We start from the raw sequence: 56120 nt of genomic DNA on the forward strand, positions 1-56120 counted from the left end.
GCTATGTCACCGAGGTCAGCCAGGATACCTGGATCTATTTCCCTTGGGACATGGCGCTGCAATACGTCCAGCCGTTCCGCGGCGAGGACTAAGGTTCCATCACAAAGACTTGCTTGTCCGCTCCCCGTCGAACCCGTTTCGGCGGGGAACCTCTTTCCTGATCTGCGCATTGTGCATTCAATCGCGGGGTGCACAGGCAGCCCGCAAATGGAAAACCAGGAGGACACTATGCGTAATCTTCTTTTGACCACTGCCATTGCCCTGCCGATGACCTTCGGTGCCGCATTCGCCCAAGAGGCCGAGCCCGCCACCGATCCCGCGATGGAGCAGACCGAAACCGCGCCGATGGAAACCGAAGGCACGGACACGATGGCCGATCCGGCGATGGAAAACGCCGACGCCGAAATGGAAGACGCAGATGAGGCAGCAGCCGCCGCATCGGCCGCCGAGAAGGTCGAGCAGCAGCAGGCCGAGAACGAATGGCGCGTCGACTGGATCACCGGCACATCGGTCACCTCGCCCGACGGCAATGCCATCGGCGACATCAATGACCTGATCGTCGACAGCGAAACCGGCGAGATGAAGGCCGCAATCATTGGCGTGGGTGGCTTCCTGGGTATCGGTGAAAAGCAAATCGCCTTGCCGTGGACCGATCTGACCATCAACTCTGACGCACAAGAGATCACCACCGATCTGACCGAGGAAGAGGCTGACGCCGCACCGGAATACGTCTTCCGTGATCAGGAAGCCGCTGGTGACATGGCAGGTGACATGGCCACCGACGGTGACATGACCGCCGATCCGGCCGCAACCGATACGATGGCAACCGAGCCCGCCGCCGAACCGATGGCCGAAGAAGGCGTCGCCGAGGGTGAGCCGATCGCCACCGAGGACACCATGGAAACCGACATGGACGGTGATATGGACGGCGACATGGATGGTGATGCAGCCACCATGGAAACCGAAGAAGAGACCGCACCGGCCAATTGATAGGCTGTCCGACCCATTAGAATCTAGAGTGAAAAAGGCGGCCCTGTTCGGGCCGCCTTTCTTCATGTCCGGAAGCTGTTTGGATCAATAGTTGCCACGAACGAACTGGGCTGCGGCCTCGGCAGCCCGTTGAAGCGCACGGCTTTTGTTCATGGTTTCCTGGAATTCGGCCTCGGGGTCGCTGTCATAGACGACACCACCCCCCGCTTGAATGTAAAGCGCCTGATCCTTCACGACCCCGGTCCGCAACGCGATGCACATATCCATCTCGCCATTGGCGGCGAAATAGCCCACGGCCCCGCCATAGACGCCGCGCTTTTCCGGCTCCAACTCGTCGATGATCTGCATGGCGCGGACCTTTGGCGCACCCGAGACGGTCCCCGCCGGCAGGCCCGCCAGCAGTGCCGAGAGGGCATCTTCCCCATCGCGCAATTCGCCAACCACGTTCGAGACGATATGCATGACATGGCTGTAGCGTTCGATGACGAACTTCTCGGTCGGGCGGACAGTGCCGGGCTTGGCGACGCGACCGACATCGTTGCGACCAAGGTCCAGCAGCATCAGATGTTCGGCCAGCTCTTTCTGGTCGCCCAACAGGTCGGCCTCCAGTGCGCGGTCCTGCGCCTCGTCGGCGCCACGCGGGCGGGTACCCGCGATGGGACGGATCGTCACTTCGCCATTGCGCAGGCGAACCAGGATCTCGGGGCTGGCCCCGACGATCTGGAAGCTGCCCATGTTCAGGAAGAACATGAAGGGCGACGGGTTGGTGCGGCGCAGGCTGCGATAGAGCGCGAAGGGCGGCAGCGGGAAATCCAGCCGCCAGCGCTGGCTGGGCACCACCTGGAAGATGTCGCCCGCGCGGATGTATTCCTTGGCCTTTTCCACCGCCGCCAGATAGTCCGGCTTGGCGAAGTTCGACACCGGGGCGCCGATCTGCATGTCGTCGCCCAAGGCGCGCGGCTCGGTCGGTTGGCGGTCCAGCGACCGCAGCGCATCCATGACCCGCTCGGCAGCCCGCGCATAGGCAGCGCGGGCGTTGTCGTTGCCGTCGTGCCAAGCGGGCGCGCAAAGCGTCACCTCGCCCTTGACGCCGTCCAGCACCGCCACGACCGAGGGGCGCATCATCATCGCGTCCGGCGTGTCCAGCGGATCGGGGTTCACATCCGGCAGATCCTCGACCAGCCGGATCATGTCGTAGCCCAGATAGCCGAACAGACCGGCGGCAACGGGCGGGACGCCCTCGGGCATGGTCTCGATCCGGCTTTCGGCGATCAGGGCGCGCAGGCTGTCCAGCGCGGGACGCGGATCGTCGGCGTAATCTTCGGTGAAGCGCGCCTGACGATTGATCCGCGCCTTGCCGTCGCGGCATTCCCAGATCAGATCCGGCTTCATGCCGACGATGGAATAGCGACCGCGAACCTCGCCCCCCGTCACGGATTCCAGCATGAAGCTTTGCGGGGCGGCTTCGGCCAGCTTCAGCATCAGGCTGACGGGGGTGTCAAGATCGGCGGCCAGCCGGATGGTCACCAGCTGGTTGTGGCCCGCAGCCCATTGGGCTTGAAAGGTATCGAAGTCGGGCGTCAGTTGCATCACTGAACCTGCGCGTTGATGGCGTTGATGGCCTGCTGGTTGATCTGCACCTTCGAATTGTGCTGCACGTGGCGGGCATAATATTCGAAGATGTCGCCCTGCAGGGATTGGTTCAGGCGCGATTGCACCGAGTCGACGATCTGGACCGCGTCGTCGCTGGAAAGATCCGCATCCGTGATCTGGTCCAGCCGCAGCACGAAGACGCGGTCGCCTGCATCGACGACGCTGACGTCACCCGGTTCGGCCAGGTTGAAGGCCTGCGACAAGATCTGGGGCGGCAGGCCGCGCATGTAGTCGCTGCGCGCCATGTCGGTTTCGCTGTTCCATTCCAAGGCGGCGGTTTCCTCGGCCTGCGGTTCCGCATCGGCCCCGGGCGAGGTTTCGGCGACCGCCGCAAGCCGCTGTTCCGACGCCAGATCCAGCAAGCGGCGCTGCAGTTCGGCCTGCTTCCAATCGGCCAGCACCTCATCCCTGACCTCGTCGAAGGGCCTCAGGGTCGGCGGAACAATCTCGTCCAGACGCATGGCGAAGACGCCGCCATCAGCCAATTCGAAAAGCTGCGGGAAATCGCTGGTGGTGATGTCGGCGGCACGTTCGCGGAAACCTTCGTATCCGGCAATGCTGCCTTCCTCGGGACTGCCTTCGGCGGTCCAATCGACCTGACCCAGCTGCAGTTCGGTTTCCTCGGCCAGTTCCTCCAGGGTGGCACCGCCGGCCAGCAGGTCCTCGTAGTCGGACGCGCGGTCCTGGATCTGACGCGCGGCGCGGCTGAGGGCCGCTTCGCCGCGCAGGTCGTCGCGCGCATCCTCAAACGAGATGTCGACCGGGTCGAGGATCGCGTTCACGGAAAACAGCGCCGGCCCAAGGTCGGTCTGCACCGGACCCACGACGCCCGGCTGTTCGGCAGCAAAGACGGCATCGGCGGCCTGGCCCAGTTCGTCGCGCGCGACCTCGCCCAGATCGATGTCGTCCAGCGTCAGCCCGCGTTCGACCACGAAGGCCTCGAAGGGCTTGTCGCCCGCGTCGATCTGGTCGCGTGCAGCCTGGGCATCGGCTTCGGTCGGGAAGACGAGGCGGCCGACCATCCGGCGTTCGGGACGCTGGAACTGATCGATGTTGCGGTCATAGACATCACGAAGCGCGGCCTCGTCCAGCTGAACCTCGCCCGACAGCATATCGGGGTTGATCCAGGCATAACTGATCTTGCGGGTTTCGGGCGCGGTGAAGCGATCGCCGTTCGCCTCGTGCCAGGCCTTCAAGGTCGCCTCGTCGGGATCGGCGACAGGTTCGGCCAGATCATCCTCGGTCAGTTCGCGCCAGGAAAAATCACGCGTCTGCAACAGCCAGCGTGCGGTCTGATCGACCATCGGCGCGGGGGCCGAGACGCCATCGGCAACGGCCTGTTGCAGGATCAGGCGGGATTCGTCGTCGCGCACGGTCTTTTCGAAATCCGCTTCGGTCAGACGCTCACGTCGCAGGATCTCGGAATAGGCGGTGCGGTCGAAGCTGCCGTTCGGGCCCTGGAAGGCACCAGCCTGCATGATCGTCTGCGCGACCTTTTCATCGCCCACGGAAACGCCGATCCGCCGCGCCTGTTCGGCAAGGGCCGCGGCACCGATCAGCTGGCCCTGGACCATCGCGGGCAGACCCATCTGCTGGGCCTGCGCCATGGTGATCTGCTGGCCGGTCTGCTGGGACAGGCTGCGCATCTGGTTCTGCAGGGCGCGGGCGTATTCATCCGCGGTGATCTTCGTGTCGCCGACCGAGCCGACCTCGGTCGTGCCCCCTGAAAAGCTGGTGACGCCGAAGCCCCCCAGCCCCAGGACCATCAGACCCAGAAGGATCCAGACGACGGTCGATTTGCCCTTGGTTCGCAGCTGTGACATGGCGCGGCCTTCCTCGTGGTCGTGTCTTGACCGTCTTTAGGACGCCGCGCCCCGCGCCACAAGTGGATCAGGCCTGAAGCCCGGCCAGCCGCCGTGCCAATCCCGCGATCCCGCTGGCATCAACGTTAGCAAAGGCCAGGCGAAGGTGACGCTGGCCCGACAGGTCGTTATCGGGGGTGAACATGGTTCCTGGCAGCGCCAGCACGCCGATATCCGCCACCATCCGCCGCGCCAGATCGGCCGAGCTTTCGTCGAAGGGATGCTCCACCCAAGCAAAATAGGCACCCGCGCTTTTCAGCCTCCAGCCCGGCAGATCGGCAAGGGCGGTTTCGGTGGCATGGCGGCGTGCCAGGATCTCGGCCCGTTCACCGGCCAGCCAGTCGTCAAGATTGGCCAGCCCCCAGACCGCCCCCACCTGCCCCAGCTGGGCCGGGGAAATGGCGACGGTATCCAGAAACTTCTCGACCTGCACCAGCCGGTCATGGCCCGCGACCAGAGCGCCGACACGATGCCCCGTCAGGCGATAGGCTTTGGAAAAGCTGTAAAGCTGGATCAGCGTGTCGTCCCAATCGGGCCGCTGGAACAGGTCGTGGGGCGCGCCCGTGCGGCTGTCGAAATCGCGATAGGTTTCGTCTACCACAAGCGCGATCCCGTGGCTTTGCGCCAGATCGAAAAAGCGCCCTACCAGCTCGGCGGGATATTCCGCGCCCGAGGGGTTGTTCGGCGTCACCAGCACGATGGCGCGGGTGCTGGGCGTGATCAGGGCGCGGGCGTGTTCCGGATCGGGCAGCATCGCATCGCCGCAGGGCAAGGGCACCGCCTGCACGCCCGACATGTCCAGCCACATCTTGTGATTGAAGTACCAGGGCGTCGGCACGATCACCTGATCGCCCGCCCCGGCCAGCGTCGCCATGGCGGCACAGAACGCTTGGTTGCAGCCTTGGGTGATCGCCACGTTCCCGCCGGTCAGCGTCTCGCCATAGGCTGCGGAAAACCGCGCCGCCACCGCATCACGCAGGTCCGAATTGCCCAGCACCGGCCCATAGAGATGCGCCTCGTGGCGGTTCAGGGCGGCCTCGGCGATGGCCTGACGCAGGCCGAGGGGCGGCGCATCGACGGGGGCGGCCTGGCTGACGTTGATCAGCGGGCGGTCGGGCGCAAAGGTCACGCCCTCCAGCCAGCGGCGGGCCTCCATCACGGGCGGGGCGAATGTGGCGGCCAGGGCGGGATTGATCAGGGTCATCTCAGTTGCGTTCCATCTTGCGCAGATCGGTCAGATCGGGGGGCAGCGACAGGTCCAGCCCGGGGGCGGGCATGGCGGGCGCAGGTTCGGGCTGCGCCTCGGCGGCATCGGGGATGGCCGCCAGGTTGGGCAGGCTGTCCTGCGGCGCATCGAGCGCCAGACCCGGCAGGCTGCGCAACATCGGCGCATCGGCGGCAGCCCCCGGCAGTTGCAGATCGGGGGCGTCATCGGCGGGCGCAGGCTGGCTTGGGGCCGGAATGCGGTCGCCTGCCAGCGCATCGGGCCGAGCGTTGTCGTCGGTTACGGGACGGGGGGCCGGTTCGGCCACGGGGGCGGTCACGGCCATGGGCTCGGACGCGCGGTCGCTGTCGGTGGGGCGGATCGGCGCGGGCGCACGCGGGGCCAGATCGCCCGCCCGCCCGAATTCGGACCCGACCGGCAGATCCATCCGCCCCGATGGCGTCTCGTCGCCGGGCGCGGTGACATCCGGCTGCGGCAAGGGCGCCAGCAGCGACAGGCCCACCAGTGCCACCGCCCCCAGCAGTGCGCCGTGAACCGCGCCTGTCAGTATTCCCCGTGCCATCTGCCCCTCATGTCCTTCGCGGCGCGGTCGCGCCATTTTGATCGCCCGGTCTTGACCCTCGGGCGCGGTTTGGCCCATCTATAGCGGACGCTCTCGCGGGGGGAAACCGCCCCCATTCACCGCCTTCCCTCATGCCCCCGCGCGAAGTCCCAAACTCCCTGACGACAAGGTGCCAAGCCGATGATCCTCCTGATCGACAATTACGACAGCTTCACCTGGAACCTCGTCCACTACATGGGGGAGGCTGGCGCCGAGGTCACCGTGCGCCGCAACGACCAGCTGAGCGTCGAGGACGCGCTGGCCATGAACCCCGAGGGGATCGTGATCTCGCCCGGGCCATGCGACCCCGATCAGGCGGGTATCTGCCTGGACCTTATCAAGGCGGCCGCGGATCGGCGCATCCCGCTGCTGGGCGTCTGCCTGGGCCATCAGTCGATCGGTCAGGCCTTCGGCGGCAAGATCGTGCGCGCGACCCGCATCCTGCATGGCAAGGTCGATGCGATCAGCCATGACGGCACGGGGGTCTTCGCGGGCCTGCCCTCGCCCATGAATGCCACGCGCTATCATTCGCTGACGGTCCAGCCGGAAAGCCTGCCCGATTGCCTGCGGGTCACGGCGACATCCGATGACGGCACCATCATGGGGCTGATCCACCGCGACCTGCCGATCGAGGGTGTGCAGTTTCACCCTGAATCCATCGCCTCGGAAAACGGGCACGAGATGATCCGCACCTTCCTGTCCCGCTGCACCAAGGCAGAGGCCGCCGCATGACCGACATCCGCCCGTTGATCGGGATCGCAGCCACCCGCCCCCTGACCGGCCCCGAGGCCGAGACCGCATTCTCCGCCCTCTTCGACGGCGCGGCCACCCCCGCCCAGATAGGCGGGTTGCTGATGGCACTGCGGGTCCGCGGCGAGACGGTGCAGGAAATCGCCGCCGCCGCCCGCGCCATGCGCAACCGCATGAACCGCGTGACCGCACCTGCGGGGGCCATGGACATCGTGGGAACGGGTGGCGATGGCAAGGGCACGCTGAACATCTCGACCGCGACGGCATTCGTCGTGGCGGGGGCTGGCGTGCCGGTTGCCAAGCATGGCAACCGCAACCTGTCGTCGAAATCGGGTGCAGCGGATGCGCTGGTCAAGATGGGCATCAACGTCATGGGCGGCCCGGCCGTCGCCCAGCAGGCCATCAATCAGGCCGGCATCTGCTTCATGATGGCGCCGATGCATCATCCCGCCATGCGCCATGTCGGCCCACCGCGCACCGAGCTTGGGACAAGAACCGTCTTCAACCTGCTGGGACCGCTGACCAATCCGGCCTCGGTCCGGCGCCAGCTGACGGGTGCCTTCAGCGCCGAATGGATCCGCCCCATGGCCGAGGTCCTGCGCGATCTGGGGTCGGACGCGGCATGGCTGGTCCACGGCGGCGACGGCACGGATGAGCTGAGCATCGCCGAGGAAAGCCATGTCGCCGCCCTCAAGGACGGTCAGATCAGCGAATTCACCATCACCCCCGAAGATGCGGGCCTGCCCCGCCACCCCTTCGAGGATATCATCGGTGGCGAACCCGAACAGAACGCCGCCGCCTTCCGCGCCTTGCTGGAGGGTCAGACCGGCGCCTATCGCGATGCGGTGCTGCTGAATTCGGCGGCGGCGCTGCTGGTGGCGGGCAAGGTCGGCGATCTGAAGGACGGCGCGCAGATGGCCGCCGAATCCATCGACAGCGGCGCGGCCAAGGCCCGCCTTGTTGCCTTGTCGCAGGTCACGGGCCCGCCCGAGGCATGACACCCCCCGACGCTTGGGCCGAATTGCCGTTCTTTACCAAAGAGTGGCCCGCCATCCGCGACCGGCTGGCGGAACAGGAATGGCTGCCGGGACCCGATCGGGTCTTTGCCGCCTTGCAGGCGACCACACCAAGCAAGACCCGCGTGGTGATCCTTGGTCAGGACCCCTATCCCACCCCCGGCCATGCGAACGGACTGGCATTTTCGGTGACGCCCGAAACGCCTTTGCCGCGATCCCTGCGCAACATCTATGTCGAACTGCAGGACGACATTGGCGATACCCCCGCGACCGGCGACCTGTCGGGCTGGGCGCGCCAGGGGGTGCTGCTGCTGAACAGCGCGCTCAGCGTCCTGCCGGGTCAGGCTGGCGTCCATGCGAAATGGGGCTGGCATCATCTGGCACGTCAAACCGTGACGGCGGCACAGGATCACGGTCCGCTGGCCTTCCTGCTGTGGGGCAACCATGCGCAGAAGACGCTGGCCGATCTGGCCCGCCCGCAGGATCTGGTGATCGCCACGGCGCATCCCTCGCCGCTGTCGGCACGGCGCGGCTTCTTCGGCAGCCGCCCCTTCAGCCGCATCAACGACTGGCTGGCAGCGAATGGCCGCACGCCCATCGACTGGACCGCATAGGTCCCCTTCCCTCGACCCAAAGGCAGCGTTAGAACCGGACCCATGGATATTCTCGAAAAGATCAAGGCCTACAAGCTGGACGAAATCGCGGCCGCCAAGGCTGCACGCCCGCTGGCCGATGTCGAGGCCGCAGCCCGCGCCGCCTTGGCCCCCCGTGGTTTTGCCCGTGCGCTGGATGCGGCCGCAGAACATGGCCCCGCGCTGATCGCCGAAATCAAGAAGGCCAGCCCCTCGAAAGGTTTGATCCGGCCCGATTTCGCGCCCGCCGAACTGGCCCGCGCCTATCAGGCCGGTGGTGCGGCCTGCCTGTCGGTCCTGACCGACGGCCCCAGCTTTCAGGGCGCCCCCGAGTTTCTGAGCGCCGCCCGTGACGCCTGCGATCTGCCTGCGCTGCGCAAGGACTTCATGCATGACACCTATCAGGTGGCCGAGGCACGGGCCTGGGGCGCCGATTGTATCCTGATCATCATGGCATCCGTCAATGATGCCTTGGCCGCCGAGCTGGAAGATGCCGCGACCCATTGGGGCATGGACGCCCTGATCGAGGTCCACAACGCCGAGGAACTGGACCGGGCCCTGCGTCTGAAGTCACCGATGATCGGAATTAACAACCGCAATCTCAAGACCTTCGAGGTCACACTTGATGTGACGCGCGAACTGGCGCCGCGCATTCCTGCCGATCGCCATGTCGTCTGCGAAAGCGGCCTGTTCACCGCCGCCGACCTTGGCCAGATGATGCAGGTCGGCGCCCGTCGCTTCCTGATCGGGGAAAGCATGATGCGTCAGGATGATGTCACCGCCGCAACCCGCGCCATTCTGGATGTCCCGGCATGACCCTGACGCATTTCGACGCCGCCGGTCAGGCGCATATGGTCGATGTCTCCTCCAAGGAGGAAACCGCGCGCGAGGCGGTGGCAACCGGCTGCGTCATCATGACCGCCGAGACGCTGGCGCTGGCCAAGGGCGGCGCGGCCAAGGGCGACGTGCTGGGCGTTGCACGGCTGGCGGGGATCATGGGGGCGAAACGCACCGCCGATCTGATCCCGCTGTGCCATCCGCTGCCCATCGCCAAGGTCGCGTTGGAGTTGACCCCCGACGACAGCCTGCCCGGCGTCCGCGTCACCGCCACGGTCCGCACCACCGGTCGCACCGGCGTCGAGATGGAGGCCCTGACCGCCGTCACCACCGCCTGCCTGACCATCTACGACATGCTGAAGGCCGCCGAGAAATCCATGCAGATCACCGACATCCGCCTGCTGCGTAAGGAAGGTGGCAAATCGGGCCTCTACGAGGCGCGGCCGTGATTTCGGTCGCCGAGGCCCTGACCCGCGTTCTGGCCCTGGCGCAGAAGCCGGTGCCGGAAACCGTCCCGCTGGCACAGGCCCATGGGCGTGCGCTGTTGCACCCCGCCATTTCGCGGCTGACGCAACCGCCTTTCGACGCCTCGGCGATGGATGGCTATGCGATGCGCAGCGCAGATATGGACGGCTCCATGCAGGTGGTGGGGACGGCAGCCGCGGGTCACCCATGGCAAGGACAGGCCAAGGCCGGTCAGGCCATCCGCATCTTCACCGGTGCACCGGTCCCCGCAGGCTTGGACCATGTCGAACTGCAGGAAAACATCACCCGCGACGGCGACACCATCCGGGTCGAGACGCGTTCATCGGGCCGCAACATTCGCGCCAGGGGCAATGATTTCGCCGAGGGCGACGCAGTGGCGCCGGGCCGTATCCTGACGGCTGCCGACATCGGCCTGCTGGCTGCCATGAACCTGCCCGAGGTCGTCGTCGCCAAACGCCCCGTGGTGGCGGTACTGGCGGGTGGCGACGAACTACTGCCCCCCGGCAGCGACCCTGCGCCCGGTCAGATCATCAGCTCGAACGATCTGGCGATTGCGGCGATGGTGACGCAGGCCGGCGGCGTTCCGCGCATCCTGCCCATCGCCCGCGATACGGATCAGAGCCTGCGGGACAGCTTTGCGGCGGCCGACGATGCAGATCTGATCGTGACAATCGGCGGCGCCTCGGTCGGAGATCATGATCTAATCGGCAAGATCGCGGCGGAGCTGGGTCTGGATCGTGCCTTCTACAAGATCGCGATGCGCCCCGGCAAACCGCTGATGGCTGGGCGGCTGCAAAATTCGGCAATGCTTGGACTGCCCGGTAATCCCGTCTCGGCAATGACTTGTGGCCTTTTGTTCATGCAGCCTCTGATCCGTGCGATGCAGGGTCTTCCGACCGATGTTCGCATTGGACATGCCCGGCTTGGATGCCCCATGCGCCCCGAAGGTCCGCGCCAGCATTATCTGCGCGCGCGTCTCGACTGGTCAGGCATCACGCCCGTCATCACACCATTCGACGATCAGGATTCCGCGCGACTGTCACTGATGGCACAGGCGGACGCATTGCTGATCAGACCTCCGCATGACCCCGCGCGGCAGGCCGACGAGATCATGGAGTACATTCCCCTTGGTCTCTGACAATTAACTGTTTTTTCATCTTCATGCGGCCAACTGATTGACGTGATTCGGGCCATCGGCTAGAACATTAACGGAACATATCGATGAGGCTGGGCCATGTTGACAAAAAAGCAGATCCAACTGCTGGAATTCATCCAGAAACGAATGGTCCGTGATGGCGTGCCGCCGTCATTCGATGAAATGAAAGATGCGCTGGACCTGCGCTCCAAATCCGGCATCCACCGCCTCGTGACCGCGCTGGAGGAGCGCGGCTTCATCCGCCGCCTTCCCCACCGCGCCCGTGCACTGGAGGTGCTGCGCCTGCCCGACGCCTTGGCCCATCTGGCAAATCCGGCCGAGCCCAAGGTAAAACCTGCCTTCACGCCGCGCGTCATCTCGAACACGCGTCCGGCGCGGCCGCGCGGCGCGATGACGGTCGTTGACAGCCCCGCGGTCCAATTGCCGCTGATGGGCCGTATCGCGGCGGGTGTCCCAATCGAGGCAATCTCGGAGGTGTCGCATCACGTCGCGGTGCCGGGCACCATGCTGGCGGGTCGCGAACACCACTATGCGCTGGAGGTCACCGGCGATTCGATGATCGATGCCGGAATCAACGATGGCGATGTCGTTGTGATCCGCGAACAGGATACCGCCGAAACCGGCGATATCATCGTGGCGCTTGTCGACGACCAGGAAGCTACGTTGAAACGCTATCGCCGCAAGGGTGCGATGATCGCGCTGGAAGCTGCCAATCCGGCCTATGAGACCCGGCTGCTACCCGAGGATCGCGTACGCATCCAAGGCCGCCTTGTGGGTCTGATCCGCAGCTATTGACCGATCGTCACGGGCGCGACGACGACGCGCCCGTGATAGAACGCTGCGGCATGACCGCGCATTTGACCATCACAGGGTCATGAAACCGGGGCCGCCCCGTTCCAAAAGCTCATTGGCCAGATCGATCCCCATGTCGGGACCATCACCAAGGCCGCCATCACGCGTCCCACTGACGACGGCGCTGCCATCAGGGCGCAGGATCTCTCCACGCAGGGTCAGGCGGTCACCGATGATTTCGGCCAGCCCCGCGATAGGCGTCTGGCATGATCCATCCAAACGCGCCAGGAACGCCCGTTCAGCCGCGATGCGAAGGCCGGTCTGCCTGTCATGCAGCGGCGCCAGCAGTTCAGCCATCCGTTCATCATCCTTGCGACGTTCGATGCCGATCGCGCCCTGGGCGACCGCGGGCAGCATCTCGGCAGGATCGATTCCGCCCTGCGCGACGTGGGTCATCCCAAGGCGGGACAGGCCCGCCATCGCCAGGAAGGTCGCGACGGCCACCCCATCGTCCAGTTTTCTCAGCCTTGTCTGCACGTTACCCCGAAACTCGACCAGCTTCAGGTCGGGGCGGCGATGCGCCAGTTGCGCGCGGCGGCGCAGGCTGGAGGACCCCACGGTTGCACCAAGCGGCAGATCGGCGATCGATGCGACATGCGGACTGACGAAGGCGTCACGGACATCTTCGCGCGGCAGAAGACAGTCGATGATCAGGCCATCGGGCTGCAACGTCGGCATGTCCTTCATCGAATGCACCGCAATGTCGATTTCGCCCTGCGTCAGGGCTTCCTCGATCTCGCGGGTGAACAGACCCTTTCCGCCGATCTCTTTCAGGGGGCGGTCTGTGATCCGGTCGCCCGTCGTCTTGATGACGACGATTTCGAAGGCATTGGCGGGCAAGCCATGGGCGGCCATCAGCCGGTCACGGGTCTCATGGGCCTGAGCCAGGGCCAGGATCGATCCGCGCGTGCCGATCTTGAGAGGGCGGGAGGTGTCGGGCATCTGTGTCATGGCGCATGGATAGCTGCCGGGCGCGTGCTTGACAACGTCTGTCGCCTCGCCTTCAAGGGGCGCAGGAGGCCATATGACCAAACTTCTGCTGCGTGCCCTGGCGGGCGAGACTTTGCCGACCCCCCCGATCTGGATGATGCGCCAGGCCGGCCGCTATCTGCCGGAATATCGGGCCACGCGCGCCAAGGCGGGTGATTTCCTGTCGCTGTGCTACAACCCCGAACTGGCCGCCGAGGTCACGTTGCAGCCGATCCGGCGCTTCGGCTTCGACGCCTCGATCCTGTTTGCGGATATCCTGCTGGTGCCGCAGGCGCTTGGGGCGGATCTGTGGTTCGTGACCGGCGAAGGGCCGCGCCTGTCGACGATCACCTCGGCGCAGGATTTCGCGCAGCTGAAATCGGCGGATCAGATCCACGAACGGTTGGCGCCCATCTATGAGACCGTCCGAATCCTGTCGCAGGAACTGCCGCGCGAGACGACTCTGATCGGCTTTGCGGGCGCGCCTTGGACTGTGGCCACCTATATGATCGCCGGTCGCGGCACCAAGGATCAGGGTCCGGCGCATGCCTTCAAGGCCGCCGATCGTGAAACCTTCAGCGCGTTGATCGACCTGATCACCGAAGCGACGATCCTGTATCTCTCGGCGCAGATCGATGCCGGGGCCGAGGTCGTCAAGCTGTTCGACAGCTGGGCGGGCAGCCTGAAGGGCCAGGATTTCGACGACTTCGCGCTGGCCCCCGCCAAGCGCATCATCGCGGCGCTGAAGGAACGCCACCCCGGCGTGCCCGTCATCGCCTTCCCGCGCGAGGCTGGCGACCGCTATATCGGTTTCGCCAAGGCCACCGGCGCCGATTGCGTCGCGCTGGACAATTCGGTCTCGGCCGAATGGGCGGCAGAGCATGTGCAGGTCGATGGCTGCGTGCAGGGTAACCTGGCGCCGGGTCATATGGTCACAGGCGGCCCCGAGCTGGTCGCGGACGCGCAGCGCATCACCCGAACGCTGCGGGGTGGTCCGCATGTCTTCAACTTGGGCCATGGCATTACGCCCGATGCGGACCCCGACAATGTCGCCCGGATGATCGAGGCGGTGCGAACCGCCTAACGCGGCATCGCGCCAGCGTATCCTGTACGCCGCAAATCGGACAGCGCCTCGACCAGCCTCTGCCGGTCGGGGAACGGCCCGGCCATGATGACCCGCATGTCCTTGGCCTTCTGGGTGATGCGGGTCTGCGCGACCGGATAACCGCGTTCAGACAGAGCTCGAAGCACGATCAGGGCGTTTTCGCCGTCCTGAAACGCCCCGACCTGAATATAGCGTGCCGATGCAGGGATCATCTCGGCCATCGGTCGTGGCGGCTTTGCAGGCGTCGGCCGGCGGGCGGTGATGGCGCTTGGGGGCGTCGGTGGGGCGGGCTTCGGTGCCTTCTTGACGACGGCTGGCTTTTGCGGGGCGGCGGGCGCGTCTTTTGGCAGTTTGACCTTCATGCCGGGGCAGAGGCCAAGTCCCGCACCCGGCGCGGCCGGATCGTCGGCGTGATAGCCGAGCCTTTCGCAAAGGTCGTCGGCCGGTTTGATGGCTGCCGCCTGCCTGACGGCGGGGGCAACCTTCAAGGCGTCGGTCAAAGTCGTCTGCAGCGGATCGGGTTGGCGGGCAGGTTCCGGGTCACGGCGCGGTTCGGGATCGGCAGGATCGGCGGCCCATTCGCCGGGTCGCAATTGGTGGGTCAATTGCTCGATCAGCAGATCTTCGACGTCAGGCGCCACGGGGGCCGGTGCCACCCGCAATCCACCAAGACTTGGGGGAAAACCGCAAAGCGGCTGCCCTGCCCCGTCTGTCCGCGCTGACCAACCGCCACCTTCGCGCCGAAAGACGCAACCGGCACCGTCGATATATTGCGTGCCTGCGAAATCGCCGGGCGGCGCGGGGTTCGGCGCGGCCAATGCCGCCCCGCCCGTCATGATCCACGCCGCCAACCAGAGTTCAAACCGCATCTGCCATCCACTTTCCACTTTGGCCCCAACCTAGGGCCAAAGCGTGAAACGGCAGTTAACGGCAGGGCTTATTTCGTGCCGAACATGCGGTCGCCCGCGTCGCCCAGGCCGGGCACGATATAGCCGTGATTGTCCAGCTTCTCGTCCAGCGAAGCGGTGAAGATCGGCACGTCGGGATGGGCCTCGCGCATCCGCTCGACGCCTTCGGGGGCGGCCAGCAGGCAGAGGAAGCGCAGGTTCTTGGCGCCGCGCGCCTTCAGCATGTTGATCGCCTCGACCGAGGAATTGCCGGTGGCCAGCATCGGATCGACCACGATGGTCATGCGGGCGTCCAGTTCCTTAGGGACCTTGCAGTAATATTCGACGGGCTTCAGCGTCTCGGGGTCGCGGTAGAGCCCCACGAAACCGACGCGCGCACCCGGGATCAGCTCCAAGATGCCGTCCAGCAGACCGTTCCCCGCCCGCAGGATCGAGATCAGCGCCAGCTTCTTGCCCTCCAGCGTGGGGGCCTCCATCTCGCACATGGGGGTCTGGATGGTAATCGTGGTCAGTTCCAGCTCGCGCGTGACCTCATAGGCCAGCAGCAGGCTGATCTCACGCAAGAGGCGGCGGAAACCGGCGGTCGAGACCTGTTCCTGGCGCATGATCGACAGCTTGTGCTGGATCAGGGGGTGATCGACGACGGTCAGATGGGGCATCAGGCGAATTCCTTTTTCAGGCGGTCTTTGGTGGATGTGTCGCAGAAGGCAGCCTCGGCGGCCCAGAGGTTGATCTGTCGGAACTCGGTATCGCCCCAGCCAAAGACCGATGCAAGCCGGTCGTATTCATCGCGCATCGTCGTGTGGAAGAAGGGCGGATCGTCGGTGGACACGGTGACCCGCACGCCCGCATCGGCCAGCCTGACGATGGGGTGCTTGTCCCACGACGTATAGACACCAAGCGCGATGTTCGATCCCGGGCAGACCTCCAGCGTGATTTCCCGTTCGGCCAGATCGCGGACCAGCTGCGGGTCCTCGATCGCCTGCACGCCGTGGCCGATGCGGGTGCAGCCCAAGTCCAGCGCCTGACGCACACTGTCCGGCCCGCCCCATTCGCCCGCATGGCAGGTCAGGCCCAGACCGGCTTCGCGCGCGCAATCGAAGCTCCAGGCGAAGTCCGTGGCCTTGTGGACCTGCTCGGCCCCGCCCATGCCGAAGCCGGTGATCCAGCCGCCGCCCGCGTCGAAGGCGGTTTCCGCCGCGCAGAGCGCCGAAAGTTTCGCGTGATCCGGCCCCATGTGGCGGATGGCCGTGACGATGCCGCGGCTGTCGATGCCCATGGCGCGGCCCTTGTCGGCCACCTCGGACATGGCGGCCAGGTAATCGCGCCAAGCCGACAGATCGCCCCCGCCGCAGAATTCGGGCGAGACGAACAGCTCGGTATAGATCACGCCTTCCTCGGCGCATCGCTCCAGCACCTCGGCCAGCAGGCGGGCGTAATCGAGGGGCGTGGTCAGAACGGCGGTCGCGGCCTCGTAGCAGCGCAGGAAGCCGGGGAAGTCGTCATAGACATAGGCGCCGCGTTCGTCGAAGACGCCGCTCAGGTCGGTGCGCTTTTCCTTGGCGACGGCGCGGATGAAATCGGGCGGTGCCGCGCCCTCCAGATGCAGGTGCAGTTCGATCTTCTTCATAGGAAGGATTGTCCGTGCTTGGGGGCCGCAAGCCCCAGATGTTCCATGACCGAGGCCCCGATGTCGGCAAAGCCCACCTGCCCGACCGAGCGCGTGCCCGCCCCATGGACCAGCACCGGCACGCGTTCGCGGGTGTGATCGGTCCCGCGCCACGTCGGGTCGTTGCCATGATCGGCGGTGAAGATCGCCAGATCCCCCGGCCCAAGCGTCGAAAGGAACCGCCCCGCGACCGTGTCGAACCACTCCAGTTGCGCGGCATAGCCTTCCACGTCGCGGCGATGGCCGAAATTCGTGTCGAATTCGACGAAATTGGCGAAGGTCAGACTGCCTTCCGAGGCTTCCCCCCCAAGTCGGACCAGATATTCGCCCAGGTCGGCGTCGGATTTGCCCTTGTGAAGATGCTTGATGCCGCGATGGCTGAAGATGTCGCCGATCTTGCCGATGGCATGGGTGTCGCGGCCCGCCTCGGACGCGATGTCCAGAATGGTCTGCGCCGGCGGCGCGATGGCGAAATCGCGGCGGTTCGGGGTGCGTTTGAAGCTGCCCGGCTGGCCAAGGAAGGGACGCGCGATGACCCGCCCCACCCGCATCTTGTGCAGCATGGGCGACAGGTCGCGGCAGAGGTCGATCAGCCGGTCCAGCCCGAAGACGTCCTCATGCGCGGCGATCTGCAGCACGCTGTCGACCGAGGTGTAACAGATGGGCCAGCCGGTCTGCAGATGCTCGGGGCCGAAGTCGTCGATCACCTGCGTCCCCGAGGCATGGCAATTGGCCAGAATGCCGCCCGTCCCCGCCAGTTCGCAGATGCGCGCCGTCACCTCGGGCGGGAAGGCGGGCGTGATGTCGGGGAAGTAGTGCCAGTCCCAAGGCACAGGAACGCCCGCGATCTCCCAATGACCCGAGGGGGTGTCCTTGCCGCGCGACATCTCGGTCGCGGCACCCCACAGGCCCTGCGGTTCGACCATCAGCCCCGGAGCCTCATCCCCCGAGGCCAGTTTGACCGCCTGGCCCAGCCCAAGCCCCGCCAGATGCGGCATCGACAGCGGCCGCGACTGCGCGATATGGCCGACGGTGTTGGCCCCGGTATCGGGCTGGCCGTCGTTGAAATATTGATCGGCGTCAGGCGCTCCACCGATGCCGACGCTGTCCATGACGATCAGGAAGGCGCGGGTCATGCGGTGATCCTTTCGCGGATCAGGGGGCCGGGCTGGCCGTCGTCCCCAAGGTGATAGGCCACCTGCACGGCGGCGATGGCCACCTGCGCGGCGGTATCATCGGCAGCATGGACGAAGGCCAGCGGGCGGTCGGGTCCGACCTCATCGCCCAGCTTGGCCATGCGGTCCAGACCGACGCGCGGATCGATGGGATCGCCCGCGCGCACCCGCCCCCCGCCAAGGGCCAGAACGGCATGGCCAAGCGCCGTCACGTCGATCCGGGCGATGCGTCCGGCAGGTGTGGGAACCGGGCGGATGACCGGCGCGACAGCCAGATACGCGGCGGGGCGCTGCATCAGGTCGGTCGGGCCGCCCTGCGCGGCCACCATGCGGCCAAAGACCTCGGCGGCGGCCCCGCTGTCCAGCGTGCCAGCCAGCCCTTCGGTCGATTGCCCGGCAAGCGCCAGGCATTCCTGTGCCAGGGCCAGCGTCAGGTCGCGCAGCGCGCCTTGTTCGCCCTGCAGCACGCGGATCGCCTCGGCGACCTCCAGCGCGTTGCCGGCGCTGCGGGCCAGGGGTTGGTCCATGTCGGTGATCATGGCCGAGGTCCGGCATCCAGCGCCGTTGGCGGTATCGACAAGGGCGCGCGCCAATCGCGGCGCGCTGTCGGGCTTCTTCATGATCGCCCCCGACCCCGCCTTGACGTCCAGCACCAGCGCATCCAGCCCCGCCGCCAGCTTCTTCGACAGGATCGAGGCGGTGATAAGGTCGATCGACTCGACCGTCCCCGATTCGTCGCGGATCGCGTAAAGCCGCTTGTCGGCGGGCGCGACATCCCCCGTGGCCGAGACGATGGCGCAGCCGATCCGACGCACGATGCGGGCGAAATCCTGCTGGCTCTGATCGCAGAGGAAACCCGGAATCGCCTCCAGCTTGTCCAACGTGCCGCCGGTATGGCCAAGGCCCCGCCCCGAGACCATCGGCACGAAGACGCCCCGCGCGGCCAGCAGCGGCGCCAGTACAAGGCTGACCGTGTCGCCGATGCCGCCGGTCGAATGCTTGTCGACCACCGGACCCGACAGGTCCCATTGCAGCACCTGCCCGCTGTCGCGCATGGCACGGGTCAGGGCGACGCGGCCCTCGGGGCCTACGCCCTTGGTCAGGACGGCCATGGCAAAGGCCCCGGCCTGCGCCTCGCTGACGGAACCATCGGCAAGGCCCTGCGCGATCAGCGCCGCGCCGGGGCCGTCCAGCCCCCGACCGTCTCGGATGGCTGCGATGACGGGACGCGGATCGGTCATGACGCGTTGGTCATGTGACCGGCGTCGAAACGCCCCGGCAGCAGGTCGCCCACCGTGGTCTCCAACCGCGCGCCTGCGGTCGTGGCCAGCACGACCGGCACATCGGCATCGGCGAATTCGGCCAGCTTCTGCCGACATCCGCCGCAGGGTGGCACGGGGCTGGGGCTATCGGCGATGACGGTGACCTCGGTCAGGCGCGTTTCGCCGGCCGCGACCATGGCGGCGATGGCGCCCGCCTCGGCGCAGGTGCCCTCGGGATAGGCGACGTTCTCGACGTTGCAGCCCGTGTAGACCACGCCCGAGGCCGAGCGGATCGCAGCCCCGACCTTGAATTTCGAATAGGGCGCATAGGCGTTTTCACGCACCTCGCGTGCAGCGTTCATCAAAGACATGGGTCCGTCCTTATCAAATCCTTGCCGACAATCTGCGCGTCCGTGGCGATCTGCGCAAGCAGGCCGTCGAAGTCGTGCGTGACGAACGCCATGCACAAGCCCGCTGTTCCCCATGGATGATATGGTTTAACGGTAAACCAATTCCGAAACCGGAGGGGCAGAATGGAAGACCGCAGGCAGGACAGCGCGCGCCAGGCAGCACTGGATTATCATGAATTTCCGCGACCCGGTAAGCTGGAGATCCGCGCGACCAAACCGATGGCCAACGGCCGCGACCTGTCGCGCGCCTATTCCCCCGGCGTGGCGGAAGCCTGCCTCGAGATCAAGGCCGATCCCGTTACCGCCGCCCGCTATACCAGCCGCGGCAATCTTGTTGCCGTCATCTCGAACGGGACGGCGGTTCTGGGGCTTGGCAACATCGGCGCATTGGCCTCGAAACCGGTGATGGAGGGCAAGGCCGTCCTCTTCAAGAAATTCGCCGACATCGACTGCTTCGACATCGAGGTGAACGAACCCGACCCCGTCAAGCTGGCCGAGATCGTCTGCGCGCTGGAACCGACCTTCGGGGCCGTGAACCTTGAAGACATCAAGGCGCCCGACTGCTTCGTCGTCGAAAAGCTGTGCCGCGAACGGATGAACATTCCGGTCTTCCACGACGACCAGCACGGGACCGCCATCGTCGTCGGTGCCGCCGCCACCAACGCGCTGCGCATCGCCGGCAAGCGGTTCGAGGATATCAAGATCGTCTCGACCGGCGGCGGGGCCGCGGGCATTGCCTGCCTGGACATGCTGCTGAAGCTGGGCGTCAAGCGTGAGAACGTCTGGCTGTGCGACATTCACGGGCTGGTCTATGAAGGCCGGGCCGAGGACATGAACCCGCAGAAGGCCGCCTATGCGCAGGCCTCGGACAAGCACGTGCTGGACGAGGTGATCGACGGTGCCGACCTGTTCCTTGGCCTGTCGGGTCCGGGCGTGCTGAAGCCCGAAATGGTCGCCCGCATGGCCGATCAGCCGATCATCTTCGCGCTGGCCAACCCCAACCCCGAGATCGACCCCGATGCCGCCCGCGCCGTGAAACCGGGTGCCATCATCGCCACGGGGCGCAGCGATTATCCCAATCAGGTCAACAACGTGCTGTGCTTCCCCTTCATCTTCCGCGGTGCGCTGGACGTCGGTGCGACGACCATCAACGACGAGATGAAGATCGCCTGCATCGAGGGCATCGCTGCCCTTGCCCGCGCCACGACCGCAGCCGAGGCCGCCGCCGCCTATCGCGGCGAGACGCTGACCTTCGGGCCGGACTACCTGATCCCCAAGCCCTTCGATCCGCGCCTTGTCGGCGTCGTCAGTTCCGCCGTGGCCAAGGCTGCGATGGAGACCGGCGTCGCCGCCCGCCCGCTTGAGGACCTCGAGGCCTACAAGCTGAAGCTGGACGGCTCGGTCTTCAAATCGGCGATGATCATGCGCCCCGTCTTCGAGGCCGCCGCCACCACCGAACGCCGCATCGTCTTTGCCGAGGGCGAGGATGAGCGCGTGCTGCGCGCCGCCAATGCCATGCTGGAGGAAACCACCGACGTCCCGATCCTGATCGGCCGCCCCGAAGTCATCGCCATGCGTGCCGAACGCGCGGGCCTGCCGATCCGGCCCGATGTCGACTTCCAGATCGTGAACCCAGAAAACGACCCGCGCTACCGCGATTACTGGGAAACCTATCACGGGCTGATGGCCCGCCGCGGCGTCAGCCCCGACATCGCCCGCGCCATCATGCGCACCAATACCACCGCCATCGGCGCGGTCATGGTCCACCGGAACGAGGCCGACAGCCTGATCTGCGGCACCTTCGGCCAATACAGCTGGCACTTGGAATACGTCCGCCAGATCCTGGCCCGCGACGGGCTGCACCCTGCCGGTGCCCTGTCGATGATCATCCTGGAAGAGGGCCCGCTGTTCATCGCGGATACGCAGTGCCACAACGACCCCACGCCGCATCAGGTGATGGAGGCCGTGATGGGCGCCGCCCGCCACGTCCGCCGCTTTGGCCTGGCCCCCAAGATCGCGCTCTGCAGCCATTCGCAGTTCGGCAATACCGACAGCCCCTCGGGTCGCAAGATGCGCGAGGCGCTGGAGCTGCTGGACGCGCGGGAACCGGACTTCATGTATGACGGCGAGATGCACGTCGACGCGGCGCTGGACCCCGATCTGCGCGAACGCATCTTCCCGAACTCGCGGCTGGAGGGCGTCGCGAACGTTCTGGTCTTTGCGGGCACCGATGCGGCCTCGGGCGTCAGGAACGCGCTGAAGATGCGCGCAGGCGGGCTAGAGGTCGGGCCGATCCTGATGGGCATGGGCAACCGCGCCCATATCGTCACCCCCTCGATCACCACGCGCGGCCTTCTGAACATGAGCGTTCTGGCCGGCACACCGGTCAACCACTACGGCTGAGGCTACGGGCGCGCGAACGCGATTCGCGCGCCCTTTGCAAACCGGGCGGGTCGACCCGGCCCGTTTTGCAGCGCCCAAGGATTTGCAAAATCTGGCCCGGCATGCGGGACGGATTTTGCAGAACGCCCCTTTTGGCACACGCTAACAGGCTTGCCTGCACCCCCCCGATCCGCGCAACACTGCGGCAGCGGACTTGTGGAGGGGGAAGCATGGCGTATCGGGACATCTATGAAGGCTGGCAATCGGACCCCGAGGGGTTCTGGATGGAGGCCAGCCGCGCCATCGACTGGACCCACAGCCCAAGCCGCGCTTTCTTCGAACAGGGACCGGCAGGGGAATGGTTCGCGGACGGGATGGTCAACGCCTGCTGGAACGCCGTCGATCGGCATGTGCAGGCGGGCCACGGCGACCGGCTGGCCGTCATCCACGACAGCGCCATGACCGGCAAGGTCGCACGGCTGACCTATGCCCAGCTGCAGGATCAGGTGGCGCGTCTGGCCGGGGTTCTGGCGGCGCATGGGGTCGGCAAGGGCGACCGGGTCATCATCTATATGCCGATGATCCCGCAGGCACTGCAGGCGATGCTGGCCTGCGCACGCATCGGGGCCATCCACTCGGTCGTCTTCGGCGGCTTTGCGGCGCATGAACTGGCGGTGCGCATCGACGACGCCCGCCCCAAGGCCATCCTTGCCGCATCCTGCGGGTTGGAGCCGAACCGCGTCGTGCCCTACAAGCCCCTGATGGATCAGGCGCTTGAGGAGGCAACCCACAAGCCGACGCTGTGTCTTGTCCACCAGCGCCCCGAATGCACCGCCGCCATGACCGAGGGCCGCGATCTGGACTGGGACCAGGCCCTTGCCACCGCCACCCCCGCCGATTGTGTCCCGGTCGAGGGCAACCACCCGGCCTATATCCTCTATACCTCGGGGACGACGGGACAGCCCAAGGGCGTGGTGCGCCATACCGCGGGCCATCTGGTGGCCCTGGCCTGGAGCGTGCCGAACATCTATGACATCGGGCCGGGGGATGTGTTCTTCGTGGCATCCGACGTGGGCTGGGTCGTGGGCCACAGCTATATCGTCTATGGCCCGCTGATCGCCGGTGCCACCACCGTCATTTTCGAAGGCAAGCCCGTCGGCACCCCCGACGCGGGCACCTTCTGGCGCATCATCGCGGATCACGGGGTCAAAAGCTTCTTCACCGCCCCCACCGCGATCCGCGCCGTTAAGCGCGACGATCCCGACGGGGCGCTGATCGGGCAATACGACCTCTCCGGCCTCAAGGCGCTGTTCCTTGCGGGCGAACGCGCCGACCCCGACACCATCACCTGGGCCGAGGATCGCCTGAACATCCCCGTCATCGATCACTGGTGGCAGACCGAGACCGGCTGGCCCATCGCCGCCAACCCGCTTGGCGCGGGCCTGCTGCCGATCCGCAAGGGCAGCCCCTCGGTCCCGATGCCGGGCTATCACATCGATGTGCTGGATGAGGCCGGTCACCCCGTCGCGCCGGGCACCCTGGGCGCCATCGCATTGCGCCTGCCCCTGCCGCCGGGCACGCTGCCGACGCTGTGGAACGCCGAGACGCGCTTCCGCAAGGCCTATCTGGAGCACTTCCCCGGCTATTACGAAACCGGCGATGCGGGCTATGTCGATGAAGACGGCTATGTCTTCATTATGGCCCGCACCGATGACGTCATCAACGTTGCGGGCCACCGCCTGTCCACCGGCGCGATGGAGGAGGTGCTGTCATCGCACCCCGCCGTCGCCGAATGTGCCGTGATCGGGGTGGTCGATACGCTGAAGGGTCAGGCGCCGGTGGGTCTGCTGTGCCTGAAGAAGGGCGTCACGACTCCGCCGGATCAGGTCGTCTCGCAGGTGGTGGCCCTGGTCCGCGACCGCATCGGCCCCGTCGCGGCCTTCAAGACCGCCTGCATCGTGGATCGCCTGCCCAAGACGCGATCGGGCAAGATCCTGCGCGCCACCATGGCCAAGATCGCCGACGGCGAGGAGGTCAAGACCCCCGCCACCATCGACGACCCCGCGATTTTGGACGAGATCAGGACCGCATTGGCCGGTGTCGGCTATCCCTGCGAACGCTAGCGATCAGTCGATCTGCGCACCAAGCCGGGTCATCAGCGGCACGAAGTCGGGGAAGGAGGTGGTGATCGGATTGCCGTCGTCGATCTGCACGGGGTTTTCCGTCGCCAGCCCCAGCACCATGAAGGACATGGCGATGCGGTGATCCAGATGGGTCACCGCCGTGCCGCCGCCCTTAACGGTGGATGCGCCATGGACGGTCATGCTGTCCTGGGTCTCCTCGACCCGGACGCCGTTGGCCTCCAGCCCACGGGCCATGGCGTCGATACGGTCGCTTTCCTTGACGCGCAGCTCGGCCACGCCGTTCATCACCGTGGTGCCCTCGGCGAAGGAAGCGATGACCGAGAGGATCGGGAATTCGTCGATCATGCTGGCGGCGCGTTCGGCAGGGACCGAGACGCCCTTCAGCGGGCCGTGGCGCACGACCAGATCGGCGACAGGCTCGCCCCCTTCCTCGCGGGTGTTCTCGAAGGTGATGTCGGCGCCCATCTCCAGCAGCGTGACGTAAAGACCGTCGCGCGTGGGGTTGCGGCTGACGCCCGGCACGCGGATCTGGCTGCCCGGCACGATCAGCGCGGCGGCCACGGGGAAGGCCGCGCTGGAGGGGTCGCGCGGCACGGCGACGGGCTGGGCGCGCAGCTCGGGGCGGCCCTTCAGGGTGATCTTATGGCCGTCCTCGGTCGTTTCCGAGGTGATCTCGGCGCCGAAGCCCGCCAGCATCCGTTCGGAATGATCGCGCGTCGGTTCGGATTCGATGACGACCGTGTCACCGGGGACGTTCAGACCCGCCAGCAGGATCGCCGATTTGATCTGCGCGCTGGCGACCGGCGTGCGATAGGTCAGCGGAACGGGGTCGGCCGCACCTTGGATGGTGATCGGCAGGCGGTCGCCTTCGCGGGCGGTGATCTGCGCACCCAGCTGCGCCAAGGGCACGGTCACCCGCGCCATGGGGCGCCGCGACAGGCTGGCGTCGCCCGTGAAGGTCGCGGTGATGTCGGTCGTGGCCATCGCCCCCATGATCAGCCGCACGCCGGTGCCGGAATTACCGCAATCGATCACCCCCTCGGGCGAACGGAAGCCGCCGACGCCGACGCCATGCACGCTCCAATCGCCGGGGCCGTGCTGGGTGACCTCGGCGCCGAAGGCGCGCATGGCCTTGGCGGTGTCCAGCACGTCCTCGCCCTCCAGCAGGCCGGTGATGCGGGTTTCGCCCACGGCCAGAGCACCAAGGATCAGGGCGCGGTGGCTGATCGACTTGTCGCCGGGCACCGTCGCCTGACCCGTCAGGGGGCCGCTGCGGCGAGAGGTCATCGGACGGGCTGGGGCGGAATGCGACATGGGTTACCTCGTGATTTTGCGGGCCTTTTACCGTGCCCGCGACCCCGCTTCCACCATCTTCTTGAGGCTTTGCCCGCGCGGCCCTAGAAGGATCACGCAAAACAGGAGAATTTCATGCAGGAACTGGACCAGCTTCGCGCCTTGGCCAATCCCGAACTGGCCGAACGCATCGCCGCACGTCACAAGACCGGCCGCACGACGCTTGGCCTGACCCCTGCCCAGATCGAGACCGCCGTCACCGGCTGGCGCGAGGCCCGGGACATCGACGGCCGCGTCGCGCTGGCCCGCGACCTGTGGGACAGCGACATCCACGAGGCGCGCCTCGCCGCCGCCCGCCTGCTGGTGCAGGCCCGCATCCGTCCCGACGATGCGGTCTGGGACCTGATCCGCGAATGGGCGCCCGAACTGGACGCCCCCGAGATCGCGGATGCGGTGGCGGTCGCAACTGCCAAGCGCCTGACCGCCGATCCCGCCCGCATGGAGGAGATGCTGGAGTGGGCGCAATCCTCGAACCCGTTCCAGCGGCGCGCGGCGCTGATGGGCACCCTGCCCTGGGCCAAGATGAACAACCCCAAGCCCGCCGATCTGGAAATCCGTGAACGCGTGCTGAAATGGGCCGCCCATCTGGCGGACGACAGCAACGGCGCCGTGCGTCAGGCGGTCGAGACTTGGCTGCGCGATCTGGCCAAACGCGCGCCGGAACGCGTCGCCGATTGGCGCAAGGATCGCGAACAGGTCGTCGCCGCCCGCGCCGCAGAGCCCGTCGATGACACGACCAACGACACGGGCAGCGACGCGGAAGACGATCAGGACTTGTAGACGTCCAGCGTCGGCAGATCGGTCAGCGAGATGCCAAGCAGTTGCAGCGCAGGCAGGGAAACCTGGCTGCCGCTGCCGCTACCGGTCAGCGGGATCAGCTCGACCTTGGCGGATTTGCCATTGGCCGGGTTCACGATGCGGCCCATCGCCCGCGTCTTGACCAGCGGCGTCTTGATCCAGAAGCCCCCCTCGGATGGGTTGCCAAGCGATCCCACCGTCGATCCCAGCTTGGTCTCGGCGCTGGCCTCGGGGGCCTTGGCCGCAGCCTCGCGCTGTTCCTTGGTGGTGGTGTCCAACTGTGCGGGCGTCGCGCGGGCTGCGGGACGCGGCGCGGGGGCGCGGGTGATCGCGGTCGCCGCTGCCACCTGCTCGGCGGTGGCGGGCTTGGCGGGCGGTGCCTCGGGGCGGGTTTCGGTCTTGGTCATCTGGCTGCAACCGGCCAGTGCCAGACCCAGTCCCATCGTCACGGCAAGGGGTGTCATTCGCATCGGCTTCTCCTGCGATTTCTTTTGCGCCAGTTTAGGCACGACGAAATCGAAAGGTCCACTGGAAGTCCCGTGATCCTGCCCATTGTGAGCGGCCGCCCGCATGCCTAGATAGCAGCCATGGAAACGCACGCCCCCCTGATCGACCCCTTCGCCCGCCCCATCAACTACCTGCGGGTCTCGGTCACCGACCGCTGCGATTTCCGCTGCGTCTATTGCATGGCCGAACACATGCAGTTCCTGCCCAAGGCCGAACTGCTGACGCTGGAGGAGCTGGACCGCCTCTGCACGGCCTTCGTCGGCCTCGGCGTGCGCAAGCTGCGCATCACCGGCGGCGAGCCGCTGGTCCGTCGCGGCATCATGACATTTTTCCGCAATGTCTCGCGGCACTTGGACAACGGGCTGGACGAGCTGACCCTGACCACCAACGGTAGCCAGCTGGCCCGTCACGCCGCCGAGCTTTACGATTGCGGCGTGCGGCGCGTGAACGTGTCGCTGGACACGCTGAACGCCGACAAATTCGCCAAGATCACCCGTTGGGGTCGCTTGCAGCAGGTGCTGGACGGCATCAAGGCCGCCAAGGATGCGGGCCTGAAGGTCAAGATCAACGCCGTGGCGCTGAAGGGTTTCAACGACATCGAGCTGTTCGATCTGGTTGAATGGTGCGGTCAGGAAGGCCACGACCTGACCTTCATCGAGGTCATGCCCATGGGCGATCTGGGCAATGAGGACCGTCTGGATCAATATTGGTCCCTTGCGGACCTGCGCGATCAACTGGCCGAGCGGTTTACCCTGCTGGATCTGGCCGAACGCACCGGCGGCCCCGCCCGCTATGTCAAGCTGGCCGAGACCGGGCAGAAGATCGGCTTCATAACGCCGATGACCCATAATTTCTGCGAAAGCTGCAACCGCGTGCGCGTGACCTGCACGGGCGAGTTGTTCATGTGCCTGGGGCAGGAAGACAACGCCGACCTGCGTGCCCCCCTGCGTGCCCATTCGGATGACGAGGCGTTGCGCCGCGAAATCCGCGACGCCATCGCCCGCAAGCCCAAGGGGCATGATTTCGACTACTCCCGCCAGAAGATCGAAGGCCAGATGACCCGTCACATGAGCCATACGGGCGGTTAGGGCCTAGGGCCGTTCCTTCGCGGAATGCCGAACTTTCAGAACGCGATGGCTGCCTCGCGCCTGGCTTCAGCGTCTAAAGCTGTCAGCCGGGGCGTTGTCGTTCCATAGACGGTTCCCGCGAGACCGGCCGCTGCCAATAGGCCGACTTACTCGGCGGCTGCTTCGGCAGCTGCCTCGGCTTCCAGCTTTTCGGCGCGGGCTTCGACCAGCTCGACGATGTGATCGACCATCTGGTCGTTTGACAGCTTGTGGCTTTGACGACCCGCCATATAGATCATGCCGCTGCCCGCGCCACCGCCGGTGAAGCCCAGATCGGTCATCAACGCCTCGCCCGGACCGTTCACCACGCAGCCGATGATCGACAGGCTCATGGGCGTCTTGATGTGTTCGAGGCGTTTTTCCAGCGTTTCGACCGTCTTGATGACGTCGAAGCCCTGACGGGCGCAGCTGGGGCAGCTGATGATCTGCACGCCGCGGGTGCGCAGGCCAAGCGATTTGAGGATCTCGAAACCGACCTTGACCTCCTCGACCGGATCGGCCGAAAGGCTGACGCGGATCGTGTCGCCGATACCGGCCCACAGAAGGTTGCCCAAGCCCACCGCCGATTTGACCGTTCCACCGACAAAGCCGCCGGCCTCGGTGATGCCCAAGTGGATCGGGGCGTCGGTCGCATCCGCCAACTGCTGATAGGCGGCTGCGGCCAAGAAGACGTCGCTGGCCTTCACGCTGATCTTGAATTCGTGGAAATCATTGTCCTGCAGGATCTTGATGTGATCCATGCCGCTTTCGACCATCGCATCGGGGCAAGGCTCGCCGTATTTCTCCAGCAGATGGCGTTCCAGCGATCCGGCGTTGACGCCGATGCGGATCGAGCAGTCGTGGTCGCGGGCGGCCTTGATGACCTCGCGGACGCGGTCCGGGCTGCCGATATTGCCGGGGTTGATGCGCAGGCAGGCGGCACCAGCCTCGGCGGCCTCGATGGCGCGCTTGTAGTGGAAATGGATGTCGGCCACGATCGGCACAGGGCTTTCGCGGCAGATCTCCTTCAGCGCCCGCGTCGTATCCTGATCGGGGGCGCTGATGCGCACGATGTCGGCGCCCGCATCGGCGGCGCGGATCACCTGGTCCAGCGTCGCGCGCACGTCGCGCCCGTCGGTATTCGTCATCGTCTGGACGCTGATCGGCGCATCACCACCCACGGGCACGTTGCCGACCATGATCTGACGGGATTTCCGACGCTCGATATTGCGCCAGGGACGGATCGGGTTCAGCGACATCTGCAAGCCTCCGGAGGACGGGTTGCCCCTCAGATATGCCATGCGGGGCGCGACGACAACCGCCCCGCCCCCATCACCTTGTCGGGATCAGCCCGCAGGGACCGAGAGGGCCGTCAACACGGTTCCCAGACATTCGCGCGGCAGGATCACCAGCATCTTGCCTTGGATGCGCAAGGACACCAGCCCCGTCGCCCGGTTCGAGGTCCCGACACGTCCCCCCGGCGCGAAATCGATGTCGTCGATGGGCCATTCCAGCCCGCTGCTGGTGCCACGCGCCGGCCCCATCGGGTAAAGCGACACCCGCGTCCCCGGCATCAGCGGCAGGGTGACACGCGGCGGGGCCGCAAAGATCACGTCGTCCGAGGCGATCATGATGACCCGCCCCACATCCTGCGCCACCAGCGCCGTCAGTGCCGCCAGCGTATGATCCAGCCGCAGCCCCGCGAACCCCACCGCCATGACGACGGGGGCCTGGATGCGGGTCAGGCATTTCACGAAATCGGTGCTGTCCTGTTCGGCCACATGCAGCAGCCGGTCGGGCGGCACGGCGGCCCGACCGCGATCCGATACGCTGTCCAGATCGCCGATCACCCAATCGGGCATGCGCCCCAGTTCCAGCGCCCGGTCGGCGCCCCCATCTGCCGCGACCAGCAAAGGCGCGACGGTCGTGGCCAGCGCCAGATCGGAACGGGTCACCTGCCCGCCACCGATGACGGTGACGCCCCTCTCGCTGATGATCGGGGGGGCGATGGGACCCGCTGTCATTCCTCGCGGCCGACGCCGCGGAAGACCTTCTTGAAGGGCAGCGCCCAGAGGATGCCGAGGACGACATAGATCGCCACCTCGACCAGGATGTGCTGGCGCCCGAAGCGCGCATCCAGCCAGTTCATCAGCGTGACGGCGACGACCACATAAAGCGGCATCAGCACCAGCAGGACAAGAAGCGAAAGGCGCTTGCGGGACTTGAGGTTCATCGCGGTCTTTCCTTGGCAGGGGGGCGACATCGCCCCCCTTCTGGCGGGATCAATCCTCGAACGGGTCGGTCACCAGGATGGTGTCGTCACGCTCGGGGCTGGTCGAGAGCATGGCCACGGGGCATTGGATCAGCTCCTCGACCCGGCGAACATACTTGATGGCGGCGGCGGGCAGATCGGCCCAGCTGCGGGCACCTTGCGTGGATTCCTGCCAGCCGTCCATCTCTTCATAGATGGGGGTCACCTTGGCCTGCAACGCGGCGGCGGTCGGCAGATAGTCGTATTTCACGCCGTCGATCTCGTAGCCCGTGCAGATCTTCAACGTCTCGAAGCCGTCCAGAACGTCCAGCTTGGTCAGCGCGATGCCGTTCACGCCGCTGATGGCGCAGGTCTGGCGCACCAGGACCGCGTCGAACCAGCCGCAGCGACGCTTGCGCCCCGTTACGGTGCCGAACTCATGGCCGCGTTCGCCAAGGCGCTGGCCGTCGGCATCGTCCAGTTCGGACGGGAACGGGCCTTCGCCCACGCGGGTGGTATAGGCCTTGACGATGCCCAGCACGAAATCGATTGCGCCCGGACCCATGCCGGTGCCCGAAGCCGCCGCCCCCGAGGTCGTGGTCGAGGAGGTGACATAGGGATAGGTGCCGAAATCGATGTCCAGCAGGCTGCCCTGCGCGCCCTCGAACAGGATGCGCTTGCCGGCCTTGCGGGCGTCCGACATGATCTTCCAGACGGGCTGGGCATAGGGTAGCAATTTGGGCGCGATCTCCAGCAGCTTGGCCTTCAGCTCGGCGCGGTCGATGGCATCGGCGCCAAGGCCGGTGCGCAGCGCGTCGTGATGGGCCAGCAGGCGGTCGATGCGGTCGTCCAGCGTCTTTTCATCGCCCAGATCGGCCAGGCGGATGGCGCGGCGGCCAACCTTGTCTTCGTATGCAGGGCCGATTCCACGACCGGTGGTGCCGATCTTGGCCTTGCCGGCGGCTTCCTCGCGCAGCTTGTCCAGGTCCTGGTGCAGCGGCAGGATCAGTGGCGTGTTCTCCGCGATGATCAGGTTCTCTGTCCCGATCTTGACGCCCTGGCCTGCCAGCTTGTCGATTTCCGCAAACAGCGACCAAGGGTCCAGCACGACGCCGTTGCCGATGACGGCCAGCTTGTCCTCGCGCACGATGCCCGAGGGCAGCAGCGACAGCTTGAAGACCTTCCCGTCGATCACCAGCGTATGGCCGGCATTGTGGCCACCCTGAAAGCGCGCGATCACATCGGCGCGTTCAGACAGCCAGTCGACGATCTTGCCCTTGCCCTCGTCGCCCCATTGCGCTCCGACAACCACAACATTGGCCATGGACGATCCTTCCGTTTTCCGAAATCTTTTCGGACCGGCCTTAGCGCATCGGTCCGCGCGGGGAAAGCCGAGATTTCGGCCACGCCCTCAGTAATGCGGGGGTGGCTGGTCGGCAACGGCCACGCTGCCCTCGCCTTGGGCCTGCCGTTCGGCTTCGGCGCGCATCAGCATGTCGAGGCGCCGCGTCAGGCGGCTGATCTCCTGGTCCTGGCGTGCGATCACCTCGGACAGATCGTCCGTCACGCGGGTCAGATGGGCCAAAGCCACCTCCAGTTCGGTGATACGGTCGTCGGGCTTCTTGTCCATGTCGGATCCTTCCGTTAAGTCGGCGCTTGGATTTGGCCCCGTAAAGGCACAGGAACCATGGCAAAAGATCAAAAGAAGCAGCCCCGGCCCAAGGCCGAGACGCCCAAGGGCTTTCGCGACTATTTCGGCGCGGATGTCACCGAACGCAAGCAGATGCTGGACCGCATCGCCGCGATCTATCATCGCCATGGCTTCGATCCGCTGGAAACCAGCGCGGTCGAGACGGTCGAGGCCTTGGGCAAGTTCCTGCCCGACGTGGACCGCCCCAATGCCGGCGTCTTCGCCTGGCAGGAAGAGGCCGTCCCCGGTGGCGGCACCGCAGGCGACTGGCTGGCGCTGCGTTACGACCTGACGGCGCCCCTGGCACGCGTGGCCGCGCAGTTCCGCAACGACCTGCCCAGCCCTTACCGTCGCTATGCGATGGGGCCGGTCTGGCGCAACGAAAAGCCGGGTCCGGGGCGCTTCCGCCAGTTCTATCAATGCGATGCCGATACGGTGGGCAGCGCATCCGTCGCGGCGGATGCGGAAATCTGCGCCATGCTGGCCGACGCGCTGGAAGCCGTGGGCATCGACCGTGGCGACTTCATGGTCCGCATCAACAACCGCAAGGTGCTGAACGGCGTCCTTGAGGCCGCATCCGTCAGCGCCGATCAGGCCGACGACGTGCTGCGCACCATCGACAAGTTCGACAAGGTCGGGCGCGAGGGCGTGCTGGCGCTGCTGACCACGGGTCGGCGCGACGACAGCGGCGCGCAGATCGACGGCGTCGGTCTGACCGCGGAACAGGCGGCCCCCGTGCTGGCCTTCCTGACCTCGAAGGGTGAGGACAACGCCGCGACGCTGGCCAACTTGCGGGCTGCGGTCGGGGCATCCGCCATCGGTGCCGAGGGCGTGGACGAACTGACCCAGATCGCCGACATGCTGGCCGCGATGGGCGTGGCCGAGGATCGCGCCGTCATCGACCCATCCGTCGTGCGCGGCCTTGGCTATTACACCGGCCCCGTCTTCGAGGCCGAGCTGACCTTCGAGATCCTCGACGAAAAGGGCCGCAAGCGTCAGTTCGGCTCGGTCGCGGGCGGCGGTCGCTATGACGGGTTGGTCGAGCGTTTCACCGGCCAGAAAGTCCCCGCCACCGGCGTCAGCATCGGCGTCGACCGGCTGTTGGCCGCCCTGCGCGCCAAGGGTCTGGCGGGGGAAACCGACATCGGCCCCGTCGTCGTCACCGTCATGGACCGCGACCGCATGTCGGATTACCAGTCCATGGCCGCCGATCTGCGCGCCGCAGGCATCCGCGCCGAAGTCTATCTGGGCAATCCCAAGAACTTCGGCAACCAGCTGAAATACGCCGACAAGCGCGGCGCCCCCGTCGCCATCATCCAGGGCGGAAACGAGGCCGAGCGCGGCGTCGTGCAGGTCAAGGACCTGGTCTTGGGCGCCAGGATCGCCGCCGAAGCCACCTTGGACGAATGGAAATCCCAGCCCGCCCAGACCGAGGTGTCCCGCGCCGATCTGGTGGCCGAAGTCCGGCGGATCCTCGGATGATCGGCAAGCGTGAAAAGCAGATCGTCGGCCAGCGCCTGCTGGCGGCCTTCCGCGATGCGGGTGCCGCGGAAATCGCGCCCGACATCCTGCTGCCCGCCGAAAGCCTGCTGGACCTTTACGGCGAGGATATCCGCGCCCGCGCCTATGTAACCGCCGACCCGATCCGGGGCGAGATGATGCTGCGCCCCGACTTCACCGTCCCGGTGGTCCAGGCGCATATGGAAAGCGGCGCCGAGCCCGCGCGATACTGCTATCTGGGCGAGATTTTCCGCAAGCAGGACATGGGCGACACCCGCCCCGCCAACCCCCGCGACAACGAATACCTGCAGGCGGGGTTCGAGCTGTTCAGCCGCGACCCCGATGCCGATGCGGAACTCTTCGCGCTGTTCCACGGGCTGGTCTCCCCTTACGGCGCGACCGCGCATATGGGCGACATGGGGCTGCTGCTGGATGCGGTTGCCGGTCTGCCGCTGACGCAGGATCGCGCCGATGCGCTGTCCCATCACATCTGGCGCCCGGGTCGCTTCGACCGACTGATGAAGCGGTTCTCCTCGCCCACGCCCAAGCGCCAGTTCCACGACACCGACAGTGCCTGGGCCGGAATGCGCTCGCAGGACGAGATGACCCGCCGCATCGCCCGCCTTCAGGCCGATGCCGCCGTCGCCCCCCTGCCCGCCGTCTGGACGGAACGCCTGACGCGCCTGTTTGCCCTGCGCGCGCCTGCACCGCAGGCCCTGCCCGCGCTGCATGAACTGGCCGACGACATGCCCGCCATCGCCCCCGCCGTGGCCCGTATCGCCACGCGCATGCAGGCCATCGCCGATCGCGGCATCGACCTTGACGGCATCATCTTCGACGCCAGCCACGGCCGTACCACGCTGGAATATTACGATGGCTTCACCTTCAGCTTCGTGGCCGACCGCGAGGGCTGGCCTGCCATCGCCTCGGGCGGGCGCTATGACGCGCTGACCCGCGTCCTGGGCAAGGGCCGTGAAATCCCCGCCGTGGGTGGCATCATCCGCCCCGGCCTGATCGCCGAACTGGAGGCCAGCGCATGATCCGCCTTGGCGTGCCGTCCAAGGGGCGGCTGATGGAACAGACCTTCGAGTGGTTCGCGGAACGCGGCGTGACCCTGTCACGCAGCGGCTCGGACCGCGAATATGCGGGGCGGGTCGATGGCGTGGACGGCGTTTCGCTGGTGCTGCTTTCGGCGGGCGAGATCCCGCGCGAACTGGCCGCAGGCCGGATCGAGATGGGCGTCACAGGCACCGATCTGGTGCATGAAAAGCTGGCCGGTTGGAAATCCGATCTGGTCGAGCTGGCACCGATGGGCTTCGGCCATGCCGATCTGATCATCGCCGTGCCCGATTGCTGGCGCGACTGCACCGACCTGGACGACTTCGCTGCCGTGGCCCGCGATTTCCGCGCCGAACACGGCTTCCGTCTGCGCATCGCCACCAAGTACCACCGCCTGGTCCGTGCCTTCCTTGCCCGGCACGAGGTCGCGGATTACCAGCTTGTGGACAGCCAGGGCGCGACCGAGGGCACCGTCGCCAATCTGACCGCCGAGGCGATTGCCGATATCACCTCCTCCGGGGCGACGTTGCAGGCCAACAACCTGCGCATCCTGCAGACCGACCCGATCCTGCGGTCGCAGGCGACGCTGTTTGCCAACCGCGCCGCCCAAGGGCCGCAGATGTCGGCGTTCCTGACGCAGCTGGGCCTGACCGCCTAAAGCAGGATCGCCGTCGATACGACGGCGATCAGCAGACCCGCCCCCAGTTGCATGACGCCCGGCAGCCACTGCCCGGCGCGTGCAAGGGGGCCGGTCTGCGGGAACAGCGCAAAGCTGCCCTGTCGCGCCCAGACCGCCAGTCCCGCCACCGCCAGCGTGACCGAGGCCGTCCCCAGCCCCATCGCCAGAGTTCCCAGCACCCCCGCCCCGAAGATCTGCATCCGCCACGTCAGGATCAGCAGGAACAGCGCCCCCGTGCAGGGCCGCGCGGCGATGCTGGCGATCAGCAGGATCGCATCCCGCCACGACCGCGTCTGCGCCGCCTGCTGCGGGGTCGGACCATGTGCATGGCCACAGCCGCAATCGGGGCCGTGGTCGTGGTGGTGATGCGCGGGTCGCGCCATCAGCATTCGCGCCCCGCGCCATGCAAGCCACAGCCCGATCAGGGCGATCAGCGCGGTGCTGAGGCTGGCCATGTGATCCTCGGTCAGATCGGTCAGCGCCTCGCGCGTCAGGTTCAGGAAGGTGATGCCACCCCAGACCAGCGCGATGGCTGTCCCCGCCTGCGCCAATGATGACAACACCGACAGCACCGCCAGCCGCCTAATCGGCACCTGCGTGCCGAAGCCATAGCTGCCGATGACCAGCTTGCCATGCCCTGGCCCGACCGCATGCATGAAACCATAGCCGAAGCAGACCCCCATCAACCCCAGCAGCGCCCCCGGCTGACCCGAGCGCAAAGCCCGCAGCGATCCCGCCATCAGGTTCTGCGCTTGACGCTGCTGCAGGGCGGCCCAGTTCTGAACACCATCGAAACCGCCTGCGAACCACAGGGCCGCAAGGATCAGCGCGACGGCCAGTCCGGTCAGGGTGATCGCGCGGATGGGGGTGATGCTCATCCCTTGACCCCGCAAGTGATCCGGACCTGATCGGCGCCGACGTTGCCGATATCGACGGCCAACATCTCGGCCTCGGCGCTCTCGTCATCGGCCAGGGCGGCCTCGACCGCGGCATCATAGGCCTTGGCGGCGGCTGCGGGGTCGCCAGTCTGCTGCTCCATCCGGCAAGGGGCGCGGCCCGCGATCTGCGGGGCATCGGGCATGCTGAACTGGACGTAATATTCCGGGTCATAGACCTGGATCGTCAGCGGAATGCCAGCCGCCAACGGTTCCTCCAGCGTCCTGATGTGGGTCGAGATCAACTGCCCATCCTGATAGCGCGCGGTGAAATCCGTTCCCGGCCCCATCGCCACCGGTTGGCTTTGGGCCGTCAGAAAAAGCCGTCCGTCGAAGCCCGGCTCCCAATCGGCGTCGAAGCCCTGCAGCCGGGTCATCTCGTCCTCGGTCAGGTTGCCGTCGCCATCGGGGTCCAGCCCCAGATCCTCGATGATCAGCAGCGAATAGAAGGCGTCATAGGCCCATTCGACCTGCACCTGCTGCAGGTTCCCATCGGCATAGGTCATTTCGAGCCCCGCATCGATGAAGACATGCGGATGGGCGTTCGCGGCCAAGGGCGCCAGCGACAGGGCAAGGGACAGCAGGAACGGACGGGCGGTAATGGGATGGGCACCTGATTGCGGCAAGTTGGGGCTTGGTTAAGCTGCGACGGCCGTTTGTGCAAATCACCGATGCGCATGTCGGCAATCTGCCGCAGGACTGCACCGGAACCCGATCGCTTGCGTGTCTGTTGGCAGGGGAACGCGAAAGGATCACCGATGCCGAAAACCAAACCGCTGCTGCTGGGACTTGCGGCGGCCTTGCTGCTGGGCGGATGCGCCGCCATCGTCGACAAGCGCGCCACCGCCCGCGAAACTGCCTTCGAGGCGCAGTTCCCCCCCACCGGCCAGCTTTTGCAGGTGAACGGCACGACGGTGCACGCCGATGTGCGCGGCAATGGTCCCGATCTGGTGCTGATCCATGGCGCAAGCGGCAACACCCGCGATTTCACCTTCGATCTGGTGGACCGGCTGACCGACCGCTATCGCGTCATCGCCTTCGACCGCCCCGGTCTTGGCTGGACCGATCCCATCGGCGATCAGACCGACAATCCGCTGGCGCAGGCCGATCTGCTGCGGGCGGCGGCCAAGCAGCTTGATGTCAAGAACCCCATCGTGCTGGGTCACAGCTATGGCGGTGCGGTGACGATGGGCTGGGCGCTGCGCGATCCGTCGGGGCCTGCCGCGCTGGTGCTTGTGTCGGGTGCGACCTATCCCTGGCCCGGAGAGCTGAGCCGCTGGTACGACTTCATGAACAGCAGCATCGGCGAACATACCGCCGTGCCGCTGATCACCGCATTCGCGCCTGAAAGCCGCGTCGATGACATCGTGGCGGGCATCTTTGCACCGCAGGACCCACCCAAGGGCTATGTCGACTATATCGGCGCAGGGCTCTCGGCGCGGCGCGAAAGCCTGATCGCGAACTCGGAACAGGTCGGGAATTTGAAACCCTACCTGGCCGCCATGGCGCCGCATTATCCCGAACTGACCATGCCGATCGAGATCGTGCATGGCGATGCCGATGATACGGTCTATCTGGACGTCCATTCGGGGCGCATGGCCCGCGAACTGCCCAACGCCAATCTGACGGTGCTGCCGGGCATCGGGCATATGCCCCATCACGCCGATCCGCAGGCCATCGTCGATGCCATCGACCGGGCTGCCCGGCGCGCAGGGGTCCGCTGAGAGGCCTTGCGCGCTGCTGCGGGAACCTCCACCTTGTGTCGAAATCAAAGGGGGCATCATGCTGACCATTCACGGCGTCGCGCGGTCGCGCGCCTCTCGCATCATCTGGCTGTGCCACGAATTGGGCCTGCCGTTCCTGCACCGTCCCGTCATCCAAGCCTATCGTCTGGCCGACGCGGGGGCAGCGGACGCGCCGACCAACACCCGCAGCCCCGATTTTCTGGCGCTGTCGCCCGCAGGCGCGGTGCCCGTCCTGCAAGACGGCGACCTGACGCTGTCGGAATCCATGGCCTGCACACTCTATCTGGCGCGCAAGCATGGCGGTCCCATCGGCCCGCAAGATGACAACGAAGACGCGCTGATGATGCAGTGGTCCTTCTATGCCGCGACCAGCATCGAGCCCGACGCGCTGACGATCCTGTTCCTGCACAACCGCGGCAACCTGCAATCGGCCGAGGATACGGGTCTGGTCGCCGAGGCCGCGACCCGGCTGGTCCGCCCGTTGAAAGTCGTCGAGCAGCAGCTGGCAACCCACGGCCATCTGGTCGGCGGCCGCCTCACCGTCGCCGATCTGAACATGGCCGAGGTCCTGCGCTATGCCCAGGGCCATGACGAGCTGATGTCGCAATTCCCCGCGACCCGCGACTGGCTGACGGCCTGCCAGCAGCGGGCAGGCTTTGTGCAGATGTCCGCTCTGAGGGACGCCGAAGCCGCCTGATCGTTCCGCAATCGCTGGTGGCGGGCGCGCAGGGGACCACAAGCCCTTGCCGCCCGCCCCTCGGGCGTGAGATAACCGCCCCCAACACGCGACGAAACGAGCATACCCGATGGCCGACGATCTTCTCTCCGGTGGCAGCAACACCGACAGCTATTCCGCATCCTCGATCGAGGTTCTCGAGGGGTTGGAGCCTGTCCGCAAGCGCCCCGGCATGTATATCGGCGGCACCGACGAACGTGCGCTGCATCACTTGGTGGCGGAAATCCTCGACAACTCGATGGACGAAGCCGTGGCAGGCCACGCCAGCCGGATCGAGATCGAACTGCTGGCCGACCACAGCGTCGTCGTGCGCGACAACGGGCGCGGCATTCCCATCGACCCCCACCCCAAGTTCCCCGGCAAATCCGCGCTCGAGGTGATCCTCTGCACGCTGCACGCGGGGGGCAAGTTCTCGGGCGATGCCTATGAGACCTCGGGCGGTCTGCACGGGGTCGGCGCATCGGTGGTGAACGCGCTTTCCGACAGCATGGTCGTGCAGGTTGCCCGCAACAAGGAGTTGTTCGAACAGCGCTTTTCCCGCGGCATCCCCGAAGGCCCGGTGGCCAAGGTCGGCGCTGCCCCGAACCGGCGCGGCACCACCGTGACCTTCCACGCCGACGAACAGATCTTCGGGCATCACCGCTTCAAGCCCGCCCGCCTGATGAAGATGGTCAAATCCAAGGCCTATCTGTTCAGCGGTGTCGAAATCCGCTGGAAGACCGAGATCGACGACGGCGAAACCCCGCGCGAGGCGACCTTCCATTTCCCCGGCGGTCTGGCCGATTACCTGTCGGAAACCCTCTCGGGTGCGACGACCTATGCCGAACGCCCCTTCTCGGGCAGCATCGACTTCAAGCGCTTCAATGCGCCGGGCAAGGTCGATTGGGCCATCAACTGGACGCCCGCCCGTGACGGCTTCATCCAGTCCTATTGCAACACCGTCCCCACCCCCGAAGGCGGCACCCACGAGGCAGGCTTCTGGTCGGCCATCCTGAAGGGCGTGCGGGCCTATGGCGAGCGCGTCAACAACAAGAAGGCCGGCAACATCACGCGCGAGGACCTGCTGACGGGCGGTTGCGCGCTGGTCAGCTGCTTCATCCGCGAACCGGAATTCGTGGGCCAGACCAAGGACCGCCTCGCCACGGTCGAGGCCGCGCGTCTGGTCGAAAACGCCGTGCGCGACCATTTCGACAACTGGCTGGCGTCGGACACGAAATCGGCGGGCGCGATCCTCGACTTCCTGATCCTGCGGGCCGAGGAACGCCTGCGCCGCCGACAGGAAAAGGAAACCGCCCGCAAGACTGCCACGAAAAAGCTGCGCCTGCCCGGCAAGCTGGTCGATTGCAGCGCCACCAACCGCGAAGGAACCGAGCTGTTCATCGTCGAGGGCGACAGCGCCGGCGGCAGCGCCAAGATGGCGCGCGACCGCACGAAACAGGCGCTGCTGCCCCTGCGCGGCAAGATCCTGAACGTGCTGGGCGCGGCGTCGTCCAAGATGGGCGCCAACCAGGAGATCAACGACCTCTGCCAGGCACTTGGCGTCAGCATGGGCACCAAGTTCAACGTCGACGATCTGCGCTATGACAAGATCATCATCATGACCGATGCCGACGTCGATGGCGCGCATATCGCCAGCCTGCTGATGACCTTCTTCTTCACGCAGATGCGCCCGCTGATCGACCGCGGGCACCTCTACCTGGCCTGCCCGCCGCTTTACCGCCTGACGCAGGGCGCGCATCGCGTCTATGTCTCGGACGATGCCGAGAAGGAGCGGATGATGGCCAAGGGTCTGGGCGGTCGCGGCAAGATCGACATGCAGCGCTTCAAGGGTCTGGGCGAGATGGACGCCAAGGACCTGAAGGACACCACCATGAACCCCGCCACCCGCAAGCTGATCCGCGTCAGCATCGACGACGATGAGGGCGGCGAGACCGGCGATCTGGTCGAACGCCTGATGGGCAAGAAGCCCGAGCTGCGCTTCCAGTACATCCAGGAAAACGCGCAATTCGTGGAAGAGCTGGACGTCTAACCCCTCGGGGTGCGCAGCCAGTCGGGATAGATGTCCTCCAGATCGGGCAGGCTTTCGCCATAAGGCGTCGTAATGAGTGCCTCCTCATAATCTTCTAGTTTCTGCGCATGAGCGGCGTTGCCGAATGCCAATGCGCGCAGAAACTGGAGTTCGGGGTGGTCATTCGACTTCCAGCCATACGTTTCCGTATTAAACTCGCTTTTATAAATCCTTCTCAACAAGTCGTACATGTCGTCCAAGGCGGACTTGATCTGCCGCATGCTGACCCAACCGACACGCGCATCTTTCTTGAGTGCCGCGCTGTCAGCATGGGCAATATGCTTGTTGCGGCGATCGACAAGAGCTGCGGCATCATCGCGCAACCTTCTCCGTTCGGAGTGATATTCGTCCTTCCGGTCAGGTATCGGCAGCATGTCTATCAGCAGCGCAAGCGTCAGGTTCTCTGATTTTTTCACGGACTGTGCCGGGTCTAACAGCCGACAGATGCCAAGCACGATCACATCGAACAGGGCATCCTGAACGATCTTGGCGACAGGGCCGGAGGCCGTGTTCAGCACCTCGATCCGACGCTCATCGCCATAAAGGCCCCAATAGATCCGCTGTTGACCCTTCAAGTATAACAAATGCTCAAGGCAATAGTCGCCAACAGCCTTGGCGGCCTCTCGCCCGGTCAACTCATCCAGACGCTCCCAAGGGCGGTCCATATTGCCCTAGGTCCATTTCGCCAAGGGCGGCAGGCTCATCAGGACGGCGTCGGGATTGTGGCCGGTTTCCAGGCCGAACTTGGTGCCCCGGTCATAGACCAGATTGTATTCCGCATAGAGGCCGCGGTGAATCAGCTGGGTATCCTTGTTGGCATCGCTCCAACCCGCGGTCATGCGCGAGCGGACCAGCGGCAGGAAGGCGGGCAGGAAGGCCTCGCCCACGGCACGGGTGAAGTCAAAATCGGCCTGCCAGTCGCCGGTATTCAGGTCGTCATAGAAGATGCCGCCGACGCCGCGGGCCCGGCCGCGATGGGGAATGAAGAAATACTCGTCCGCCCAGGCCTTGAAGCGGTCGTAGTAATCCGCGCCATGGGCATCGCAGGCCGCGCGCAGGGTGTCGTGGAAATGAGCCGTATCCTCGGGGTATTCGATGCAGGGGTTCAGGTCGGCACCGCCGCCGAACCACATGGCACCGGGGGTCCAGAACATGCGGGTGTTCATGTGGACGGCGGGCGCGTGCGGGTTCTGCATATGGGCCACAAGGCTGATGCCGCTGGCCCAGAAGCGCGGGTCGCTGTCCATGCCCGGCACGCCGCGGGCGGTCATGGCGGCCTGCGCGCGGGGGGCAAGGGTGCCGTGAACCTCCGACCAGTTGACGCCGACCTTCTCGAAGACGCGACCGCCGCGCATGACCGACATCAGGCCACCACCGCCGTCGTTGTCGCGGGTGGTGGGGGTGACCTCGAAGCGGCCGGGGGGGATGCTGCCCTGCCCCTCGTCCTCGAGCGTCTCGAATGCGGTCACGATCCGGTCGCGAAGTTCCTTGAACCAATCGGCGGCTTGGCGGCGCTGTTCATCCATGTCGGGCCTCATATGTGATTTGCAAAGCCGCGTGCCCCGCGGCTAGCATGCCCCACCTGCTGTAATGAGAGCGCCGATGCCCCGCAACACCACCCTTGCCCTGATGTTGACCCTGCCGCTGACGCTGGCGGCCTGCGCCACCCCGCAGGAACGCTGCATTTCGCGCAACACCGACGAATACCGGACCGTCAGCCGCCTTTTGGCAGAGGTCGAGGGCAATTTGTCGCGCGGCTATGCGTGGGAGGAACGGCAGGTGGTGCGGACCCGCCCGACGCAATGCCAGCGGGTCTATCGCGACCGGAAGGGTCAGGATCACGTGACGACCTATACCTGCTGGCGCGACTACGTGGATCAGGAACGCTATCGCGTTCCCATCGATCCCGCGGCCGAGTTGCGCAAGCGCGACGGGCTGGTCGAACGCCAGGATGCCCTGGCCAAGCGCGCAAGGGCGGCGGTGGACGCCTGTCGCACCGCCTATCCCGACGAGGCCTAAAGGATTTGCGCCGTCACCGGATCGGCCAAGCTGCGACCGCCATCGACGGTCAAAATCTGACCGGTGACGAAGCGCGCGCCGTCGCTGACAAGGTAATGCACCGCCTCGGCCAATTCGTCGGCCGGTGCGATCCGCCCCATCGGCGTGCCCGCAATGATCTGGGCGCGCTTTTCAGGGTCGTCCTTCAGCGCACATTGCAATTCATGCGACATCAGGCTGCTGAAGCTGACCCCGTTGACGCGGATGCGATGCGGCGCCAGCGCAAGGGCCAGCCCCCGGGTCGCCTGTTCCTGCGCCGCGCAGGCGATGGAATAGCCCAGCATCGTCGGTATGGGCCGCCGCGCCGCCAGGGTCGAGATATTGACGATGGCCCCGGTCTGCGCAGTCGGGCCTTCACCCTCGGCCTGCTTGATCATGCGCTTGGCGACAAGCTGAGACAGGCGCAGACCGGCCAGCATGTTCTGCCGCAGCATCTCCTCCAACTGGTCCATGTCGGTATCCAGCGGATCGCTGTCGCGCACGAAGCGATGGCCGTTGACCAGGATATCAACCCGATCGAAAGCATCAAGAGTGGCCGACAAGAGGTTGGCCATGCACAGTTTTTCCGACATGTTCCCGGCAAAGCGGCGCACCTGCGTCTGTTCGCCGTCATAGTCCGAAATCACCGAGTTCAGCGCAGCCTCATCGTTGTCGGCAAACATCACCGAGGCGCCACGTTCAGCCAGATGGCGGGCGATCGCCAGACCTACACCGCGGGCGGCGCCGGTGACGATGGCTACCTTGCCTTGGACGGACATGCTCATTTGCGGCGACCCTTGGCGGTGGAACCCTTGGGGGATGCGCTGCCTTTGCCTGCCGCCGTCGCCTCGATGATCTTGAAGCGGGTGTCGCCCCCGATCTCGTGGACCTGACCGAAATACTGGGACAGCACGGCTTCGTAGGGAAGGTGGCGGTTGGCGACCATCCACAGTTTGCCTGCGCCGGTCAGCAGACGCGCAGCACTGGCGATGAAGGCTGCGCCCAGCTTGGGATCGGCCTGGCGGCCTTCGTGGAAGGGCGGGTTCATGACGATGCCGTTCACCGGATCGGGAAGGCGAAAATCACGCGCGTCGGCCCAATGGAACTTCGCACGCGGGTCGGTCACGTTGCGGCGGGCGGATTCAAGAGCCGCATGATCAGCCTCGACCAGATGCAGGACCTCAACGCCCTTGCGGGCCAGAACCTGCGCCGAAAGCCAGCCCCAGCCCGCGCCCAGGTCGATCATGCGGGTCGGCAGCTTGTCGGGAAGATGATCGGCCAGCATGCGTGATCCGGGATCGATGCCATCGGCGGAAAACACGCCCGGAAGCGTGGTAAAGCCTGGCGCGACCTCGGTGCTGCGGCTTGCCCAATCGTCGGGCAGCCAGTCGCCTTCGGGCAGGGTCACGCGGAAGATCTTGCCATGGGCCTTGCTGTGCACATCAGTGACGGGGGCCAGCTTGCGCAGCTCCTTCAGCAGTGAATCCACGCCGTCGGTTTTCTGACCGTCGATCCACAGCGCCGCGCCGGGGGCCAGCCGTCCGGCTGCATCCGCGATCCGCGCACGGGCCGCCGCCTTGGCACGCGGCAGGCGCACGACGGCGGTCTCGAAGCGGGCCTCGGTTTCGACCACGACGCGGTATCCGCGCGTGGCCAGACCGTCATGGTCGGGGAAACTGCCCTGCAGGATCTGCAGATGGTCGGGGTCCAGCGGCGACAGGTCGTCTGCGGCGGCGGCACCGACGAACAGGACTTCGCCTTCCGGCGGGCCGTCCGGAAAGGCCAGTTCCAGTCGTGATTGGGTCACGCGATTACTCTTTTTCCATGGTGCATTGCAGCGGGTGCTGCTGGCGGCGGGCCAGTTCCATCACTTGGGCGACCTTGGTTTCGGCCACCTCGTGGGAAAACACGCCGACAACCGCGACGCCCTTGCGATGCACGGTCAGCATGATCTCGATGGCCTGGGCATGCGTCAGGTGGAACAGGCGTTCCAGCACATGCACCACGAATTCCATCGGAGTGAAGTCGTCGTTCAGCAGCAGCACCTTGTACATCGGCGGACGCTGCGAACGTGTCCGCGGCTTGACCGCCAGATCGGACTGATCGTCGGGTTTGTCGGGATCGGTCATCCAATGCGTCATCGTGGCTAAGGTCATCCCTTGGGTGCTGCAACGAAAGGTGGCCCGGCGGGCCGGGCGGTGCATTGGCGAAATATAGCGCAAAGCGCCCGGGATGAAAGCCCCCCGCCCGCATCCGTGTCGCACAAGGCCCGTCATATGCGCGTCACCATGCAACAAAATTAAACGAATGCCCGGTTTCCGGAATAAAATCTCCGTGCTATTATCGTTTGATTAACGACGGACATGCGACAAACGACATGTCCGCTTGAGGCAGAAAGACAGCGACAGTGACCCGAATCCTTACCGCATTCCGGCTGTGGAGCCATGCCTTGCTTGCCGTGCTGGTGCTTGGCCTTCCGGCAGCCGCAGCCCCGTTCGCCGCTTACGTCATGGACGCCCGCACGGGCCAACCCATCTACAAGCAAAACTCCGACACGCGTCTGCATCCGGCGTCGCTGACCAAGATGATGACGCTGTACATGGCGTTCACCGCCATCGAAAGCGGTCAGGTCAGGCTGGATTCGAAGTTCACTATCTCGTCCAATGCAGCGGCCGAACCGCCCTCGAAGCTGGGCCTGCGCGCCGGTCAGAAGATCGAGTTGCGCTATCTGATCCGCGCCGCCGCAATCAAATCCGCCAACGACGCCGCCACCGCCATCGGCGAAGGCATCGCCGGGTCCGAGGAGGCCTTCGCACAGCGCATGACCCAGATGGCCCGCGCGCTTGGCATGAACAACACCCAGTTCCGCAATGCCAACGGCCTGACGCAGGACGGTCATTTCTCGACCGCCCATGACATGAGCGAACTTGGCCGCCACCTGTTCTACGATTTCCCGCAGTACTACAACCTGTTCTCGCGCCGTTCGGCGGATGCGGGCATCGCCAAGGTTGCCTCGACCAACCGCCGTTTCCTCGATGCCTATCAGGGCGCCGACGGGATCAAGACCGGCTATACCCGGGCTGCCGGCTTCAACCTGACGGCCTCGGCGCAGCGCGGGAACAAGCGGCTGATCGCAAGCGTCTTCGGCGGCACCTCGACCGCGCACCGCAACCAGGTGATGGCAGAGTTGCTGGACAGCAGCTTCACCCGCATTCCGGACCGCGTCCGCGAAGTGCGCCCGGCCCGTCCGCGCCTGGTGGCACAAGCGGCGCCCACGCGCCGTGCGAAGGTCGAACCGACGCCCGCCGCGACACGCCCCGAACCGCAGCGCCTGGTCCTGCAGGCCTCGCCCCCGCCCTCGACCCGTCCGACGGCAGCAGCCTCGACGCTGGTCGCCGCGCGTCCCACCATGAACCTGACCGAGGCGTTGCAGAAGGCGACCGCAGGGGCATCCGCGCAAGGCACCGTGCTGGCCAGCAGCCAGCGCCCCAAGGCCCGCCCCGGCAGCCGCAACCAGGCGATCGAACAGGCTGTCGCCAATGCCGTCGCCCTGGATGAAGCACCGGCAGCGAGCCCCTCGGCCAGCCTCGCGCAGCCCGTCCTTGCCGCATCCAAGCGGCCGGTGCGTTCGCCCCGCCGCAGCGCCAGCACCGCAGATGTGATCAGCGCCGCCCCGGCTGCGGCACCCGCCCCCGTCCAGCAGGCCTCTGCCGAAGACATGCTGCTGGACAGTTCCCGCGCACCCAAGCCCCGGTCCGAGACCGTGATCCTTGCCGCGATGGGCGAAGGCGACCGCACCCCCACCGAAGAGCTTGAGGTCGTCCGCCGTCCCGCCGACAGCGGACGCAACTGGGGTATCGCCTTGGGCATGTACAAATCCAAGGTCGAGGCCGAGCATCGCCTCGTCAGCATGGCCCTTCAGGATGGCAGCATCTTCGGCGGCGCGCGTCGCGATGTGGCCAATACGAACCGCGGTTTCGAACCCCGCTTCGGCAATCTGACCAAGAGCGTCGCCCAGCTGGCCTGCGACCGCCTGCACAGCCGTTCGCAGGAATGCACCGTCATCGCCAACTGACAGCATTGCGATATCCGGCATGAAAACGGCCCCGGCATCGCTGCCGGGGCCGTTTTCGTTCAGCTTGCGCCCCGGTGATCAGGAACTGAACAGGAAGTGCAGGACGTCGCCGTCCTTGACCTCGTAGGTCTTGCCTTCGACGCGCAGCTTGCCTGCCTCTTTCGCGCCGGCTTCGCCCTTGCCCGCGACGTAATCGTCATAGGCCACGGTCTCGCTGCGGATGAAGCCCTTTTCGAAGTCGCCGTGGATCACGCCGGCAGCCTGAGGCGCCAAGGTGCCCTTGGTGATCGTCCAGGCGCGCGCCTCCTTCGGACCGACGGTGAAATAGGTCTGCAGCCCCAGAAGGTCGTAGCCCGCGCGGATCAGGCGATCGAGGCCCGCTTCCTCTAGGCCCATCTCGCCCAGGAACATCTCGGCTTCCTCGGCGTCCAGCTGGCTGATCTCTTCCTCGATCTTGGCCGAGATGACGACATGGCCCGCGCCCTGCGCCTCGGCCATCTGGCGGACCTTCTCGGATTGGGCGTTGCCGGTCGCCGCTTCGCTTTCCGACACGTTGCAGACATAAAGCACCGGCTTGGCGGTCAGCAGCTGCAGCATGTTCCAGGCCTTGCGGTCATCTTCGTCCACGGTAATGGTGCGCGCGGGCTTGCCATCCTCCAGCACGGCCAGCGCCTGCTTCAGCAGGCGTTCCTGCGCCGCCGCCTCCTTGTCGCCGCCCTTCAGCTTGCGGGCGATATTGGCAAGGCGGCGTTCGATCGATTCCATGTCCGAGATCATCAGCTCGGTCTCGATGATCTCGGCGTCGGCGACGGGATCCACGCGATCCTCGACGTGGGTGACGTCACCATCCTCGAAGCAGCGCAGGACATGGGCGATGGCATCGGTCTCGCGGATGTTGGCCAGGAACTGGTTGCCCAGACCTTCGCCCTTGCTGGCGCCTTTCACCAGGCCCGCGATGTCCACGAAGGTCATCCGCGTCGGGATGATCTGCTTGCTGCCCGCGATTTCGGCCAGAACGTCCAGACGACGGTCGGGGACCGCGACCTCGCCGACGTTCGGCTCGATCGTGCAGAACGGAAAGTTGGCGGCCTGCGCGGCGGCAGTGCGCGTCAAAGCGTTGAACAGCGTGGACTTGCCGACATTCGGCAGCCCGACGATCCCCATGCGAAAGCCCATGACAGCACCCTTCTGCTTTTTGGATTTCGGCGTCTGTTACGCGTCCGCGCCCTGCAAGTCCAGCCCGCGGCGCATTGCGCCCACGCGTCAAGGCGGCTAGGTCTGATGGAAAGACGTGCGGGGACAGACATGACCAGAATCGACGACAGGTTTGCGGCGCTGAAGGCCGAGGGCAAGAAGGCTTTCGTGGCCTACATGATGGCATCGGACCCCGATGACGAAACCGCGCTGGAGATCATGCGCGGCATGCCCGCCGCAGGCGTCGACATCATCGAACTGGGCATGCCCTTCACCGATCCGATGGCCGATGGCGGCACGATCCAGGCGGCGGGCCAGCGTGCCCTGGCCCAGGGTGGCAGCGTCACGCGCACCCTGAACATCCTGCGCCGCTTCCGCGAGGTGGATACGACGACGCCGGTCGTTCTGATGGGCTATTACAATCCGATCTATGCGCGGACCGGCGGCGTGGCGCAGTTCCTGAAGGACGCGACCGAGGCGGGCGTCGACGGGCTGATCATCGTGGACCTTCCCCCCGAAGAGGATGACGAACTGTGCCTGCCCGCATCCGATGCGGGGCTGAACTTCATCCGGCTGGCGACGCCCACCACCGACGACAAGCGCCTGCCCGCAGTGGTCGCGAACACCTCGGGCTTCGTCTATTACGTCAGCGTCACGGGGATCACCGGCGGCGCCGCCGCCAATGCCGCCGAGGTCGCCCCCGAGGTCGCCCGCATCCGCGAGGCTGCCGGGCTGCCGGTTGTCGTCGGCTTCGGCATCTCGACCCCCGAGGCCGCGCAAGAGATCGCCAGCGTCGCGGATGGCTGCGTCGTGGGCAGCGCCATCGTCAAGCAGATCGGCGAAGGCCGCCCCGTCCCCGAAATCCTCGATTTCATCCGCAGCCTGGCAGAAGGCTGCCACCGGGGATGACCGTGGTCCTGCGTGATGCGACCCCGGACGATGCGCCGGGGATCGCCGCGATCTGGAACCCGATCATCCGCGACACGGTCATCACCTTTTGGCCCATCGAACGCAGCCTGCCCGAGATCGGCCAGATGATCCGCGACCGGCAGGCCGCCGGTCACGCATTTCTGGTAGCCGATGACGGCAGGCGCATCGCGGGCTTTGCCACCTATGCCCAGTTTCGCGGCGGCGCAGGCTATGCCCGCAGCATGGAGCACAGCGTCTCGATCGCTGCGGACATGCACGGTTCGGGGCTGGGTCGGCGGATGATGGCGGCCGTCCACGATCACGCCCGCGCCAGTGGGCATCGTATCATGGTGGCGGGGATCACCGGCTCGAACCAGGGATCGATCGAGTTTCACCGGCGCATGGGCTATGTCGAAAACGGGCGCATACCGAACGCCGGGTTCAAGTTCGGCCAGTTTCACGACCTGGTCCTGATGTCCTTCGACCTTGGCGCGCCCGAGGCCACGAACGCGTGACATTGCGCCCCTATCGCGCCACCCGATAAGCCGTTAAACTTGACCCATGGAATGTTGCGCAACACCCGAGGCCTGCCACGGCCCCTGCCCCGAACTGCCCAAGCCCCGCAGCTTCTGGCAGCGGATCGGCGACCGCATGGCCGCCTTCCTGGGCAGCACGCGCGCCGCTGTTCCGCCTGAACGCTCGGTCGCCTTCACCATCGCGGTGATCGCGCTTGGCGCCAAGCTGGCCAAGGTCGACGGTCGCGTCGACCGGTCCGAGGTTGCAGCCTTCCGCCGCGTCTTCGTCATCCCCCGGTCCGAGGAAAAGAACGCCGCCCGCGTCTTTGATCTGGCGCGCCAGGACGTGGCCGGTTTCGATGCCTGGGCGCGGCGCATCGCCTCGATGTTCCGGCCCGGCGATCCGGTGCTTTTCGACGTGATGGAGGGGCTGCTGATCATCGCCCTGGCCGATGGCGACCTGCATGAGGCCGAGGTGATCTTTCTGGACGAGGTCGCCCGCATCTTCGGTCTGACGCCCGCCCATATGGCCGAGATCCGGCGTCGCCACGACCCCAAGTCCAGCTGCCCGCCCTGCGATCTGCTTGGCGTCAGCCCGGACACGCCCTTGGCCGAGGCGCGCAAGAAATGGCGCCAGCTGATCCGCGAATCCCATCCCGATCACGCCATCGGCCGCGGCCTGCCCCCCGAGGCGATCCGCCTGGCCGAGGCCCGCACCCGCCGCCTGAACGAAGCTTGGGACAAGTTCCGCGCCATGCATGACAGCGGCCCCCAAGCGGGCGCCGCGTGATCATGGGGGTTGCCCCGAAGGTGCAAGCCCCCCATCTTTTCCCCATGACACGCCTTCCCGCCCTGGCCCTTGCCGCCATCATGGCCGCCGCCCCCGCATCCGCGCAGGATGAGGACGCAGGCAGCCTGTTCCGGCGCGGCTTCGACATGATGCTGCGCAACTTCATGGATGATGCAGCCCCGCAGATGGGCGATCTGTCCGCGGCCTTGGACCGAATGGCGCCCGTCCTGCAGGATCTGGCAGTGCTGGTCGACGACCTGCGAAACTATCACCCACCGACGCGGCTGGAGAACGGTGACATCGTGATCCGCCGCCGCGACGATGCCCCGCCGCCGCCGCCCTTGGGTGACAGTTTCGACGGGCTGACCGATCCCCCGAAACCGCAATTCCCCATCGATCCCGACGCCCCGCAGATCGAGCTTTAGGTCAGGTTCGCATCCGCGATCAGGCGGCGGTGACGAGGCGCCTGCTGCTGAACGTCCTGAAAGGTGTCGATGCCCTTGGCCTTAAGCGCCTGCACCAGTTTCAGGAAAGCCTGCGCCGTCGCGGCCGTATCGCCCATGGCGGTATGACGGTCCTGCGGAGGGATGGTGATGTCAAGGCGGTCGGTCAGCGCATCGAGGCTGTGATCCTCGGACTGGCCCCAGACCATTGCCGACAGCAGCACGGTGTCCAGCACGCGGTTGTCGAAATGCGCGCCCGTCTGACTTGCGGCGCGACGCAGGAACCCCATGTCGAAGGGCGCATTATGCGCCACCAGCACGTCGTCACCGCAGAAATGCCGGAACGCCGTCAGCGCCGCCGTCAGGTCGGGCGCATTGCGAACCATGACATCATCGATACCATGGATTACGGTCGAGGATGGGGGAATGGGCCTGCCCGGATTGACCAGGGTCTCGAACCTCTCGCCGGTCAGGCGGCCCCGGGCCAGACGCAGACCGGCGATCTGGACGATGGCATCGCGGTCGGTCAGCCCCGTGGTTTCGGTATCGAAGACCACGCAGGTCAGATCGGCCAGCCGCCCAGATGCCACCCCCCGCGTGGCCAGTGCAAAATCATAGGTGACGCCGCTGTCGGGCGTGGCCTGCCGCGCCAAGCTTAGCGGCATGACCAGGCGGGCGTGATCGTCCTGCGCTTCGGCCCAGATGCCGGTGCCATGGCGGGCCAGGATCTGATCCGCCGTCATCTCGGGGTGGGCGGCATCGGGGCTGGCCGTCAACCAGGCCTCCAACCTGTCCATCGGCAACGGCCTGCCATGCCACGCCAGCGTGACGCGCGCCTGGCCCTCGTCATCGGGCTGCAGGTCGATCGAGGCGTCGCGGTCTTCGGCCTTCAGTTGCCGGTGCAGCATGTGCAGCAGCGCATTCATCTGCGCCGCATCGGCTTGGAAGACGGCATGCGGCAGTTCGGTGGCGGGCAGTCCGGCCGCAATCTCGGCCAGGGTCGCGGTCGAGGGTGGCGCATCGCTGGCCATGATCTGCGAGAGGGTGCGGGTGGTGCGGGCCAGCCCCTGCCCCTCGGCACGGATGGCTTGGGCCAGTGCGGGCGGGATGGGACCGTCCAAGGCGTCCAGCATCGGCACCAGCGCCGAGGCATGGCGGCGTAAGGCCTCAAGCGTGTCGCGGGGCGCAGGGCGGTCGACGTGGCGGTCGCGCAGGATCAGCAGCTGCCCCTCGGGCATCTGGCGCAGGCGGCAGGACAGGCGCAGACCCTGGGTGGTCAGGCAGGTCAGATCCGTGGCGGGCACCCCCGCCCGCAGGCGCATCTGCGCGGCATCCAGCGCGCCTTTCTGCAAGTGCCCCGCAAGGGATCGGTCCAGCGCCAACCCCGGCAGAAACCCCGCCGCGCTGGCGTTGTAGAAGACCACCCGCCCCGCACCATCGGTCATCACCGCGCCCGCGCCGAAATCCGCCAGGATCGCCTCGAGGCTGGATTTCTCGGACTGCTGCTCGGCGGCATGGTCGTCGATGGCCTGCTGCAAGGCACGGTCGGCATCGGCGCGGGCACGGGCCGCGTCACGGGCTGCGGGGCCGAGGTCGCCAAGAAAGCGGGCCGTTTCGTCCGGCGCCTGCCCGGTCCGCAGTGCGCCCGCCAGCCGCTCCAGCGGGCGGGCCAGATGCTGATCGAACAGCCACCACAGCGCCGTCACTGCCCCCACCACTCCGAACCCGACGATCATTGCCGCCTGTATCAGGGCATCCGATGACGCGCCCCGCGCCACGACCGCCAGCGCCAGCCCCGCGACCAGCAGCAGGCAGACCGCCAGCCCCCCGAACAGCGCAAGGACGCGCAATCGCAGGGACAGATCGCGCTTCATGTCTGCAGCAGGCGGCGCATCTCGTCGCGCAGTTCGGCCAGCTCGAAGGGTTTGGCGATGAAGCCATCCGCGCCAAGCGCCAAGCCCTTGCGCCGCTCGACCACCGATCCGCGTGCGGTCATCATCAGGACGCGGATGCCGTTCAGGGTGGGATCGGCGCGGATCTCCTGCACGATCTGATAGCCCGAGATGTCGGGCAACATCACGTCCAGCAGCACCAGATCGGGGCGATGGGCGCGGATATGCTCCAGCGCACCGCCGCCCGTGGCCAGCCGCGTGTGGCGGTGCCCGTCGCGCGTCAGCAGGAAATCCAGCGCGACGGCGATGTTGTCTTCGTCCTCGATGACCAGAACGTCAGCCATCGCAGACCGCCGCATAGGCCGGATCGTCGGATTGCGCCGCCGTCCAATCGCCGCGCGCGGGACGGATGCGCCCGCCCTGGCAGTCGAAATCCTGCGGGACGATCACCGTCTGGCCGCGCCGCTCGACCAGCATGATCTGCGCGCGCCTCGTGCCGTCACCGCCCTCGCTGACCGAGGCCGGATCAAGCGCCGCGAAACGCGTGGCGACGGGCGCAAGATAGGTCCAGGGCGCCCAAGGCTGCTTGTCGCGCCCGACCAGCAGGACCTGCGCATCCTGCGGCAGCTGGTTCACCGCCCGCCCGTACCATCCATAATCGTTCCAGACCGAATAGACGACCATCGACAGCCCGATCCCCGCCGGCAGCAGCCATGGCGCGGGCGACAGGCCGATCCGCCGGACCGCATGCATGCCCGCGTAAAGCACCGCCGCAGCCCCGATCCCCACGGCGATCACGCCCAGCAGGTCAGTTCCGATCCCGTTCATCCCAGCATTCCCTTTCCATGTCCCACCGCCGATTGCATCCATCGGACCACGACGAAGGCGTCGCGCAGGTGGCTGCGTTCCAGATCCGGCAGATCCGAGGGCGAGAGGTAGTTGTCCGGCTTGCGACCGGCCCTGATCAGCTGCGCCTGGTTTTCCAGCCGCGTCGTCTGGATCATGTCGTAGGCAGCGATCAGGTCGCGCCCGCCGCTGCCCGAGATGACGCCGCGCGCCTCGGCATCCTCCAGCCGGGCGCGGGTGTTCACCGCCTGAAGGCGGCCCTGCAGCGCATAGACGCGTGCCAGATCGGTGACGGGCACCACGCCATTGTGCTTCATGTCGATATGGTCGCGATGTTCGCCCGACCGGATGGTCGCGAAACGCCCGATCATGCCCAGGGGTGGGCGGTGCTTCAGCGAATTGGCGATCATATGCGCCACGAAGATCGAATTCTGCGCGGCCTGCGCCAAGGTTGCGGACTGCAACCCCTCCAGCAGGCCCGCATCACCGCCGATGGCACGCAGGTCGAACATGACCGAGGCCAGCATCTGCGCCTCGGGCGAGGGATGGGTGATCCAGTCGCGGAAATAGCCCTGCCAGACCTGCAGCGGCTGACGCCAGCGCGGGTTCGTGGCCATCATCTCGCCCGGGCAATCGACATAGCCGCAGGTGTTCAGCCCGTCGCAGACCATATGCGCCAGATCGTGGAACCAGGGGTGGGCGGGATCGGCACCCTCGGCCAGGATCAGGCAGTTGTCCTGATCGCTGACGCCGGTCTGTTCCTGCCGTCCCTGTGACCCGCAGGCCGCCCAGAGGAACGGCGCGGGCGGCGGGCCAAGCCGAGCCTGTGCCAGATCCAGCAGGCGGCGCGTCACAGCATCGGCGATATCGGTGATCATGCGGGTGATCACCTCGTGCCGCTGGCTGGCCTGCACCATCTGAACCAGCATCTGCGGGATGCGCGCCGTGACCTTGGCCATCTGGCTGGCATCATCGGCCAGCGTGATCTCTCGGATCAGGCCGGGGGCCGAGATCGACTGCGCCCGCGTCAGGTCGGTCTGGCTGATCATGCCGACGAACTGCCCGTCCCGCACCACCGGCAGATGGCCGACGCGGCGTTCGACCATGGTGTTCAGCACGTCATGCCCAAGCGCGGTGGGCGCCAGCGTCACGGGATCGGGCGTCATGATCTGCGACACCGGCTGGCGCATGTCGCGCCCCTCGGCCACGACACGGTTGGACATGTCGCGAATGGTGACAAGGCCGATCAGGCGTCCGCCCTCCGTGATGCCGATGCTGCTGATGCGGGCGTCGCGCATCATGCGGGCGGCCTCGATGATGGGGGTGTCGGGGGGGCAGCTGATCGGGTTCGCGGACAGCAGATCCGCCACCCGCAAGGTCGCGACATCCGTGCCGCGGTTGCCCGATCGGTCAAAGAAGCGGGCAAAGACGCGATGGCGGGCGATTAGCGCCCGCAGCGGCTCGGCCGGCAGCATCAGCACCTGCGCGGCATCCACCGCATGGGCCGAGGTGACCGCCACCCCGTCGCGCAGCAGCCCGCGTTCACCAAAGGAATTGCGCGGTCCCAATCGCGAGACGTTGTCGCCGTTCCGATCGGTGACAGTGACCGACCCCTCGCGGATCAGGTAGAGGCCCGGCAGACGTTCCCCGATGCGATAGATCTGGGCACCAGCATCATAGGTCCTGAGGCTGAAGAAGCTGGCGACACGCGTCAGCTCGTCCCGTCCCAGGCTGTCGTAGGGGTGAACGGTGGCGATGAAATCGACGATGTCTTGTGTCATCACCCTTGGACCTTCTGCGGTGGGGGTGGCGCGCCCCCAAACAGGGGCGCGGCCTTGTCGTCAGTGAGAGATGGCGCTGCCCGAACCGCGCGGCACGCGGATCGATTCCACCAGCTCCTGCACGTGGACCGGGGGCTTCTCGGTGGCTTGCGACACCAGATAGGCGACCACGAAGTTGATCACTGCGCCGACCGTCCCGAAGGATGCGGGCGAGATGCCGAACAACCAGTTCGCGGCGGTATCCTCCAGCAGGTTGGTCCCGCCGATGAACAGCCAGCCCTTGTAGGTGAAGATGTAGACCAGGGTCGAGACGATCCCCGCCAGCATCCCCGCGATCGCGCCTTCCTTGGTGATGCGCTTCGAGAAGATGCCCATCATCAGCACCGGGAAGATCGAGCTTGCCGCAAGCCCGAAGGCCAGCGCCACGGTCTGCGCCGCAAAGCCCGGCGGGTTCAGGCCCAGGATCGTCGCCACCAGGATCGAGATGGCCATCGACACGCGCGCGGCCATCAGTTCGCCCTTCTCGCTGATGTTCGGGCGCAGGGTGCCCTTGATCAGGTCGTGGCTGACAGCGCCCGAGATCGCCAGCAGAAGGCCCGCAGCGGTGGACAGCGCGGCGGCCAGACCGCCCGCGGCGACGACCGCGATCACCCAACCGGGAAGGTTGGCGATTTCGGGGTTGGCCAGCACCATGATGTCGTTGTTCACGGTGACCAGCTCGTTGCCCTGCAGGTTCTGGTCGGCAATGGTGGCCGCCAGCGGTTCGTTGCCTGCGCCTGCGTCATTGTAGTACTGGATCAGGCCGTCGCCGTTCTTGTCTTCCCAGTTCAGAAGACCGGTGACCTGCCAGTTGCGCATCCATGCCTTGTCGGCATCGTTTTCGATGCTGTCCAGCGACACGGCAGGCTGGCTGTAGGTGTCGCCCGTGCGCGCACCCGGCCACATGGTGGCGGTCAGGTTGAAGCGCGCCATCGACCCCACCGCCGGAGCGACGGTATAGAGCAGCGCGATGAAGACCAGCGCCCAGCCCGCCGATTTGCGCGCATCCGACACCTTGGGCACGGTGAAGAAGCGGATGATGACATGCGGCAGGCCCGCCGTGCCGATCATCAGCGCCATGGTGAACA

At 66.2% G+C, this 56120-nt stretch carries 57 protein-coding genes (2 of these 57 only partly in view); 26 read left to right on the forward strand and 31 right to left on the reverse strand.

The genetic code is table 11. The features are described from left to right. A protein-coding gene (gene gpt / locus DDE75_RS09990) for a xanthine phosphoribosyltransferase (RefSeq protein ID WP_072296239.1) crosses the window boundary here: on the forward strand, positions 1–92 show its 3' portion. It extends 397 nt beyond the left edge of the window; 92 of the gene's 489 nt are visible here — the last part of the coding sequence; the start codon falls outside the window, past its left edge; it ends in the stop codon at positions 90–92. A 136-nt stretch (positions 93–228) separates the two neighbouring features. Next, on the forward strand, positions 229–990 hold the full coding sequence (locus DDE75_RS09995; RefSeq protein ID WP_162798973.1) for a PRC-barrel domain-containing protein: 762 nt from the start codon (positions 229–231) through the stop codon (positions 988–990). 84 nt (positions 991–1074) lie between these two features. Here DDE75_RS09995 and trpE read toward each other — a convergent pair whose 3' ends face one another. The 4 genes from trpE to DDE75_RS10015 form a co-directional block, all read right to left on the reverse strand. Then, positions 1075–2580, reverse strand: coding sequence for an anthranilate synthase component I (gene trpE / locus DDE75_RS10000; RefSeq protein WP_108502232.1), 1506 nt, complete (start codon positions 2578–2580; stop codon positions 1075–1077). Next, positions 2580–4466 (reverse strand): peptidylprolyl isomerase, encoded by a 1887-nt coding sequence (locus DDE75_RS10005; protein WP_245894694.1) that lies wholly within the window; start codon positions 4464–4466, stop codon positions 2580–2582. The genes trpE and DDE75_RS10005 overlap by 1 nt, the downstream gene beginning before the upstream one ends. Positions 4467–4533: 67 nt before the next feature. After that, positions 4534–5709 carry an aminotransferase gene (locus DDE75_RS10010; RefSeq protein ID WP_108502233.1) on the reverse strand — a complete coding sequence of 392 codons (1176 nt, stop codon included), beginning with the start codon at positions 5707–5709 and terminating at the stop codon, positions 4534–4536. Position 5710: 1 nt separating this feature from the next. Continuing rightward, positions 5711–6292, reverse strand: a complete 582-nt coding sequence (locus tag DDE75_RS10015; protein ID WP_162798974.1) for a hypothetical protein — start codon at positions 6290–6292, stop codon at positions 5711–5713. 180 nt (positions 6293–6472) lie between these two features. Here DDE75_RS10015 and DDE75_RS10020 point away from each other — a divergent pair, with 180 nt between their 5' ends. From DDE75_RS10020 to lexA, 7 genes are all read left to right on the forward strand, one after another. Then, a complete protein-coding gene (locus tag DDE75_RS10020) occupies positions 6473–7063 on the forward strand; it encodes an anthranilate synthase component II (protein ID WP_108502235.1) in 591 nt (196 codons plus the stop codon). After that, the gene (trpD, locus tag DDE75_RS10025; RefSeq protein ID WP_108502236.1) at positions 7060–8079 is read left to right on the forward strand and encodes an anthranilate phosphoribosyltransferase; all 1020 of its coding nucleotides are present in this window, start codon (positions 7060–7062) and stop codon (positions 8077–8079) included. Before DDE75_RS10020 ends, trpD begins: the two co-directional genes overlap by 4 nt. Beyond that, positions 8076–8711 (forward strand): uracil-DNA glycosylase, encoded by a 636-nt coding sequence (locus DDE75_RS10030; protein WP_108502237.1) that lies wholly within the window; start codon positions 8076–8078, stop codon positions 8709–8711. Before trpD ends, DDE75_RS10030 begins: the two co-directional genes overlap by 4 nt. A 42-nt stretch (positions 8712–8753) precedes the next feature. Further along, a complete protein-coding gene (trpC, locus tag DDE75_RS10035) occupies positions 8754–9545 on the forward strand; it encodes an indole-3-glycerol phosphate synthase TrpC (RefSeq protein WP_108502238.1) in 792 nt (263 codons plus the stop codon). Next, positions 9542–10015, forward strand: coding sequence for a cyclic pyranopterin monophosphate synthase MoaC (moaC, locus tag DDE75_RS10040; RefSeq protein WP_108502239.1), 474 nt, complete (start codon positions 9542–9544; stop codon positions 10013–10015). Before trpC ends, moaC begins: the two co-directional genes overlap by 4 nt. Further along, positions 10012–11190 carry a molybdopterin molybdotransferase MoeA gene (locus DDE75_RS10045; RefSeq protein WP_108502240.1) on the forward strand — a complete coding sequence of 393 codons (1179 nt, stop codon included), beginning with the start codon at positions 10012–10014 and terminating at the stop codon, positions 11188–11190. The genes moaC and DDE75_RS10045 overlap by 4 nt, the downstream gene beginning before the upstream one ends. 96 nt (positions 11191–11286) lie before the next feature. Next, complete coding sequence (gene lexA / locus DDE75_RS10050; protein WP_108502241.1) at positions 11287–12003, forward strand: transcriptional repressor LexA; 717 nt, start codon at positions 11287–11289, stop codon at positions 12001–12003. Positions 12004–12072: 69 nt separating this feature from the next. On the opposite strand, the gene hemC is transcribed toward lexA, so the two are convergent. Then, positions 12073–13011: a hydroxymethylbilane synthase gene (hemC, locus tag DDE75_RS10055; RefSeq protein WP_108502242.1), complete on the reverse strand. Its 939-nt coding sequence runs from the start codon at positions 13009–13011 to the stop codon at positions 12073–12075. Positions 13012–13084: 73 nt separating this feature from the next. On the opposite strand from hemC, the gene hemE reads away from it, so the two are divergent. Continuing rightward, positions 13085–14113 (forward strand): uroporphyrinogen decarboxylase, encoded by a 1029-nt coding sequence (gene hemE, locus DDE75_RS10060; RefSeq protein WP_108502243.1) that lies wholly within the window; start codon positions 13085–13087, stop codon positions 14111–14113. On the opposite strand, the gene DDE75_RS10065 is transcribed toward hemE, so the two are convergent. From DDE75_RS10065 to DDE75_RS10090, 6 genes are all read right to left on the reverse strand, one after another. Further along, positions 14110–15003 carry an SPOR domain-containing protein gene (locus tag DDE75_RS10065; protein WP_108502244.1) on the reverse strand — a complete coding sequence of 298 codons (894 nt, stop codon included), beginning with the start codon at positions 15001–15003 and terminating at the stop codon, positions 14110–14112. The two genes, hemE and DDE75_RS10065, sit on opposite strands and share 4 nt — an antisense overlap. A gap of 68 nt (positions 15004–15071) precedes the next feature. After that, positions 15072–15701, reverse strand: a complete 630-nt coding sequence (upp, locus tag DDE75_RS10070; protein WP_170310937.1) for a uracil phosphoribosyltransferase — start codon at positions 15699–15701, stop codon at positions 15072–15074. Beyond that, entirely contained in the window at positions 15701–16672 is a 972-nt protein-coding gene (locus tag DDE75_RS10075) for an adenosine deaminase (protein WP_108502246.1), read from the reverse strand. The genes upp and DDE75_RS10075 overlap by 1 nt, the downstream gene beginning before the upstream one ends. Continuing rightward, positions 16669–17847 (reverse strand): phosphopentomutase, encoded by a 1179-nt coding sequence (locus tag DDE75_RS10080; RefSeq protein ID WP_108502247.1) that lies wholly within the window; start codon positions 17845–17847, stop codon positions 16669–16671. Before DDE75_RS10080 ends, DDE75_RS10075 begins: the two co-directional genes overlap by 4 nt. After that, positions 17844–19127: a thymidine phosphorylase gene (locus DDE75_RS10085; protein ID WP_108502248.1), complete on the reverse strand. Its 1284-nt coding sequence runs from the start codon at positions 19125–19127 to the stop codon at positions 17844–17846. Before DDE75_RS10085 ends, DDE75_RS10080 begins: the two co-directional genes overlap by 4 nt. Next, a complete protein-coding gene (locus DDE75_RS10090; protein ID WP_108502249.1) occupies positions 19124–19519 on the reverse strand; it encodes a cytidine deaminase in 396 nt (131 codons plus the stop codon). Before DDE75_RS10090 ends, DDE75_RS10085 begins: the two co-directional genes overlap by 4 nt. Before the next feature lie 162 nt (positions 19520–19681). Between DDE75_RS10090 and DDE75_RS10095 the strand changes: the two genes are divergently transcribed. Together DDE75_RS10095 and DDE75_RS10100 are read left to right on the forward strand one after the other, a co-directional pair. Further along, a complete protein-coding gene (locus DDE75_RS10095; RefSeq protein ID WP_108502250.1) occupies positions 19682–21961 on the forward strand; it encodes an NADP-dependent malic enzyme in 2280 nt (759 codons plus the stop codon). A 209-nt stretch (positions 21962–22170) separates the two neighbouring features. Further along, positions 22171–24063, forward strand: coding sequence for a propionyl-CoA synthetase (locus DDE75_RS10100; protein WP_108502251.1), 1893 nt, complete (start codon positions 22171–22173; stop codon positions 24061–24063). A 3-nt stretch (positions 24064–24066) separates the two neighbouring features. Here DDE75_RS10100 and aroA read toward each other — a convergent pair whose 3' ends face one another. Continuing rightward, positions 24067–25398 (reverse strand): 3-phosphoshikimate 1-carboxyvinyltransferase, encoded by a 1332-nt coding sequence (aroA, locus tag DDE75_RS10105; RefSeq protein WP_108502252.1) that lies wholly within the window; start codon positions 25396–25398, stop codon positions 24067–24069. Between the two features lie 114 nt (positions 25399–25512). Between aroA and DDE75_RS10110 the strand changes: the two genes are divergently transcribed. Further along, positions 25513–26217, forward strand: a complete 705-nt coding sequence (locus DDE75_RS10110) for a DNA alkylation repair protein (protein ID WP_108502253.1) — start codon at positions 25513–25515, stop codon at positions 26215–26217. Here the strand turns inward: DDE75_RS10110 and DDE75_RS10115 are convergent. Then, on the reverse strand, positions 26205–26705 hold the full coding sequence (locus DDE75_RS10115) for a hypothetical protein (protein WP_335672041.1): 501 nt from the start codon (positions 26703–26705) through the stop codon (positions 26205–26207). The genes DDE75_RS10110 and DDE75_RS10115 overlap by 13 nt on opposite strands. A gap of 117 nt (positions 26706–26822) precedes the next feature. On the opposite strand from DDE75_RS10115, the gene moaA reads away from it, so the two are divergent. Then, the gene (gene moaA / locus DDE75_RS10120) at positions 26823–27830 is read left to right on the forward strand and encodes a GTP 3',8-cyclase MoaA (RefSeq protein WP_108502255.1); all 1008 of its coding nucleotides are present in this window, start codon (positions 26823–26825) and stop codon (positions 27828–27830) included. A gap of 146 nt (positions 27831–27976) precedes the next feature. Here moaA and ispG read toward each other — a convergent pair whose 3' ends face one another. The 5 genes from ispG to DDE75_RS10145 all read right to left on the reverse strand — a co-directional run bounded on the left by ispG (position 27977) and on the right by DDE75_RS10145 (position 31729). Next, positions 27977–29107 carry a flavodoxin-dependent (E)-4-hydroxy-3-methylbut-2-enyl-diphosphate synthase gene (gene ispG / locus DDE75_RS10125; RefSeq protein ID WP_108502397.1) on the reverse strand — a complete coding sequence of 377 codons (1131 nt, stop codon included), beginning with the start codon at positions 29105–29107 and terminating at the stop codon, positions 27977–27979. An 87-nt stretch (positions 29108–29194) separates the two neighbouring features. Continuing rightward, positions 29195–29872: a thiamine diphosphokinase gene (locus DDE75_RS10130; protein ID WP_108502256.1), complete on the reverse strand. Its 678-nt coding sequence runs from the start codon at positions 29870–29872 to the stop codon at positions 29195–29197. Further along, on the reverse strand, positions 29869–30081 hold the full coding sequence (locus tag DDE75_RS10135; protein ID WP_108502257.1) for a DUF2842 domain-containing protein: 213 nt from the start codon (positions 30079–30081) through the stop codon (positions 29869–29871). The genes DDE75_RS10130 and DDE75_RS10135 overlap by 4 nt, the downstream gene beginning before the upstream one ends. A 49-nt stretch (positions 30082–30130) precedes the next feature. Then, on the reverse strand, positions 30131–31423 hold the full coding sequence (locus DDE75_RS10140) for an adenylosuccinate synthase (protein ID WP_108502258.1): 1293 nt from the start codon (positions 31421–31423) through the stop codon (positions 30131–30133). Between the two features lie 87 nt (positions 31424–31510). Beyond that, entirely contained in the window at positions 31511–31729 is a 219-nt protein-coding gene (locus DDE75_RS10145) for a SlyX family protein (protein WP_108502259.1), read from the reverse strand. Between the two features lie 57 nt (positions 31730–31786). On the opposite strand from DDE75_RS10145, the gene hisS reads away from it, so the two are divergent. Genes hisS through hisG form a run of 3 tightly spaced genes read left to right on the forward strand, consistent with a single transcriptional unit; the run spans position 31787 to position 35006 of the window. Further along, complete coding sequence (gene hisS, locus DDE75_RS10150) at positions 31787–33271, forward strand: histidine--tRNA ligase (protein ID WP_108502260.1); 1485 nt, start codon at positions 31787–31789, stop codon at positions 33269–33271. After that, positions 33271–34329, forward strand: coding sequence for an ATP phosphoribosyltransferase regulatory subunit (locus DDE75_RS10155; RefSeq protein ID WP_108502398.1), 1059 nt, complete (start codon positions 33271–33273; stop codon positions 34327–34329). The genes hisS and DDE75_RS10155 overlap by 1 nt, the downstream gene beginning before the upstream one ends. Beyond that, positions 34326–35006, forward strand: coding sequence for an ATP phosphoribosyltransferase (gene hisG / locus DDE75_RS10160; protein ID WP_108502261.1), 681 nt, complete (start codon positions 34326–34328; stop codon positions 35004–35006). The genes DDE75_RS10155 and hisG overlap by 4 nt, the downstream gene beginning before the upstream one ends. Here hisG and DDE75_RS10165 read toward each other — a convergent pair. Together DDE75_RS10165 and DDE75_RS10170 are read right to left on the reverse strand one after the other, a co-directional pair. Continuing rightward, a complete protein-coding gene (locus tag DDE75_RS10165) occupies positions 35003–35905 on the reverse strand; it encodes a nickel/cobalt transporter (RefSeq protein ID WP_108502262.1) in 903 nt (300 codons plus the stop codon). The two genes, hisG and DDE75_RS10165, sit on opposite strands and share 4 nt — an antisense overlap. Continuing rightward, the gene (locus DDE75_RS10170) at positions 35902–36588 is read right to left on the reverse strand and encodes a DUF1007 family protein (RefSeq protein ID WP_108502263.1); all 687 of its coding nucleotides are present in this window, start codon (positions 36586–36588) and stop codon (positions 35902–35904) included. The genes DDE75_RS10165 and DDE75_RS10170 overlap by 4 nt, the downstream gene beginning before the upstream one ends. Before the next feature lie 132 nt (positions 36589–36720). On the opposite strand from DDE75_RS10170, the gene DDE75_RS10175 reads away from it, so the two are divergent. The 3 genes from DDE75_RS10175 (at position 36721) to parE (ending at position 40472) form a co-directional block, all read left to right on the forward strand. Continuing rightward, positions 36721–37686: an alpha/beta fold hydrolase gene (locus DDE75_RS10175; protein ID WP_108502264.1), complete on the forward strand. Its 966-nt coding sequence runs from the start codon at positions 36721–36723 to the stop codon at positions 37684–37686. Between the two features lie 58 nt (positions 37687–37744). Continuing rightward, a complete protein-coding gene (locus DDE75_RS10180) occupies positions 37745–38404 on the forward strand; it encodes a glutathione S-transferase family protein (protein ID WP_108502265.1) in 660 nt (219 codons plus the stop codon). Positions 38405–38513: 109 nt separating this feature from the next. Continuing rightward, entirely contained in the window at positions 38514–40472 is a 1959-nt protein-coding gene (gene parE / locus DDE75_RS10185) for a DNA topoisomerase IV subunit B (protein WP_108502266.1), read from the forward strand. Here the strand turns inward: parE and DDE75_RS10190 are convergent. Continuing rightward, positions 40469–41176, reverse strand: a complete 708-nt coding sequence (locus DDE75_RS10190) for an AbiU2 domain-containing protein (protein ID WP_108502267.1) — start codon at positions 41174–41176, stop codon at positions 40469–40471. The two genes, parE and DDE75_RS10190, sit on opposite strands and share 4 nt — an antisense overlap. Before the next feature lie 6 nt (positions 41177–41182). Next, a complete protein-coding gene (gene hemF, locus DDE75_RS10195; protein WP_108502268.1) occupies positions 41183–42049 on the reverse strand; it encodes an oxygen-dependent coproporphyrinogen oxidase in 867 nt (288 codons plus the stop codon). A gap of 64 nt (positions 42050–42113) precedes the next feature. Between hemF and DDE75_RS10200 the strand changes: the two genes are divergently transcribed. Then, positions 42114–42530, forward strand: a complete 417-nt coding sequence (locus DDE75_RS10200; RefSeq protein WP_108502269.1) for a hypothetical protein — start codon at positions 42114–42116, stop codon at positions 42528–42530. Here the strand turns inward: DDE75_RS10200 and DDE75_RS10205 are convergent. From DDE75_RS10205 to clpS, 3 genes are read right to left on the reverse strand one after another with little or no spacing between them, the layout of a single operon-like run. Beyond that, on the reverse strand, positions 42527–43333 hold the full coding sequence (locus DDE75_RS10205) for an SDR family NAD(P)-dependent oxidoreductase (RefSeq protein WP_108502270.1): 807 nt from the start codon (positions 43331–43333) through the stop codon (positions 42527–42529). The two genes, DDE75_RS10200 and DDE75_RS10205, sit on opposite strands and share 4 nt — an antisense overlap. Beyond that, positions 43330–44355, reverse strand: a complete 1026-nt coding sequence (locus DDE75_RS10210) for a class I SAM-dependent methyltransferase (RefSeq protein ID WP_108502271.1) — start codon at positions 44353–44355, stop codon at positions 43330–43332. Before DDE75_RS10210 ends, DDE75_RS10205 begins: the two co-directional genes overlap by 4 nt. A 4-nt stretch (positions 44356–44359) precedes the next feature. Further along, positions 44360–44689, reverse strand: a complete 330-nt coding sequence (gene clpS, locus DDE75_RS10215; RefSeq protein ID WP_170310938.1) for an ATP-dependent Clp protease adapter ClpS — start codon at positions 44687–44689, stop codon at positions 44360–44362. Between the two features lie 266 nt (positions 44690–44955). On the opposite strand from clpS, the gene DDE75_RS10220 reads away from it, so the two are divergent. After that, positions 44956–46623, forward strand: a complete 1668-nt coding sequence (locus DDE75_RS10220; RefSeq protein ID WP_272482568.1) for a D-alanyl-D-alanine carboxypeptidase family protein — start codon at positions 44956–44958, stop codon at positions 46621–46623. 78 nt (positions 46624–46701) lie between these two features. Here DDE75_RS10220 and ychF read toward each other — a convergent pair whose 3' ends face one another. Then, the gene (gene ychF, locus DDE75_RS10225) at positions 46702–47799 is read right to left on the reverse strand and encodes a redox-regulated ATPase YchF (protein WP_108502272.1); all 1098 of its coding nucleotides are present in this window, start codon (positions 47797–47799) and stop codon (positions 46702–46704) included. 129 nt (positions 47800–47928) lie between these two features. Between ychF and trpA the strand changes: the two genes are divergently transcribed. Genes trpA through DDE75_RS10245 form a run of 4 tightly spaced genes read left to right on the forward strand, consistent with a single transcriptional unit; the run spans position 47929 to position 50456 of the window. Continuing rightward, positions 47929–48726 carry a tryptophan synthase subunit alpha gene (gene trpA, locus DDE75_RS10230; protein WP_108502273.1) on the forward strand — a complete coding sequence of 266 codons (798 nt, stop codon included), beginning with the start codon at positions 47929–47931 and terminating at the stop codon, positions 48724–48726. Then, positions 48723–49241 (forward strand): GNAT family N-acetyltransferase, encoded by a 519-nt coding sequence (locus tag DDE75_RS10235; protein WP_108502274.1) that lies wholly within the window; start codon positions 48723–48725, stop codon positions 49239–49241. Before trpA ends, DDE75_RS10235 begins: the two co-directional genes overlap by 4 nt. Positions 49242–49287: 46 nt before the next feature. Further along, positions 49288–50031, forward strand: coding sequence for a molecular chaperone DjiA (locus DDE75_RS10240; protein ID WP_108502275.1), 744 nt, complete (start codon positions 49288–49290; stop codon positions 50029–50031). Between the two features lie 44 nt (positions 50032–50075). After that, a complete protein-coding gene (locus DDE75_RS10245; protein WP_162798976.1) occupies positions 50076–50456 on the forward strand; it encodes an AAA+ family ATPase in 381 nt (126 codons plus the stop codon). Here DDE75_RS10245 and DDE75_RS10250 read toward each other — a convergent pair. The 5 genes in view from DDE75_RS10250 to DDE75_RS10270 are tightly spaced (at most 60 nt apart) and all read right to left on the reverse strand, a layout consistent with a single transcriptional unit that may run on beyond the window. Next, positions 50453–52348 carry a 3'-5' exonuclease gene (locus DDE75_RS10250; RefSeq protein ID WP_108502277.1) on the reverse strand — a complete coding sequence of 632 codons (1896 nt, stop codon included), beginning with the start codon at positions 52346–52348 and terminating at the stop codon, positions 50453–50455. The genes DDE75_RS10245 and DDE75_RS10250 overlap by 4 nt on opposite strands. Then, a complete protein-coding gene (locus tag DDE75_RS10255; protein ID WP_108502278.1) occupies positions 52345–52710 on the reverse strand; it encodes a response regulator transcription factor in 366 nt (121 codons plus the stop codon). Before DDE75_RS10255 ends, DDE75_RS10250 begins: the two co-directional genes overlap by 4 nt. Continuing rightward, complete coding sequence (locus DDE75_RS10260) at positions 52703–53194, reverse strand: hypothetical protein (protein WP_108502279.1); 492 nt, start codon at positions 53192–53194, stop codon at positions 52703–52705. The genes DDE75_RS10255 and DDE75_RS10260 overlap by 8 nt, the downstream gene beginning before the upstream one ends. Continuing rightward, positions 53191–54993 carry a DUF294 nucleotidyltransferase-like domain-containing protein gene (locus DDE75_RS10265; protein ID WP_108502400.1) on the reverse strand — a complete coding sequence of 601 codons (1803 nt, stop codon included), beginning with the start codon at positions 54991–54993 and terminating at the stop codon, positions 53191–53193. The genes DDE75_RS10260 and DDE75_RS10265 overlap by 4 nt, the downstream gene beginning before the upstream one ends. Positions 54994–55053: 60 nt before the next feature. Then, positions 55054–56120 carry the 3' portion of a sodium:solute symporter family protein gene (locus DDE75_RS10270; protein WP_108502280.1) on the reverse strand. 745 nt of this gene lie beyond the right edge of the window, so 1067 of the gene's 1812 nt are visible here — the last part of the coding sequence; the start codon falls outside the window, past its right edge; the stop codon is at positions 55054–55056.

The sequence above is a fragment of the Paracoccus indicus genome (assembly GCF_003056335.1).
GTDB classification, from domain to species: domain Bacteria; phylum Pseudomonadota; class Alphaproteobacteria; order Rhodobacterales; family Rhodobacteraceae; genus Paracoccus; species Paracoccus indicus.

Coding starts and splice junctions, on each gene's coding strand:
- DDE75_RS09995 (WP_162798973.1), top strand. CDS start 229: ATGCGTAATCTTCTTTTGACCACTGCCATTGCCCTGCCGATGACCTTC.
- trpE (WP_108502232.1), bottom strand. CDS start 2,580: ATGCAACTGACGCCCGACTTCGATACCTTTCAAGCCCAATGGGCTGCG.
- DDE75_RS10005 (WP_245894694.1), bottom strand. CDS start 4,466: ATGTCACAGCTGCGAACCAAGGGCAAATCGACCGTCGTCTGGATCCTT.
- DDE75_RS10010 (WP_108502233.1), bottom strand. CDS start 5,709: ATGACCCTGATCAATCCCGCCCTGGCCGCCACATTCGCCCCGCCCGTG.
- DDE75_RS10015 (WP_162798974.1), bottom strand. CDS start 6,292: ATGGCACGGGGAATACTGACAGGCGCGGTTCACGGCGCACTGCTGGGG.
- DDE75_RS10020 (WP_108502235.1), top strand. CDS start 6,473: ATGATCCTCCTGATCGACAATTACGACAGCTTCACCTGGAACCTCGTC.
- trpD (WP_108502236.1), top strand. CDS start 7,060: ATGACCGACATCCGCCCGTTGATCGGGATCGCAGCCACCCGCCCCCTG.
- DDE75_RS10030 (WP_108502237.1), top strand. CDS start 8,076: ATGACACCCCCCGACGCTTGGGCCGAATTGCCGTTCTTTACCAAAGAG.
- trpC (WP_108502238.1), top strand. CDS start 8,754: ATGGATATTCTCGAAAAGATCAAGGCCTACAAGCTGGACGAAATCGCG.
- moaC (WP_108502239.1), top strand. CDS start 9,542: ATGACCCTGACGCATTTCGACGCCGCCGGTCAGGCGCATATGGTCGAT.
- lexA (WP_108502241.1), top strand. CDS start 11,287: ATGTTGACAAAAAAGCAGATCCAACTGCTGGAATTCATCCAGAAACGA.
- hemC (WP_108502242.1), bottom strand. CDS start 13,011: ATGACACAGATGCCCGACACCTCCCGCCCTCTCAAGATCGGCACGCGC.
- hemE (WP_108502243.1), top strand. CDS start 13,085: ATGACCAAACTTCTGCTGCGTGCCCTGGCGGGCGAGACTTTGCCGACC.
- DDE75_RS10065 (WP_108502244.1), bottom strand. CDS start 15,003: ATGCGGTTTGAACTCTGGTTGGCGGCGTGGATCATGACGGGCGGGGCG.
- upp (WP_170310937.1), bottom strand. CDS start 15,701: ATGCCCCATCTGACCGTCGTCGATCACCCCCTGATCCAGCACAAGCTG.
- DDE75_RS10075 (WP_108502246.1), bottom strand. CDS start 16,672: ATGAAGAAGATCGAACTGCACCTGCATCTGGAGGGCGCGGCACCGCCC.
- DDE75_RS10080 (WP_108502247.1), bottom strand. CDS start 17,847: ATGACCCGCGCCTTCCTGATCGTCATGGACAGCGTCGGCATCGGTGGA.
- DDE75_RS10085 (WP_108502248.1), bottom strand. CDS start 19,127: ATGACCGATCCGCGTCCCGTCATCGCAGCCATCCGAGACGGTCGGGGG.
- DDE75_RS10090 (WP_108502249.1), bottom strand. CDS start 19,519: ATGTCTTTGATGAACGCTGCACGCGAGGTGCGTGAAAACGCCTATGCG.
- DDE75_RS10095 (WP_108502250.1), top strand. CDS start 19,682: ATGGAAGACCGCAGGCAGGACAGCGCGCGCCAGGCAGCACTGGATTAT.
- DDE75_RS10100 (WP_108502251.1), top strand. CDS start 22,171: ATGGCGTATCGGGACATCTATGAAGGCTGGCAATCGGACCCCGAGGGG.
- aroA (WP_108502252.1), bottom strand. CDS start 25,398: ATGTCGCATTCCGCCCCAGCCCGTCCGATGACCTCTCGCCGCAGCGGC.
- DDE75_RS10110 (WP_108502253.1), top strand. CDS start 25,513: ATGCAGGAACTGGACCAGCTTCGCGCCTTGGCCAATCCCGAACTGGCC.
- DDE75_RS10115 (WP_335672041.1), bottom strand. CDS start 26,705: ATGCGAATGACACCCCTTGCCGTGACGATGGGACTGGGTCTGGCACTG.
- moaA (WP_108502255.1), top strand. CDS start 26,823: ATGGAAACGCACGCCCCCCTGATCGACCCCTTCGCCCGCCCCATCAAC.
- ispG (WP_108502397.1), bottom strand. CDS start 29,107: ATGTCGCTGAACCCGATCCGTCCCTGGCGCAATATCGAGCGTCGGAAA.
- DDE75_RS10130 (WP_108502256.1), bottom strand. CDS start 29,872: ATGACAGCGGGTCCCATCGCCCCCCCGATCATCAGCGAGAGGGGCGTC.
- DDE75_RS10135 (WP_108502257.1), bottom strand. CDS start 30,081: ATGAACCTCAAGTCCCGCAAGCGCCTTTCGCTTCTTGTCCTGCTGGTG.
- DDE75_RS10140 (WP_108502258.1), bottom strand. CDS start 31,423: ATGGCCAATGTTGTGGTTGTCGGAGCGCAATGGGGCGACGAGGGCAAG.
- DDE75_RS10145 (WP_108502259.1), bottom strand. CDS start 31,729: ATGGACAAGAAGCCCGACGACCGTATCACCGAACTGGAGGTGGCTTTG.
- hisS (WP_108502260.1), top strand. CDS start 31,787: ATGGCAAAAGATCAAAAGAAGCAGCCCCGGCCCAAGGCCGAGACGCCC.
- hisG (WP_108502261.1), top strand. CDS start 34,326: ATGATCCGCCTTGGCGTGCCGTCCAAGGGGCGGCTGATGGAACAGACC.
- DDE75_RS10165 (WP_108502262.1), bottom strand. CDS start 35,905: ATGAGCATCACCCCCATCCGCGCGATCACCCTGACCGGACTGGCCGTC.
- DDE75_RS10175 (WP_108502264.1), top strand. CDS start 36,721: ATGCCGAAAACCAAACCGCTGCTGCTGGGACTTGCGGCGGCCTTGCTG.
- DDE75_RS10180 (WP_108502265.1), top strand. CDS start 37,745: ATGCTGACCATTCACGGCGTCGCGCGGTCGCGCGCCTCTCGCATCATC.
- parE (WP_108502266.1), top strand. CDS start 38,514: ATGGCCGACGATCTTCTCTCCGGTGGCAGCAACACCGACAGCTATTCC.
- DDE75_RS10190 (WP_108502267.1), bottom strand. CDS start 41,176: ATGGACCGCCCTTGGGAGCGTCTGGATGAGTTGACCGGGCGAGAGGCC.
- hemF (WP_108502268.1), bottom strand. CDS start 42,049: ATGAGGCCCGACATGGATGAACAGCGCCGCCAAGCCGCCGATTGGTTC.
- DDE75_RS10200 (WP_108502269.1), top strand. CDS start 42,114: ATGCCCCGCAACACCACCCTTGCCCTGATGTTGACCCTGCCGCTGACG.
- DDE75_RS10205 (WP_108502270.1), bottom strand. CDS start 43,333: ATGAGCATGTCCGTCCAAGGCAAGGTAGCCATCGTCACCGGCGCCGCC.
- clpS (WP_170310938.1), bottom strand. CDS start 44,689: ATGACGCATTGGATGACCGATCCCGACAAACCCGACGATCAGTCCGAT.
- ychF (WP_108502272.1), bottom strand. CDS start 47,799: ATGGGCTTTCGCATGGGGATCGTCGGGCTGCCGAATGTCGGCAAGTCC.
- trpA (WP_108502273.1), top strand. CDS start 47,929: ATGACCAGAATCGACGACAGGTTTGCGGCGCTGAAGGCCGAGGGCAAG.
- DDE75_RS10235 (WP_108502274.1), top strand. CDS start 48,723: ATGACCGTGGTCCTGCGTGATGCGACCCCGGACGATGCGCCGGGGATC.
- DDE75_RS10240 (WP_108502275.1), top strand. CDS start 49,288: ATGGAATGTTGCGCAACACCCGAGGCCTGCCACGGCCCCTGCCCCGAA.
- DDE75_RS10245 (WP_162798976.1), top strand. CDS start 50,076: ATGACACGCCTTCCCGCCCTGGCCCTTGCCGCCATCATGGCCGCCGCC.
- DDE75_RS10250 (WP_108502277.1), bottom strand. CDS start 52,348: ATGAAGCGCGATCTGTCCCTGCGATTGCGCGTCCTTGCGCTGTTCGGG.
- DDE75_RS10255 (WP_108502278.1), bottom strand. CDS start 52,710: ATGGCTGACGTTCTGGTCATCGAGGACGAAGACAACATCGCCGTCGCG.
- DDE75_RS10260 (WP_108502279.1), bottom strand. CDS start 53,194: ATGAACGGGATCGGAACTGACCTGCTGGGCGTGATCGCCGTGGGGATC.
- DDE75_RS10265 (WP_108502400.1), bottom strand. CDS start 54,993: ATGACACAAGACATCGTCGATTTCATCGCCACCGTTCACCCCTACGAC.